General features: G+C 40.9%; 42 protein-coding genes and 2 pseudogenes (2 of these 44 only partly in view). 15 read left to right on the top strand and 29 right to left on the bottom strand.

The features are described 5' to 3' along the window. On the top strand, positions 1 to 567 hold the 3' portion of the coding sequence (pstB, locus tag OCU30_RS05045; protein ID WP_420856678.1) for a phosphate ABC transporter ATP-binding protein PstB. It extends 258 nt beyond the left edge of the window; the window shows 567 of its 825 coding nt (coding positions 259-825); its start codon lies off the left edge, out of view; the stop codon is at positions 565 to 567. 82 nt (positions 568 to 649) lie between these two features. On the opposite strand, the gene OCU30_RS05040 is transcribed toward pstB, so the two are convergent. Continuing rightward, complete coding sequence (locus tag OCU30_RS05040; RefSeq protein WP_077313420.1) at positions 650 to 2,527, bottom strand: sensor domain-containing diguanylate cyclase; 1,878 nt, start codon at positions 2,525 to 2,527, stop codon at positions 650 to 652. A gap of 220 nt (positions 2,528 to 2,747) precedes the next feature. Between OCU30_RS05040 and OCU30_RS05035 the strand changes: the two genes are divergently transcribed. After that, positions 2,748 to 3,872 (top strand): M14 family metallopeptidase, encoded by a 1,125-nt coding sequence (locus OCU30_RS05035; RefSeq protein WP_077313421.1) that lies wholly within the window; start codon positions 2,748 to 2,750, stop codon positions 3,870 to 3,872. A gap of 84 nt (positions 3,873 to 3,956) precedes the next feature. On the opposite strand, the gene OCU30_RS05030 is transcribed toward OCU30_RS05035, so the two are convergent. From OCU30_RS05030 to OCU30_RS04995, 8 genes are all read right to left on the bottom strand, one after another. Further along, the gene (locus OCU30_RS05030) at positions 3,957 to 6,080 is read right to left on the bottom strand and encodes an alpha-galactosidase (protein WP_077313423.1); all 2,124 of its coding nucleotides are present in this window, start codon (positions 6,078 to 6,080) and stop codon (positions 3,957 to 3,959) included. Further along, the gene (locus OCU30_RS05025) at positions 6,081 to 9,161 is read right to left on the bottom strand and encodes a beta-galactosidase (protein WP_077313425.1); all 3,081 of its coding nucleotides are present in this window, start codon (positions 9,159 to 9,161) and stop codon (positions 6,081 to 6,083) included. Between the two features lie 82 nt (positions 9,162 to 9,243). Then, positions 9,244 to 10,617 (bottom strand): melibiose:sodium transporter MelB, encoded by a 1,374-nt coding sequence (gene melB, locus OCU30_RS05020; protein WP_077313427.1) that lies wholly within the window; start codon positions 10,615 to 10,617, stop codon positions 9,244 to 9,246. Positions 10,618 to 10,971: 354 nt separating this feature from the next. Then, on the bottom strand, positions 10,972 to 11,325 hold the full coding sequence (locus OCU30_RS05015) for a DUF805 domain-containing protein (protein WP_077313428.1): 354 nt from the start codon (positions 11,323 to 11,325) through the stop codon (positions 10,972 to 10,974). Positions 11,326 to 11,593: 268 nt separating this feature from the next. Then, the gene (locus tag OCU30_RS05010; RefSeq protein ID WP_077313430.1) at positions 11,594 to 11,971 is read right to left on the bottom strand and encodes a VOC family protein; all 378 of its coding nucleotides are present in this window, start codon (positions 11,969 to 11,971) and stop codon (positions 11,594 to 11,596) included. A gap of 87 nt (positions 11,972 to 12,058) precedes the next feature. After that, positions 12,059 to 12,505 carry a manganese-binding transcriptional regulator MntR gene (gene mntR, locus OCU30_RS05005; RefSeq protein WP_077313433.1) on the bottom strand — a complete coding sequence of 149 codons (447 nt, stop codon included), beginning with the start codon at positions 12,503 to 12,505 and terminating at the stop codon, positions 12,059 to 12,061. Between the two features lie 7 nt (positions 12,506 to 12,512). Further along, positions 12,513 to 13,787, bottom strand: a complete 1,275-nt coding sequence (locus OCU30_RS05000; protein WP_077313435.1) for an Nramp family divalent metal transporter — start codon at positions 13,785 to 13,787, stop codon at positions 12,513 to 12,515. Between the two features lie 153 nt (positions 13,788 to 13,940). Further along, complete coding sequence (locus OCU30_RS04995) at positions 13,941 to 14,306, bottom strand: MarR family winged helix-turn-helix transcriptional regulator (protein ID WP_235861832.1); 366 nt, start codon at positions 14,304 to 14,306, stop codon at positions 13,941 to 13,943. Positions 14,307 to 14,751: 445 nt separating this feature from the next. Between OCU30_RS04995 and OCU30_RS04990 the strand changes: the two genes are divergently transcribed. Further along, a complete protein-coding gene (locus OCU30_RS04990; RefSeq protein WP_077313439.1) occupies positions 14,752 to 15,063 on the top strand; it encodes a hypothetical protein in 312 nt (103 codons plus the stop codon). A 95-nt stretch (positions 15,064 to 15,158) separates the two neighbouring features. On the opposite strand, the gene OCU30_RS04985 is transcribed toward OCU30_RS04990, so the two are convergent. Then, positions 15,159 to 15,899: a DUF481 domain-containing protein gene (locus OCU30_RS04985; protein WP_077313441.1), complete on the bottom strand. Its 741-nt coding sequence runs from the start codon at positions 15,897 to 15,899 to the stop codon at positions 15,159 to 15,161. Positions 15,900 to 15,990: 91 nt separating this feature from the next. Beyond that, positions 15,991 to 17,883, bottom strand: coding sequence for a putative bifunctional diguanylate cyclase/phosphodiesterase (locus OCU30_RS04980; RefSeq protein ID WP_077313443.1), 1,893 nt, complete (start codon positions 17,881 to 17,883; stop codon positions 15,991 to 15,993). Positions 17,884 to 18,361: 478 nt separating this feature from the next. On the opposite strand from OCU30_RS04980, the gene OCU30_RS04975 reads away from it, so the two are divergent. Further along, positions 18,362 to 18,811 (top strand): thioredoxin-like domain-containing protein, encoded by a 450-nt coding sequence (locus tag OCU30_RS04975; protein WP_159439107.1) that lies wholly within the window; start codon positions 18,362 to 18,364, stop codon positions 18,809 to 18,811. Between the two features lie 24 nt (positions 18,812 to 18,835). Here the strand turns inward: OCU30_RS04975 and OCU30_RS04970 are convergent, their stop codons facing one another. After that, complete coding sequence (locus OCU30_RS04970; RefSeq protein ID WP_077313447.1) at positions 18,836 to 19,981, bottom strand: hypothetical protein; 1,146 nt, start codon at positions 19,979 to 19,981, stop codon at positions 18,836 to 18,838. Between the two features lie 489 nt (positions 19,982 to 20,470). On the opposite strand from OCU30_RS04970, the gene mqo reads away from it, so the two are divergent. Both mqo and OCU30_RS04960 read left to right on the top strand, forming a co-directional pair. Then, complete coding sequence (mqo, locus tag OCU30_RS04965; RefSeq protein ID WP_077313449.1) at positions 20,471 to 22,063, top strand: malate dehydrogenase (quinone); 1,593 nt, start codon at positions 20,471 to 20,473, stop codon at positions 22,061 to 22,063. Positions 22,064 to 22,232: 169 nt separating this feature from the next. Further along, positions 22,233 to 23,330: an NADH:flavin oxidoreductase/NADH oxidase gene (locus OCU30_RS04960; RefSeq protein WP_077313451.1), complete on the top strand. Its 1,098-nt coding sequence runs from the start codon at positions 22,233 to 22,235 to the stop codon at positions 23,328 to 23,330. Between the two features lie 154 nt (positions 23,331 to 23,484). On the opposite strand, the gene OCU30_RS04955 is transcribed toward OCU30_RS04960, so the two are convergent. The 6 genes from OCU30_RS04955 to OCU30_RS04930 all read right to left on the bottom strand — a co-directional run bounded on the left by OCU30_RS04955 (position 23,485) and on the right by OCU30_RS04930 (position 30,754). After that, complete coding sequence (locus tag OCU30_RS04955; protein WP_077313453.1) at positions 23,485 to 24,150, bottom strand: YiaD family glycine zipper/OmpA-like lipoprotein; 666 nt, start codon at positions 24,148 to 24,150, stop codon at positions 23,485 to 23,487. Between the two features lie 384 nt (positions 24,151 to 24,534). After that, positions 24,535 to 25,434: a GTP cyclohydrolase FolE2 gene (gene folE2 / locus OCU30_RS04950; RefSeq protein WP_077313456.1), complete on the bottom strand. Its 900-nt coding sequence runs from the start codon at positions 25,432 to 25,434 to the stop codon at positions 24,535 to 24,537. A gap of 228 nt (positions 25,435 to 25,662) precedes the next feature. Then, positions 25,663 to 27,219 (bottom strand): glycerol-3-phosphate dehydrogenase, encoded by a 1,557-nt coding sequence (glpD, locus tag OCU30_RS04945; RefSeq protein WP_077313709.1) that lies wholly within the window; start codon positions 27,217 to 27,219, stop codon positions 25,663 to 25,665. Between the two features lie 186 nt (positions 27,220 to 27,405). After that, positions 27,406 to 28,176: a DeoR/GlpR family transcriptional regulator gene (locus OCU30_RS04940; RefSeq protein WP_077313458.1), complete on the bottom strand. Its 771-nt coding sequence runs from the start codon at positions 28,174 to 28,176 to the stop codon at positions 27,406 to 27,408. Between the two features lie 165 nt (positions 28,177 to 28,341). Continuing rightward, positions 28,342 to 29,871: a glycerol kinase GlpK gene (glpK, locus tag OCU30_RS04935; RefSeq protein ID WP_077313460.1), complete on the bottom strand. Its 1,530-nt coding sequence runs from the start codon at positions 29,869 to 29,871 to the stop codon at positions 28,342 to 28,344. 28 nt (positions 29,872 to 29,899) lie between these two features. After that, positions 29,900 to 30,754, bottom strand: a complete 855-nt coding sequence (locus OCU30_RS04930) for an MIP/aquaporin family protein (RefSeq protein WP_077313711.1) — start codon at positions 30,752 to 30,754, stop codon at positions 29,900 to 29,902. A gap of 426 nt (positions 30,755 to 31,180) precedes the next feature. On the opposite strand from OCU30_RS04930, the gene aphA reads away from it, so the two are divergent. From aphA to OCU30_RS04910, 4 genes are all read left to right on the top strand, one after another. Continuing rightward, positions 31,181 to 31,891 (top strand): acid phosphatase AphA, encoded by a 711-nt coding sequence (aphA, locus tag OCU30_RS04925; protein ID WP_077313462.1) that lies wholly within the window; start codon positions 31,181 to 31,183, stop codon positions 31,889 to 31,891. A gap of 497 nt (positions 31,892 to 32,388) precedes the next feature. After that, positions 32,389 to 33,264, top strand: coding sequence for an MYG1 family protein (locus OCU30_RS04920; protein WP_077313465.1), 876 nt, complete (start codon positions 32,389 to 32,391; stop codon positions 33,262 to 33,264). Between the two features lie 322 nt (positions 33,265 to 33,586). Next, positions 33,587 to 34,126, top strand: coding sequence for a cytochrome b (locus tag OCU30_RS04915; RefSeq protein WP_077313467.1), 540 nt, complete (start codon positions 33,587 to 33,589; stop codon positions 34,124 to 34,126). Beyond that, positions 34,126 to 34,698, top strand: coding sequence for a YceI family protein (locus OCU30_RS04910; RefSeq protein WP_077313469.1), 573 nt, complete (start codon positions 34,126 to 34,128; stop codon positions 34,696 to 34,698). The genes OCU30_RS04915 and OCU30_RS04910 overlap by 1 nt, the downstream gene beginning before the upstream one ends. A gap of 112 nt (positions 34,699 to 34,810) precedes the next feature. Here OCU30_RS04910 and OCU30_RS04905 read toward each other — a convergent pair whose 3' ends face one another. Then, entirely contained in the window at positions 34,811 to 35,434 is a 624-nt protein-coding gene (locus tag OCU30_RS04905) for a LysE/ArgO family amino acid transporter (protein WP_077313471.1), read from the bottom strand. A 107-nt stretch (positions 35,435 to 35,541) separates the two neighbouring features. Here OCU30_RS04905 and OCU30_RS04900 point away from each other — a divergent pair, with 107 nt between their 5' ends. From OCU30_RS04900 to dndE, 5 genes are all read left to right on the top strand, one after another. Next, positions 35,542 to 36,441, top strand: a complete 900-nt coding sequence (locus OCU30_RS04900) for a LysR family transcriptional regulator ArgP (RefSeq protein ID WP_077313473.1) — start codon at positions 35,542 to 35,544, stop codon at positions 36,439 to 36,441. A gap of 471 nt (positions 36,442 to 36,912) precedes the next feature. Further along, the gene (dndB, locus tag OCU30_RS04895) at positions 36,913 to 37,989 is read left to right on the top strand and encodes a DNA sulfur modification protein DndB (protein ID WP_077313475.1); all 1,077 of its coding nucleotides are present in this window, start codon (positions 36,913 to 36,915) and stop codon (positions 37,987 to 37,989) included. Next, positions 37,989 to 39,620 (top strand): DNA phosphorothioation system sulfurtransferase DndC, encoded by a 1,632-nt coding sequence (gene dndC, locus OCU30_RS04890; RefSeq protein WP_077313477.1) that lies wholly within the window; start codon positions 37,989 to 37,991, stop codon positions 39,618 to 39,620. The genes dndB and dndC overlap by 1 nt, the downstream gene beginning before the upstream one ends. Before the next feature lie 9 nt (positions 39,621 to 39,629). Further along, entirely contained in the window at positions 39,630 to 41,648 is a 2,019-nt protein-coding gene (dndD, locus tag OCU30_RS04885; protein ID WP_077313479.1) for a DNA sulfur modification protein DndD, read from the top strand. Then, positions 41,648 to 41,995, top strand: a complete 348-nt coding sequence (gene dndE, locus OCU30_RS04880) for a DNA sulfur modification protein DndE (protein ID WP_077313481.1) — start codon at positions 41,648 to 41,650, stop codon at positions 41,993 to 41,995. Before dndD ends, dndE begins: the two co-directional genes overlap by 1 nt. A 49-nt stretch (positions 41,996 to 42,044) precedes the next feature. Here the strand turns inward: dndE and OCU30_RS04875 are convergent, their stop codons facing one another. From OCU30_RS04875 to OCU30_RS04830, 10 genes and pseudogenes are all read right to left on the bottom strand, one after another. After that, positions 42,045 to 43,808, bottom strand: coding sequence for a DUF262 domain-containing protein (locus OCU30_RS04875; RefSeq protein ID WP_159439108.1), 1,764 nt, complete (start codon positions 43,806 to 43,808; stop codon positions 42,045 to 42,047). A 320-nt stretch (positions 43,809 to 44,128) separates the two neighbouring features. Beyond that, entirely contained in the window at positions 44,129 to 49,261 is a 5,133-nt protein-coding gene (dptH, locus tag OCU30_RS04870; protein ID WP_077313486.1) for a DNA phosphorothioation-dependent restriction protein DptH, read from the bottom strand. After that, the gene (gene dptG, locus OCU30_RS04865) at positions 49,242 to 50,579 is read right to left on the bottom strand and encodes a DNA phosphorothioation-dependent restriction protein DptG (RefSeq protein ID WP_077313488.1); all 1,338 of its coding nucleotides are present in this window, start codon (positions 50,577 to 50,579) and stop codon (positions 49,242 to 49,244) included. The genes dptH and dptG overlap by 20 nt, the downstream gene beginning before the upstream one ends. A 1-nt stretch (position 50,580) precedes the next feature. Next, the gene (gene dptF, locus OCU30_RS04860; RefSeq protein ID WP_077313490.1) at positions 50,581 to 52,167 is read right to left on the bottom strand and encodes a DNA phosphorothioation-dependent restriction protein DptF; all 1,587 of its coding nucleotides are present in this window, start codon (positions 52,165 to 52,167) and stop codon (positions 50,581 to 50,583) included. 383 nt (positions 52,168 to 52,550) lie between these two features. Then, on the bottom strand, positions 52,551 to 52,889 hold the full coding sequence (locus tag OCU30_RS04855; RefSeq protein WP_077313494.1) for a tRNA-binding protein: 339 nt from the start codon (positions 52,887 to 52,889) through the stop codon (positions 52,551 to 52,553). A 223-nt stretch (positions 52,890 to 53,112) separates the two neighbouring features. After that, entirely contained in the window at positions 53,113 to 53,826 is a 714-nt protein-coding gene (locus tag OCU30_RS04850; protein ID WP_077313496.1) for an AraC family transcriptional regulator, read from the bottom strand. Positions 53,827 to 54,046: 220 nt separating this feature from the next. Continuing rightward, positions 54,047 to 54,529 (bottom strand): annotated as a pseudogene (locus OCU30_RS04845) (GntT/GntP/DsdX family permease); the annotation flags it as partial. Next, positions 54,504 to 54,842 (bottom strand): annotated as a pseudogene (locus tag OCU30_RS04840) (transposase); the annotation flags it as partial. The pseudogenes OCU30_RS04845 and OCU30_RS04840, both read right to left, overlap by 26 nt. A gap of 161 nt (positions 54,843 to 55,003) precedes the next feature. Then, positions 55,004 to 56,200, bottom strand: coding sequence for a mannose-6-phosphate isomerase, class I (manA, locus tag OCU30_RS04835; protein ID WP_077313498.1), 1,197 nt, complete (start codon positions 56,198 to 56,200; stop codon positions 55,004 to 55,006). A gap of 557 nt (positions 56,201 to 56,757) precedes the next feature. Further along, a protein-coding gene (locus tag OCU30_RS04830; RefSeq protein WP_077313500.1) for an ROK family protein crosses the window boundary here: on the bottom strand, positions 56,758 to 57,671 show its 3' portion. Its footprint extends 4 nt past the window's final position; only the last 914 of its 918 coding nucleotides appear in the window; the start codon falls outside the window, past its right edge; its stop codon occupies positions 56,758 to 56,760.

Here is a 57,671-nt window from a genome sequence, read left to right as displayed (position 1 = left end):
GGGATCATTAAGCTAGATGGTAAAAACATCTTAGACAAACAGTGTGATTTAAATGCCCTGCGTGGCGATGTAGGCATGATTTTCCAAAAACCGACCCCGTTTCCAATGAGCATTTATGAAAATATTGCTTTCGGTATTCGCTTAAAAGAAAGCCTATCGAAAAAAGAGATGGATGAACGTGTCCAGCTAGCATTGGAACAAGCTCGCCTATGGAAAGAAGTATCAGACAAATTACATACTGACGCTTCGGGTTTATCGGGTGGACAACAGCAACGTCTGTGTATTGCTCGCTCTATCGCGCTACAACCAGAAGTATTACTGATGGATGAACCGACTTCTGCACTTGACCCTATCGCAACACAGGGTATTGAAGAGTTGATTACGAAGTTACGTCGCGATTTCACTATCGTCATCGTGACTCACAATATGCAACAAGCAAAGCGTATCTCAGACTACACAGCCTTTATGCACTTAGGTAAGCTGATTGAATTTAATCCAACCAAGAAAGTGTTTGAGAACCCTGATCAAACCATGACAGCTGAATATGTTGGCGGCGAATTTGGTTAATAACTGCCCCTCATAAATTGGCTAATAAAAAAGCACCGAGCAATCGGTGCTTTTTTCTTGTATCAGCAAGGCTGATAAAGACTTAAAACCGCATCGTTTTATTTAACGGTACAATATTAGATAAGCGGCTAGCAATACGGTTACGCCCGAGCCGTTTTGCTTCATACAAATACGCATCGGCCTCCGCCAGTACACGTTTCAGATCTTCATTACCTGTATACATAGCAATACCTAAACTCACAGTAATGGTCCCAACATCCGGAAAATCATAACTTTCCACCGCTTGTCTAAGTTTTTCGGCCACATGTTCCGCCTCGTTAAGCGCAGTTTCCGGACAGACGATCATAAACTCTTCGCCGCCCCAACGCCCAACTTCATCCACGGTGCGAGTATTGGTATTGAGCATGATAGCCAGTTGATAAAGCACTTTATCGCCGACCAGATGACCATATGTATCATTAACCGATTTGAAAAAATCCACATCAAGCATAATTACCGAAAACTTAGAACCATAACGGCGAGCTCGCTCTTGCTCTTGAGCTAAACACTTATCGATTTTAGCGCGATTATAAATTTTGGTAAGTGAATCCATTTCAGCCATGAGTTCGATTTGTTTTTTTTCTGTTTTATCTGAAGAAACGGCCATGTAACCACTGAGCTTTCCATATTCATAAATGGGTAATATCGTACTAAATAACCAAAACTCATGACCCGACTTACTGATGTTATGAAATTCGCCTTGCCATGATAACCCGGCTTGGAGCACTTCCCACATCTCATCATGATTCACTTCTTCGGGATTGAAGCTAAGCACATCGGCTGTTTTACCAATCAACTCTCTATCGTAATAACCACTTAATAAACTAAACGCACTGTTTACTTCTGTGATATTTCCTGTGAGATCGGTTTTCAGCACTGGCACTGATTGATCCATAATTTTTAAATATTGATCGCGCTCTTTTGAGACACGTTTTAAACGCGAGATCATCCGCGACGGTTTCACCGCAAGAAATGAACCAAAAAGAATTGAAAAAACCAACACTAACGAGATCATTTTAGCGAGATAGGCGGATCTTTCTTCCGCTTTTGCATTCAAAAAGTGATCATTAGGGCGGCTATAAAGACTAATACTGTCCCGACTACGAATCATGCGTAGTTTATAGCGAGTGAGTTGATGCTCCTGCAATTCTTTACTGGCATTGATATCAACAATATTAAAAGTATGCTGCAAAGTAAAAGGATAAGGTTGATTGTCTGCTTGCGATGCTGGAGTGTGTGAAGAAGCAATAATATCGCCATTACTTGCCACTAAAAAAAGATCAAGCTGCGCATTCGTCGTCAGCACTTTAAGAGGTAACGTCATGTTAACAAATAACCCGATATACCCTGAGAGAGTCTTATCATTATAGATAGGCACAACACCCAAAACTAACGGGATATCTGGCTGGTCATCAAGCCGGTAGTAACTGGAATGTCTTATCGAAGATAACTGAGCCAAATGTGGGGTGCTTGTGCTCATTGGCCACTCATTCGGAGTAATACGCTTGATACCTTTTGACTCAGTATCAAGGACTAAGCGATTACGCTTATCTACATACATGGCCTCTTGAACCCGTCCATTCGTATCGTAATATTCAATGCGATAATTGGCTTTAGAGGCACTGATTACCCCAAACATCCATCTTTCGAGCTTAGGCGTCACGTGTTCAACGCTGTCTGCTGTATCTTGCAACAACCATTGATTGCTATTCACATTATCGATAGAACGTAGAGCTGATTGAGTAAAATAATCTAACGTTGAGTCAGCTCGGCGTTGCTGAAATTCGGTACTTTCGGCAATAGATTGCTGCTGTAGTTGGTCAAAGAAGTTATCGAGTAAATACAAGGAAAACGATAGGACTGACACCCCAAACACAACGAAATAGCCAATAAACTTCCAATACACGCGCTCTTTTACCACATGACTTCCCTTTCAAATCTCACGTTATACTCAATAAGCTTAGCAGCAAAGCAATGAAGTGCATGAAAACAACATGCATAATTATGATGATTCATGAATCGCTTCCAGAAAGTAAAGGGGATGACGGTAACTTTTCGTGCTCAGCTTGTACTGTCCTGACTTTTATTCCCCGTGTAAACTTGATATCGTCAAAAGACACTCATTGACCTCAATAGCGATCATGAAAATATTTAGTAACTTTGACAGCGGTAATATACACGTTATTCAAGCGCACACTCGCGACGATATTCAATTGTCGATTCCTAACGATAACCAATCAGAGTTCTCTCAATGGTTCCACTTTCGTTTAGAAAGTGAATCACAAAAAGAACATTCGATTACCATTACAGGGTTGAAAGAATCTGCGTATCCAGAGGGTTGGCAAGATTACGATGTGGTTGCTTCTTACGATCGACAAGAGTGGTTTCGTATTCCAGCGCAATTTGATGGCGATACATTAAGTTTCACCGCGATACCTGAATGTGACTCCATGTACTTTGCTTATTTTGCCCCCTACTCATATCAACGCCATCTCGATTTGCTACATCAAGCCCAAACCCACTATTTGTGCCGCTTAGAAACTCTAGGACAAACACTCGATGGTCATGACATGAGCTTATTGACTATCGGTGAGCCGAGTGAGACTAAAAAGCGTATTTGGATCACAGCTCGTCAACACCCAGGAGAAACGATGGCTGAGTGGTTCATGGAAGGATTGATCGAACGCTTACTCGATGATACCGATACCGCGGCACGTGCTCTTTTAGACAAAGCAACGTTCTATTTAGTACCGAATATGAATCCAGATGGCAGTGTTCGCGGCCACTTACGCACGAATGCCATTGGCACAAACTTAAACCGAGAATGGCAAACGCCCAGCTTAGAGCGTAGCCCAGAGGTTTACTACGTGCGCGAACGGATGGAGCAAACAGGCTTGGATATGTTCTTAGATATTCATGGTGATGAAGCCCTGCCTTATAACTTCGTCTCTGGTAGCGAGGGAATTCCGAGCTATGACGAGCATATCGCGCAGCTGGAAACTCAGTTTAAACAAGCGCTGATGACCATTACTCCGGAATTTCAAGACGAGTACGGTTATGACAAAGATGCGCCGGGCAGTGCGAATCTAACCGTCGGTTCTAATTGGGTGGGTGAGCGTTTTAAAACTCTAGCTTACACCATTGAGATGCCATTTAAAGATAACGCTAATCACCCTGATGAGCTTTATGGATGGAGCCCTGAGCGCAGTGTTGCTTTTGGTGAAGATACGCTAGCGGCTATCTTGCAAGTCGTTGATCATTTGTAAATAACGCCAACGTTAATCTTTATGTGGTAAAAAGGCCAATACGTTACCGTATTGGCCTTACTATTCTCTTCACCGCTTAAATCGTTAACTCACGATGTGCTGCAGTCCAATCAAGACGGCGGTTTCTGGATCGAATAGCGGCATAGCAATCCCTACATGACAGAGCCACTCACCACTTAAGGTGACCGTTTCTTGCATCCACTGTGGCTGACGATTAACAATATCGTTGACCCCCTGCGGCGCATCAATCAACGTGATCTGGTAGTGTTTCTCAGGTTCTAAACCAGGGATTCGTAATCGACCCGATAAGGAATATGTTCCCATACCGAGCTGCGTAATAGCCATTAACGCTTGTGATTTATCCTTTGCCACTACCACAACACCTTGCTGTTGCTGTGCATCATCCAAATTTAAGCGATACGTAACTCCATGATGTAACATATCGCGCCACTGTTTATGCAATTCGACATAGTAATGAAATGCGGCTTTTTCTTCGCGAGAGGCTTTAACAGGATCGAGCTCCAATCCCATATGGCCGAAAATAGCCGAAATACCACGTAATGACATCGCATGAGTACGTCTGGTGGAATGGCTGTGCGTCGCACCTATATGTGACCCCATCACTTCTGGAGGGAAAAAGTAACTGAAGCCTTTTTGGATTTGTTGGCGTTCCAACGCATCATTATTATCCGATGTCCAAAAGCGGTGCGTGCGGGTTAACACTTCATAGTCAATGCGACCACCACCAGCCGCGCAAGATTCAATCTCTACATGCGGATGAGCTGCATTGAGCTTATCAAGCAACGCATAGTAAGCGTTCACTTGTCCAACACCTGAAGCAACACCACCATGTCCGGGTTGAACAATCTCTCGGTTCATATCCCATTTAATGTAATCAATCGGATAGGTTGATAAAAAATGATCCAAACGTTCATAAAGATAGTCAAATACCGCCGGATTTTGTAAATCCAGCACATATTGATGACGCCCTGTCGGTGGCTGATACCCATCCACTCCCAACACCCATTCGGGGTGGCGGCGATACAACTCGGATAGCGGATTGACCATCTCTGGTTCAAACCACAAGCCAAACTCCATACCCAGATTATGGACATGCTCGATTAGCGGTAATAAGCCGTGCGGATACTTACCTTCATCAATAAACCAATCACCGAGTGATGAAGTATCATCATTACGCCCAGCAAACCAACCGTCATCGATAATAAATCGCTCAACACCGATTTCTTTAGATTGGGTCGCCATTTGCATAATGTAATCAGGGTCATGATCAAAATAAATACCTTCCCAAGTATTTAAATGCACAGGACGCGGTTTACTAACTCGCGACTGCAAGATCTCTTGTCTCACATGATTATGAAATTGCTGGCTCATACCATTCAATCCCGCATCGCTATAACTCATATACAGTCGCGGCGTGGTAATGCTGGCATCTGATTCTAAATAGATTTCCCCGGGTAAATATAGCGCTTCGGCTTGTACCACGCGTCGCCCATCCGCTTTAACATCGACTTTCATACGATGGTTACCACTCCAAGCCAAATGCGCGCCCCACACTTCTCCTTGCTCGTCATTAAATCCGCTCGGTCCTACCATAAAAGCAGGATAGTGTTCATGAGATGTCCGACCTCGACGGTTTTCCTGGATAAAGCCACCGGCCGTTAATGCCGTTCGCGTTTGCTGAAACTCTTTCACCCATCGTCCGTAATACGACAGCACTTCACTGGCTCTTTCCGGTAATGGTATCGTATTGGCCAAGCGTGTGACACTGTAGCCTTTCTCGCCTATGTTCGTCAGTGTTTGCTGCATTTGCAAAACATCGTGTTGATCTAACGTCACCGACACCGATAACTGGAGTTGGGCGCGTTGGTCTTGGCTCTCTATGACCAGCTCCCTTTCCGTGTGGTGGACCGCAGTAATGATAAACTCAGGCGCCCATTGTTGGCCATTACGATGGCCCTCTAACCCAGGAGAGCCAAACTGACCACGTGCTAACTGCGGATTCAGAGAAACGGGAATATCGTCATCCAATCGGCCATATGGAATCGGCCGAGCCAACGCCGTCAGCGCGTTACCCGCTTCCATGCCGCTTTTAAGAATACGTCCATAATAGACGATTTCAGCCACCTCATTGACCTGCACAATTAACTGAGAACATGTACCTTTAAGCTGATAAAACTGAGTATCCATTTACGCTTCCTCCATCAGATGATGCAAAGGAGAAAAGGTTAACTGATACTGATAGCCAGTATCTTGCAATAAATATTCTTGATGGACACTCGGTGTCCAAGAATCATCGCCGCCAATCCCCATGTGATAAGCATCAAGATGAACATGCAAATACTCATCAGACACCAGTTCATTCGTATGCTTGGCTTGCTCTAGGGTTGTTTGACTGTATTGACTGACAGAAAAATGAAAGTGACCTGTGACCTGTAAACCACCGATCGTTAGCTCTTGGGTATCACAACGTAATCCGTTGTCCGTTGGAAATATATAGGGGGTGTGCATATCGGCGATCGAACGCTGATACTTTCCAATACGCGCAGAGGTTTTACGATCAGGGTAATTTTCATGTGGCCCTCGTCCTAACCAACTCACCGTCTCTTGCCAAGGCACAGCCGCCTGCATGCCAACACGGGCTAAAGAAGGTAGCGCCGCTTGACGTTGTACTTTCACCTCCACGGTCATTTGTTCACGAGCACAGAACTGATACGTCCAACAGGTGGTTAATACCACCTCGGCATGCGCAGAGTGAGCAAACTGCACAGCAATACGCACGCCACGCTCATCTTGCTGCGTGTCAATATGCGTGCATTGCGACGATAAGGCATCTAAGCCAGCCGCTTTCCATTGCGCCATGCAACTATTTGGATCGGGGCGGTCAACTTCACTGGTACCAATATCGTTATCCAAGGGAGCACGATAAAAACAATCACGTAATGGTGCAATCCATTGCTCCTCGCCTTGTATACTCCAATGGGTTAAATAGCCACTGTGCTTATTCAATTGCCACTCACTGGCACCAGCGGAGATGGTGATAGATGTGTCGTTTTCGGCCAGTGTCACACCACCCTGACTAGGTTGAGGTTTTAACCCGTCATAAGCTGGTTTTAAGTTAAATTGTGCTTGCGCTAAGCTGTGCCCGACATGAGCCCAAGCCGTTGGCTTAGCTAATAAAATATCCACATTCAAGTCGTAGCGTACTTCTCGCGGCCAATGTTGCTGCAACAATTCAAGTGCAATTGTGTGTGTATCGAGTGGTGAAATAGACAAGGCAGTTTCTCCATACTCTATCTCGACACCATCTTTAAGCAATGCCCAACGACATAATATGGCTTCTTGGCTAAATAAGTGTTCACTGGTAATCGCTAACTGCCCGTCAGCGTATTGAATTTGATAGAATTGCTGTGCATATTTCGCTTCTATTAACGCAGGGTGCGGGGTTCTATCTGGCCAAATGAGACCATTAATACAAAACTGACGGTCATTAATATCATCACCAAAATCGCCACCATAAGCCCAATAGGAGGTGCCATTGTCGTCTGTTTTTTCTAAGCCCTGATCGACCCAATCCCAAATGAATCCACCTTGTAATCTTGGATATTGGCGAAATGCATCCCAATACTCATGGTAGCTACCTAAACTATTGCCCATCGCATGAGCATATTCACACAAGATTAACGGTCGCTGCTCACCCGGCTGGCTAATCCAATCTTTAATGGCATATTTAGGATTCGCCCCGCCTTGATGCTGATCGACACGAGCATACATCGGACAAATGATATCGGTCGCCGCGGTATTAGCACCGCCCCCTTCATATTGCACTGGCCGCGATGGATCACGCTGCTTCGTCCACTGGTACATAGCGTGATGATTAAAACCAATACCGGACTCATTACCCAATGACCAAATAATCACTGACGGGTGATTTTTGTCTCGCTCGACCACACCGATCATGCGCTGCATATAGGCCGAGTTCCATTGAGGGTCATCGGATAGACGACACATTGGAAATTGCCCATGGGTTTCGATATTCGCTTCATCCACCACATACAGCCCATATTGATCACAAAGCTCATACCAACGTGGATGGTTAGGGTAATGGGCAGTACGTACCGCATTAAAATTATGCTGTTTCATCAAAACAATGTCTTGAATCATGCTTTCTTCATCAACAGCATGCCCCGCCACGGGATCGTGTTCATGGCGGTTAACACCACGAATTAACAAAGGCTGACCATTAACTTTCAATAAGCCATCTTCAATCACCACATTGCGAAAACCAATATTATAAGCTTCACAATCAATTATGTGTCCTGCCTCATCTAACAAGCTCACCACACAACGATATAGCGTGGGAGTCTCCGCCGTCCAATGTAAGGGCCGAGTAACATGCAATTGATGATAAGTACGATCGCTCCAGCCGCCTTTTTCATCCACATCAAACGCGGCCGTACTTTGGGTCGCCTTTCCCTGTGTCGCTACCTCATCCCCATGATGATCAAACAGAGATACGGTCACAGTATGCACCGCTGAGCATTGACTCAATGTGGTAGTCACCGCTAAGTGACCATCCACATATTCTCGGTCAAGGCTTGGCTTAATGAACACATCTTCGATACCAATAGCCGGTTTTCGATATAAATAGACATCACGAAAGATACCGCTAAGCCACCACATATCTTGGTCTTCTAAGTAGGAACCATCGCTCCATCTCATGACCATGACGGTAAGTCGGTTGCGACCCTGCTGTACTTGAGATGATAGATCAAACTCTGCGGGTAAACGGCTGTCCTGTGAATAACCAACCCAAACGCCATTACACCATACATGAAAAGCTGAATTGACCCCCTCAAATACAATACGCAATGCCTCATTGTTTAAGTCGTCAACCATAAAATCACGCGCATAGCATCCAGTTGGGTTATCTTCTGGAACATAAGGAGCGTTATCGACAAATGGGTATTTCACATTGGTATAGATAGGTTTATCAAAACCTTTTAGCTGCCAATTACTCGGTACACAGATAGTATCCCACGTCGATAAATCCGTGTTGGATTCAATCACGGATGCCTCTACCTCTTGCGGTTTGGTGAATAATTGGAATGCCCACTCGCCATTAAGGTAGTGACGATTGCTGTTGCCATTCACGGCATCAGACACAGTGGAGTAATGATGCAGCGGCGTATGTGCGGGGCGGGTTCCTAACTTAACAACCCATTGATTTTGCCAATCCTGGCTGGCGATAATATCGTGAAATGTACGCATACAAGACCTCGTTGTGACGACAAAAAAGGGAACAAGGTTCCCTTTTATCTATTTGAAAAACATATCGGTTTCGACTGTAATATTACTCGTTAGCTGCATGTAGCTGTGACGACGACGTGTCATTTTTTTCTGGAGGAGTAAATCCATCATGTAGGAAATAGTAACGTTTATAAATAATCGCACTAATAAGCATGAACAATATCGGTAAACCAATCATCATCAGATTAAGTCCAAAAATAGTGTCCGCTGTTTGTTTAACATTCGGCACATAACCAATCGCAGACAAGCCAACACCGACAATGAACGCACCCGCAGCACCCGCAAATTTGACTAGCATTGTCTGTACCGAGAAAATAACACTTTCGGTACGTCGGCCAATTTTATGCTCACCGTAATCAACTACATCGGCCAACATGACAGTTTGTAGTGCATTGGCAATACCTACACCAAATTTAATCGCCGCGCCGGCTAAACCGATTAGAACCACATTACCTGGTGCAATTAAACCCATCACCAACAAAACAATACAAGATAGGATCGGCATACCACATGCGATAACCCAAAGATTTTTACGCGGTAAAATAGACGCTAATTTCGGGAATAAGAATACGCCCGCCACTTCCGCACCGCCGGCAACCATCATGTAGGTCGGAAATAAATCTTCATTACCGATAGCATAAGTAAAGTAATAGATAGCAAAGCCACCCACCAACAAATTCGCAATTTGAAAACACAAAACAGTACCGATCAGCGCTTTTAACTGATCATTTTTACCGATAATAGAAAACGTTTCTTTTGCAGAAAATTTCTCCGTGAAAACGGAAACTTGTACTTTCTCTTGCACATTTTTAAACGTAATAAATGCACTAAGAATAAAGAATACAGCGATAATACAAGCCGCATAAAAGAACCCTTGTCCTTGATCGCCTTTACCGAGATCTTTCACAATCGCAAGCCCATAACTTCCGGTAATAAACCAAGCGAAGCTAGCGAAAAGACGTGGCCAGACAACTAACTTTTCTCGTTCTGGTCTTGAGTCAGAAATCGCTGGAACCATCGACCAAAAAGGAATATCCATAATGGTATAGGTCAATCCCCAGATAATATAAATCGCCGCGGCATAGACATAAGCTTCACTACCGGAAAACTGATGCGTACTAAACAAGGCAAGTAACACCCCAGCATTAATCAATGTCCCAATCACGATCCAAGGGCGAAATTTACCAAATCGAGAGCGAGTATTATCAACCACGACCCCCATCAAAGGATCCGTAATCGCATCGAAAATACGTGCGGCTAAAAAAATACTCCCGACATAGGCGCCAGGTAGCCCGACGACATCGGTAAAATAGAACATCAAAAAGATATAAATTGGAGCACAGGCGAGATCTTTACCAAATGCGCCCAACCCATAGGAAAGCTTGGTTTTTAAAGGTACTTGTGTTGTAGGGTTCATCGTTCTGGACCTTATGAGGTTTATTATATTACGGCGTATTATAAAAACTTTATAAGTAAAATCTGTGATCACACCATTAACATTGGAAACGTTTACACTTAGTGATAATAAATAAGAAATGCGTCACATTTTAGTAATAAGCGACCGAATTTATAGGGTTTTATGAGATTCACTTCAAAAAATTACGGCTTACTGACTAAGTCTAAACACAAACAAAACAAAAGATGTGTAATCGTTATCACAGATATTTTGCGTTGTGATAAAGAACGAATAAGAACTCTATACTGTCGATACAAAAAAGCACCCTCCAATGGAGAGTGCTTATTATGAAACCAGATGAATTAGATGGATGAACTACACTGTCACCACTTCTTTTGGATTCGGGCCAAATTCGTTGCTACCTGCGACGCTGTCTTGTACCACAAAGTACAATAGAATCAACGAACCTATAATGGGAATAAAACTCACCAAACACCACCAGCCAGAACGCCCTGTATCATGTAAACGACGCACCGTAACCGCTAATGCTGGTAGAAAAATGCCCAGTGAATAAATCGAAGTAAACACTTCTGTATGAGCCATACCGTTGAGTACAAAAAGCGCAAGCAAGATGATTAAGTTAACAAGATTAAACATCCAATATTGTTTGCGTCTCGCTCGCCCTGAAAATTCTGCGTATTGTTTGAGTACCGATAAATACCACTGCATTGAAACCTCTCTCTATTTTTATTTTTTAAAACTAGCCATAGTGATCAACTGACATACTTAGCGCGTCAACTTATCAATTCATGGTAAGGAATTCTATAATAATAGAAGATCCTGTCACTTTGTTGACTAGAAGTTGATCTTAAGCGAAGAATAATGCAAAAAAATCAGGCATTACCACAATCAACCACTTAAAGTCGATGCTGATAATGCCTGATTATGATGTTCAGTATTGCTCGTCCATGCTATCGCATGTTACTAAAAGTCGCGATTATAAAGGAAAGACCGCGCAAATTTTATTATTTGCAGGATCTCGCAAATATGCAAGATACAACTGACGAGTACCATTATCTCGAATGCCCGGAGGAGCTTCGCATTCAGTGCCACCGCTTTCTAGACCCTTAGCATGCCAAGCATCCACGGCATCTTTACTCTTCGCATGAAAGCCGATCGTCATACCATTACCATGGGTCGCAGGCTCACCGTCAATCGGTAACGTCAACGCAAACACACCTGTATCGGTTTTATAAAAACATCGACCACGCTGATCAATCTGTCCTTCAGGTATATCCAACTCGCTCATTATCGCATCATAAAACGCTTTTGATTCGCTAATATCATTCGCACCTAGCATTATGTGAGTAAACATTGTTCGCCTCATCCTTATATAATCGTTATTTCAGTGTGCTATAAATGGCTTTCAGTGTCTATGAGTGAATCGTCATCATGACTCTAACTATTCATCACTCTGCTGTTTATCGCTCTCTGGTAAATAGGGTTGTTCTAAAAAGTGACACATCGCTTTGACCGTTTCTTCGCTACAGTGATGTTCGATGCCTTCGGTATCGGCATGAGCAATAGATTCTGGCACACCTAACTTGAGTAACATCTCAAACACTATACGATGACGATACGCGACTTTCTCGGCAAGTGCTTGGCCTGCGCCAGTCAAAAAAATACCTCGATATGGCATCGATGTGACGAGCCCCTGCTCATTGAGACGTCGGATCATTTTTGACACAGCCGCAGCACTGACACCAAAGCGTTGCGCTAGATCTGTACTGCGCACTTCTCCATTATGCTTAAATAACGTTGCAATTTCTTCCACATAATCTTCAACAAGTTCGCTTTGATGGTCCGCTTTTACTTTATTAAAATAGTCACTGTGCTTGGTTTTTTTCATCGCGTACTCATGTCAAAGAATAGTAAATAACATAGACATTTAACCCTATGATCAGGCTACAAATCAAGCCACCGATAAAAGTAACCCAGCCACGGTTAACCATCGATCCCATGACTCGTTTGTTGGCAGTAAACATCAGCAAAGGAACCAAAGCAAATGGGATACCAAAACTCAAAACTACTTGGCTGGCCACTAACGCTTTTTGCTCGGATACTCCCCATACAATGACGGCTAGTGCAGGTAGCATAGTAATTAAACGTCGCAAACCGATAGGTATCGTAAAGCGCACGAATCCTTGCATCAATATTTGCCCAGACATAGTCCCCACTACCGAAGAAGATAAGCCTGCCAATAATAGTCCCACACCAAAAATAATACTGGCCATTTCGCTGCCCATCAGTGGGCTTAGCAATTTATAACTTTCCGAGATGGTCGCCACATCATTGTGCCCATTCGCATGGAAGGTCGCCGCCGCCAGAGCTAATAGCGCAATATTAACAAGCCCTGCTAGTGCCATTCCTATAATCACATCCCAGCGATAAAAGGCTGCGATACGATGACGCTCCGCATCATCTTTTGCTTTTACGCGATTTTGCGCCAACGCAGAATGAAGATAAATAACGTGAGGCATAATAGTCGCCCCCAAAATACCGGAAGCAAGGTATAAAGCGTAAGTATCTGGGAAGGTGGGGATAAGTAGCCCTTTAGTAAATTCGGCGACGTCGGGCTGGCTCATGATCAATTCCACCCCAAACCCCCCCGCAATCGCCATGATCATGGTACCTATCAAAATTTCCATGAGACGAAATCCGAATTTTTGCAGCAATAAAGCGGCATAGGTGATGACGCCCGTAAGCAATGCACCATAAATCATTGGGATATCGAAAAGAAGATTAAAAGCGAGGGCTGCACCGAGAAATTCCGCTAGGTCAGTGGCAATCGCAACAAGTTCAGCTTGCACCCAATAAAACCACACCACAGGTTTCGGGTAACGATCACGAATCACTTCCGCTAAGTTTTTACCCGTAGCTAAACCCAAGCGTGCCGACAGCCCTTGAATAAACATCGCCATAATATTGGCGGCAAATACCACCCACAACAAAGCGTAGCCATAACGAGCGCCTGCTTCAATATTGGTCGCAAAGTTGCCAGGATCCACATACGCGACTGCAGCAATAAGTGCGGGACCAAACATAACAATCCAGCCGAAACCGCGCGTATTACCGCTTAACACATTCTCAGCATCTTGCTGTACAGATGAATCAGAAATCGAACGAAACATACCACCTCCAAAAGAAAGTTAACCTTGGTTAACTTTCTTATAATGAGTTAAGAGATGAAATGTTACCAATCGTTTTTATCGATTAAACTAATAAGTTTTGACATTGGTTGAAAAATTAACAGAATAAAAATGGTATGCATCGTCACACACAAGCTACGGCTCAATCATTTGCTGCATTAAACGTACAAAAGTGCTCTGCTCATCTGCATTCAATCTATCAAGAAATTGTTTATCTACAATATCCGCTTTAGGGTTAGCTTCATCTAGCATTTGCTGACCGCTCTCAGTTAAAAATACATAACGTCTGCGTTTATCCAACTCGCTGGCTTGTCGATAAATCAACCCACGCTTTTCTAGCCGACCTAACATTTCCGCTAACGTCGCCTTCGTCGATACACTCGCATCCATTAATTGAATTTGTTCGATACCTGGTTGATCAGCAATCGCTCGCATCACTGCAAACTGTGGTTTGGTTAAACTTTGCATTTCTTGCTGCCAACATGCCGTGTGTTGTTGCATTAACTTTCTGACAAGATGAAATGCTATGTTATCTAACTTCGAATGCATCACATTCCCCGTCCGTAATATTGATAAAAGATATAGTAAATAAATATTACCATAGATTATTAAATAAAAGACGTACCAGTCACACTTTATCCTTCGCATGTTACAACGGGCAATTGATTAAATACGAATAAGCACCGCTTACGATAATTCAAACTAATCAGTCACAATATGACTATGAACGAATAAAGTGGCTTCTCACTTGCTAAGCGAAAATGCCACTGCGTTTCATGAAGAGTGACTAGTACTGCACAATTTTTTATATTGCTTAAAAAATGGATCATGAATAAAGCCTTCTTTTCATCCGGTTAGTTTTTAATCGAAAAATAGGCAATATCAAATACAAAAAACTCTATCTACACTTCTATAGTCGGTCACGATCATTAAGAAGGAAATCGTTATGATATCTACTTGTAAAGAGTGTGTGTTAGAAGATAAACATCACCATCATGCCCGTATACAGCTAACCCGATGTGGCACCGTTGCTATCGATATTCCAGAAACACAAGAACATATAGAAACAGATCTCGATTGCGTAGAAATACGCTCTCAATCTGGACAGCCCTGTTTAATCTGCACAGAAAAAAAGAAGAGCAATCACGCTAAAGACCAAAAAGCGCTTCCCTTACAACAACAAGATGCTCGTGAGCTCGATAAACTAATTAAAGACGTCTCTGAAGAGTATGAAACCTTAATGAATGATCTTATGTAGTGTACCGCGCAAAGGTACTTATAATTTGGCTGGATCAAAAAAGGCACAGCGTATGACTGTGCCTTTTTCTACTTCATCATTGAGCTCATTTAGTGCTAGAAATCGTAAGTGATGCTGACTGTGCTGTAAATTTCATCATTATCTTTGCCTTCAGCCACATCAGTATTATAGATATACTGAGTATCAAGTACTAGCGCAACGTTCTCAACTAACGTATTTTGCAAATTACCATCTAAGGTGTAGGTAGTGTTCGATTCACCGTAATCAACGTTACCGCCACCACCAATAGAAAGCGTGTCTGATAACTTGGTTTTACCATTAATAAACGCATTGGCGATAATATCTTCTTCCACTTTGCCTGGCTGATTTTTATCACTATCTTGACGTTTGGTATAACGATAACCTGGACCACCACCAATGGTAAGTTGTGTCTTTTTCGTATCAATTAAATCTCGCTGCAAACCAACGGTAGAATCAAATACGTGGCGATATGTTTCAAATTGATCGTGCTTATATTCATTATCAATAAATACGCTATAATTCTCGCCAACTGAGTAGGCGAATTTATAGTTGAGTAGATATTTATTGACGCCATCATCATCGTCTTGAGAATTGGTGTAATAATTACTCGCTTTAAAAGAGTGTTTATAAGGTTTATCGTCGTAATTTAACCACACACCTGAATTTAACGAAGTCGAAGATGACGTTGTTTTTGAATAAATAAAACCAAGTTTAGCGCCACCAGTTAATTGGTTTTCTTTCGATGGTTCGCTAGCGACAGCTGACGCAGATATAAAGATAGCTCCAAGCACTGATAGCGCGAGATAACGTTGCATAACGTCCTCCAATATAAGGGAATAAGCTAAAAATAACTTAGGTCTAAAACATACATGTCATATCATTGTAAATCAGGCTAATCCATTATATTTATGACGCGTTCTCTTGTGCGGTTAACAATGCCACCATTGACTCAAATGCAACAGGTCTACTGCACAAATACCCTTGATAGTAATCAATGCCACTTGTGACTAGTTGATCTAATTGCTTGATATCTTCTACCCCTTCCGCAATCACTTGACTATTAATCGCATGTGTCATTTTGGTCACTGCCGATACGATACTTTGATCTTTGCTGTCAGAGACAATGTTGTCGATGTAGGACTTATCAATTTTGATAAAATCGACACTAAGATTTTTTAGAACCGATATAGACGAGAACCCAGTACCGAAATCATCCACAGAAATCAACACCCCTAACGCTTTCGCTTCTGTCACCACGCCAGAGATTTTTTCTAGATTTGTAATCATCGCGGTTTCTGTAATTTCTAGGTGAATATTCTTGGCTGCAACACCAAACTGATCAATTAAAAACCGTAGGTAACTTAAAAAACCATCATCTTCTAATTGCACAACCGAAACATTAATCGACATAGAGACAAACGGGTAAGACTGATTGACCTCACTCAAGGCTTGAATGGACGCTTTTAAAATAAACCGTCCAAGATCAATAATTAAACCTTGCTCTTCAGCAATCCCAACAAACTCCTGAGGCGAAATAAAAACGCCATTCAACTTCCAACGAACTAACGCTTCAAAACCATGAATTTTTTGCGTACTCACCTCTGTAATAGGTTGAAAATACATAAAAAAATCATCATCAGTTAAGGCTTTTTTCATCGCTTTTTGTAGAAAATGCTTACGACGGGTTTGCTGACTAATAATATCGTCATACCGTTTGATGCGGATACTTTTACGTTTACCTTCAAGCATCGCCAATTGGCTGTTTTTAATTGCATTTTCTACAGGAGTTTGAGTATTACACAGCACATAACCAAGGTGAAATGTCGGATTTAAGCGTATGTTTTGATATTGAATTGGCGCGGATAGTTTTTCAATTAACTGGCCAATAAAAGCTTCAACGGCTTGTTTAGACTGGCATTGAATAAACACATTAAATTCATCATTGCTCCAACGACCTGACAATGAATCATAAAACTTATCAATACTGCCCAAGCGTTGCCCTATTTCAATTAAAACATTATCACCACACTCATATCCATAAAGATTATTAACTAAATGAAACTTATCAATATTAATGTGGATAAAGGCATGAGTAGAAACATCAACCGACGTATTATTTTGGCGTGACAAGGTCAATTGGGACGTAAAACTATAGCGATTGGATAACCCTGTGATGGTATCTTTTTGTTCTAATCGGCTGATCTTATCTGCACGCTTTTTGACTTCACTTTCCAGATTTTCAACCAATAAATCACGCTCATGTTGACTTTTTATCGAAGAAAAAATAAATGCCGAACTACGCCGCGAACTTAAGCATATAGCCACACCATAAAGTAATCCCATCGCACCGATCGATTGCAACTCGCCACCATCACATATCAGCATAATGCTATACGGCATCACGGTAATCACAGAAAAACAAATCGCGGCACGTAAATCGGCGGATAATAATGTCGCACTGCCACCAGACATACCGCAAAACACAATGAGGGCGATCATTTGTTGTAACACACTAAAAGAAGCACGAAACAGGTAGGGATAGAGTGCCCACGCAACGGCCGCCAAAATGACACACACAAAATGATAGTCGAGCTTATTGGGATTCTCATTCGGTACAAAATAATGCACAGACATACGAATCGCCGAAACGATGTATATTAGAACTAACCATAACATCTGACTGCTATTCATTCCTTGATAGATGCCACTAGACACTAACACGGTTGATATCACGACGTTAACACAGACAAGAAAAGGCAGATTAGAGGAGAAAACCTTTAGTCGCTCAGCTTTATACATTAATTAATCCATATTTTTTATATGTAGATCTACTTAAATAAGAGAACGTATGCAAAGAGGTTCTCATACACATGCGCTCAGCATGCTTATATCAACGAGATTATGCCATAGACTTACCGTCAACGTTGCTCATCCATTCTCTTTTCCATATTGGAGTATCGTTATTGAGACATTTACCTAAAAACGCGCCTATGCACTCAATTCTCCCCCGAATAATCAAGGCGTTCTAGTGCCTAAAAGGTAACTAATGAACTTCTCAAATGAAGTTTGGTCTTAAGGCTTCGAAACCAGTACAATTCACTCCCTTTTTGACGATAAGAATGTTATGCCTTTCTTCAATACCATCATTGATAACCACCGCCTTATTATCGCACTCATCATTAGTGTATCCATCGGATGTTATGCGCTTAAGCAAGCCATTATAAAACCGAGCTATAAGATGAAAATTTTCTACATGATTTTGCTCGTTATGACAATCATGTCTATTAGTATAGTGATAGATGCTTGGCACGACAAAACGTTACCCATCGCGCAAGACAGTGACATCATTATGGAGAATACCGCAGGACAAGATGTGAATATTGCGGCTTTGAGCCAGCACCAACCTGTCATTATCTATTTTTGGGGCTCCTGGTGTCACAGCTGCCGCTTAATTACGCCAAGCGTCAGTTGGTTAAGTCATCAATATCCAACTATAGGTGTCGCGGTAATGTCTGGCAGTAATGAAGAAATGCGCCATTATTTAGACTCCCATCGACCTAATTATTGGATTGTTAACGATCCTAATAAACGTATTAGTCATCAATGGCATGTCTCAAAAGCACCCACGATTTTGGTTATTTACAAAAATCAAATACGTTTTGTCACTCAGGGGCTTGTTAGCCCAGTTGGCCTATGGCTAAGAGTGTGGCTTGCAAAACAATCGTAATAATTTGACGACAAACGCCTAGTTTTACGACGACATGCGTCGTAAAACAATATAAAAACACCCTTCTTGTCGGTGTACAACTGGCGTAATCGTGAATTCACAAGCAATGCTTTCCCCTGAACACGATAGAATAGACGTTTCTTGACTCAACCCTGTTTGCGCGACAGATTGGGTTGGGTGAAGCGTATGATTTAAATGAAAATCGGGCATAAGCTCATCAATTGAAACAGGAATGTTATCGGCCTCGCCATAAGCAAATAATGCTTTGGCTACCGAATTCATATGGCATAACACCCCATCAGGGGTCACAATTACCACTCCATCAGAGAAGCCATCAATGATGCTCTTCTCTTTATTCCAGCGGCTATCATCTTCATCTTCACCTAAAATTGGGGTTAAGCTTCCCACGCGATAAAACATTTTATGCCCGACAATGAGTGTTATTAGCACCAATAACATCAGCAGCGCCAAAACTGTCATTGCATGCTCGGGAACATGGGGAGTGGCCGTAATGTTTCCACGGTGATACACATCAATCGATTGCAACACCGAATAAGGTAAGCTAAAAATAGCCAAACCAAACATTGCAGATATCGCAATACGGCGAGCGATATCAACCGTCTTAAAATGATGTTGATGTTTAACCAAAAACAGCGAGACACCACACAACAATAGAGTAGGCACAAATGACCAAAACAGCATTTTCGGATAAAACACAACGTGGCCATCAAGATCAATCGACCAACAAGCGATCAACATCATTCCACCAAGGCCGATGGTAAAAGAGAATGCGCTCAATACGACCTCAGATAACGTAAAGCTCAATGATTTAAGAATACTAAAACCAATCCACCCTCCCACTAACACTGGCAGTAATGCAAGTACAACAAATAGCACATTAAATTCACTTTTGAGTGGCAGTTGTAGCGAAAGTATCCCCAAGTAAAAGCATCCCCAACCACCAACACTAAATAAGGTACAACTGTAGGATTGCCATCTTTTTAATGAGCGATTGTGCTTATCATGCCAGCTGTTTTCGACTATCGACATGCAAAGGTACGTTGCTAAAAGTCCTATCAACAGTGATAAAGCAATCATTGGTTGTGAGTAGGTTTTATCTATCAATTCATACTGTGCAAAATCAAACGAGGAGCTATGCCAATCGGTCATAACGGAGTCTCCATGAAAGTTGCCCAACTCGTCAATCGAGCACTTTATTAATAGTTGATTTAACTATAACACATTATTATTTTTTCACTTCCACATCCATTTTCAGCAATATCAAGTAGCTAGCGAAGTGACCAATTCATTCTTCAATATGTCCCCCCCTTCTCGCATGACGGCCTAATGATCAATTTGTGAAAATTTTATTGGGATATACAGCATTTTCGTGAGCTAATCGGCGGTTTTATGTAAAAACAAGTCAACAATTGATAAAAACTTGTTACACAAACCAGTAGTGGTATATTGATTCAGTCTTGTTATTAAAGCACGTTTTTAAAATAATATGACGACGTCACTTCATCTACACATGCTGCCTGCTATCTCACTTAAAGACGTCACTATGTTTCACTCTATATTTGGTGGGGCTTAAGAGTGAGAGTGAATGAAGTGCATTGAGAACGAGTTAACCACTCACAAGTTAGGATGTTACTTCTCATGAAAAAAGAATCTGGTCACAACGGAATGAACCAGCGTAACTCTGATACCCTTGAGCAACCAATTGATGTCGTTCTTATCGGGGGCGGTATAATGAGTGCGACTCTCGGTACCTTTCTGCACCAATTGGAGCCCAATTGGAATATACAATTATTTGAACGAATGAGCGATAGCGCTGAAGAAAGTTCAAATGCTTGGAATAACGCTGGAACTGGGCACTCTGCTTTAGCGGAAATGAATTACACGCCAGAGCAAAGTAACGGTGAAATTAACACAGATAAAGCCACAAATATTTACGAGCAATTTCAGTTGTCTCGTCAGTTTTGGGCGTATCTCGTGAACAATGGTATTGTTAAATCACCACAATCCTTCATCAATAGCGTACCGCATATGAGTTTTGTTTGGGGTGAAGATAATGTGCGTTTTTTACGTAAACGTTATCATGCACTGCAACGTAATCCGCTCTTTGATGGTATGGCATATTCAGAAGATTACGATCAAATTAAATCATGGGTTCCCATGATTATGAAAGATCGTGACCTCTCTCAACCGATTGCCGCGACAAGCATGCGTATTGGTACAGATGTGAATTTCGGTGCGTTAACTCATGCAATGCTCAAGCACTTAAAAACGTCAGAGCACTTCCAGTGCGCGACGAATCATGAAGTCAAAGCTCTGTCGCAAAATGCCCAAGGCCACTGGGATATCACTGTTTGTAATCGAGAAACACAAACAACGAAAACCGTGACATCAAAATTTGTCTTTATCGGTGCTGGTGGTGCTTCATTAAGCCTATTACAAAAGTCAGGGATACCTGAAGCCAAGCAATATGGCGGTTTTCCCGTCGGCGGCCAATTCCTTGTCACCGACAACCCAGAGCTTGTTGAGCAACATGCTGCGAAAGTCTATGGTAAAGCGTCTGTGGGGGCACCGCCAATGTCGGTTCCGCACTTAGACACCCGTGTGATTGACGGCAAACGATACTTGCTGTTTGGACCTTTTGCTAGCTTCTCAAGTAAATTCTTAAAAAATAGTTCTTTATGGGACTTATTTGCGTCGGTTAACCACTCAAACGTATTACCAATGGCCCAAGTCGGACTTAAAAACTTCGATTTAGTTAAATACTTAGTTGGCCAATTACGCCAGAGTGAAACTGATCGATTAAATGCCCTGAAGGACTTCTTCCCGAACGCTAAGGCATCGGATTGGTCCTTATGGCAAGCGGGCCAACGCGTGCAGATTATTAAAAAAGATACCGATCAAGGTGGCGAGCTTAGACTCGGCACTGAACTCGTGTCTTCTCAAGATCGCTCGATAACCGCTCTCTTAGGAGCCTCGCCAGGCGCCTCAACGTCAGCGTCAATCATGCTGAATTTATTAAATGAGTGTTTTCCTGAGCATATGGCCACACCGCAATGGCAAGAGAAAGTGCTAAAAATGATTCCGTCATATGGGCAGAGTTTGAAAGATAATCCAGACCTCCATCATGAAGTGTTACTCAATACCAGTAAAACATTACAACTTGAGCACCACTTACTTGATACGGAAGTTGAACCGGTCGATGTCATAAACCACACCTCTCATTACGCCTAATAGCACCACGATAGACAGCCCTATTACAGGGCTGTTTCTTTTTTGCTCTGATGAATTGAACGCAATGTTGAGAATACACTAAAGCACTTGCGTTACCCCCTCACTTTGGGTGTAGAATCACCTCAGCGATTTTGTGACATAAATCACATTCATTATTAGGGAGGCTCCCATGGCAACACTATTTAGCCCACTAAAACTTGGTTCCGTTACGCTTAATAACCGTATCATTATTGCCCCGATGTGCATGTACTCAGCAGAGCAAGGCGTCGTACAGCCTTGGCACCACCAGCATTATGGTATGTTAGCGCAATCTGGCGCAGGTTTATTGATCGTTGAAGCGAGTGCTGTATCTCCAGAAGGTCGCATTTCTTACGCAGATTCAGGCATTTATAACGACGAGTGTGAACAAGCTTGGCGCGAAGTCGTCAACAATGTCCATCAGTACTCTGACATTCCTATGGTGATGCAAATTGGTCATGCCGGCCGTAAAGCGTCAACCGATTTACCTTGGAATGGCGGTACACCTCTGACTCCAGAACAAGATAATGGGTGGCAAACTATCGCACCAAGTGCCTTACCTTTTGCACAAACCGACCCAACGCCACAAGCGATGACCGAAGCAGATATTGAGCAATTAATCGCTCAGTTTGTAGCAGCGGCGCAACGCGCTTATCACGCCGGTTTTTGTGGTGTCGAGGTTCATGCTGCCCACGGTTATCTACTGCATCAGTTTTTATCTCCCATCAGTAACCAGCGCGGAGATCAATTCGGCGGGTCGTTAGAGAATCGTATGCGTTTGCCGTTAGCTGTATTTGATGCGATAAAAGCAGCATTACCTGACGACTTTATGATCGGCGTCCGTATCAGTGCCAGTGATTGGGCTGAAGGCGGTTGGGATATCGAACAAAGTATCGAATTTTCAAAAGCCTTGGATGCGTGTGGTTGCCACTATATGCACGTATCAAGTGGCGGCTTAACCGAGAAGCAGCAAATCGAAGTGGGACCTAACTATCAAGTCGGCTTTGCTGATGCGATCAGTAATGAAGTGTCGATGCCAGTGATTGCCGTCGGCTTAATTACGCAAGCCCAACAAGCAGAAGATATTATCAATCACGGACAAGCGGATGCGATTGCTCTCGCCCGTGGTATTCTTTATGACCCGCGCTGGCCTTGGCATGCCGCGGCCGAATTAGGGGCAACCATTCAAGCCGCTCCGCAATATTTACGCTGTCAGCCGCATGGACTTAAATCCTTGTTAACACGCTAATACTTAGAGTGTCTCCGATACAGTTATGCGAGTATCTCGCAATGAGGAACACCATAGCTAAGCGTCATGATAGTGATACTTTCCAATAACGGTATCACTATCACATATAAAAAAGCTCATCAGTTATGATGAGCTTTTTTCATAAAACAATCATTTATTTGGGCTGAATCGTAATTTCAACACGGCGATTACATTGACGCCCCTGTGCGGTACTATTGTCGCAAATTGGCTGACTTTCTCCTTGCCCTTGTACTGTCATTCGTGACGCAGACACATCTTGCCCAGATAGATACGCTTTTACTGAGCTAGCACGTTTTAATGATAACGTTTGGTTATAAGCAGCGCTGCCAGTACTATCCGTATGGCCAACAATGGATAAGCGAGTTTTAGGATACTCAACAAGAATTTTTGCTACACCATTTAGCGTATTATAAATACTTGGCGCTAAGTTGGACGAATCAGACGCAAACCCAATACCATTTTGCATCACAAGTACCAGTTGGTTTTCATTAACACGTTTGACTTGCACGCCTGAGTTCATGAGCTCTTTGCGTAGCGCCTCTTCTTGGCGATCTAAATAATATCCGGTGCCAGCCCCTACTGCAGCGCCGCCCGCCAAACCAACCAATGCATGTTGACGACGTTCTTTGGCATCACTGCCTGTTGCTAACCCTGTCAGTGCTCCGGCAAAAGCTCCAATCAACGCCCCTTTTGTGGTCGAATTCGTCTCTTGCTCACCAGTTGTCGCGCTCTGACGTTGTGTCGCCTGACACCCAGACAACCCTACTGCCACCATCATTAATAAAACACTTTTATTCATCATTGTTCCTATTCACTTGCTCGAGTGACTACTCAAAAATACTTTAAAACAAAATGTTTACTATCATATTGATGATTCGAACATTTTATGTGAATAGTTCTTCTCAATTTAGTAAGTTTTTTGTCAGTATTGCAGCGTATCGTCGCCTATCTGCATAACTCTTGCTCAAGGACTGCCCCAACACATGCTTGCTAGCCATTCATAAACTCAATCAATGAGTATAGACTGCCATCACTGATGAGAGCACTCTGTATCGTGATACTCATCGTGCGATGACCGGACGCTTACTACTCAATTGTCCTTATTAGAGACACCCTGTATTTAGCATCTGCAATCCCCACAAGTGAGTACAAATAAAGGGCTCACCACATCATGATTCAGACGTTATTTACGATCGATCACGACGGCATTATGCGCATGCAAACTTTCTTGGTGTTCGACCTTAAACCAATAATCTTGCAACGAACTCATCATCACTAATGCTTGCTTCAGTTTACGCGCAGCATCTTCACAGAACATTAAGTTCTTAGCGTTCAAGCGCGCAAACTCTTGTTCGTCTGCTCGCTTAACCGCAGTTTGTACTGGTGTACCAATGGCTTGTTCAAAATAACGCAACAAGTGCTCAAAATCAGGGCAATATATGCCAGTCCACGTTAAGTGAATGTGCGCCAACGAACGCTGGCTATGAGGCGTAGCAATACTACCTTGCTCAGATTCTATCCATGCTAGTAATGTCGCTTTATCAACTAACGGTTCATTGAATCTTTGGTCAATGGCTTGAGATAATAATTGGCGAGATAATGAAGCAGAACAAGGGCAAGTACTAGAATAAGGGATATGCAATACAACCTCTGTACGCCATTGGTCATCTTCTAACATCAAATTCCATTCAATAGAATACGTTTGATAGCCCATTTTTCCACTTAATAAGGCGGGTTTATGAATAGGGAGTTCAAAAGCTAATTCTAAACGTGCATTATGGCTAATCCCTGCTTGGGAAGACACTAACTCTAAGAGAAACGCCTCTATGCGTTCTTGCAATAAGATTTGCTGGGAAAGCTGCTGATATAAGCTTGTATACAAGCGTGACATATGAATGCCTTTTTCTTCTTCAGCATCAAGACTTACGTAAACATTGGCATGCCCGGTCACACCTATTGTGTTGTTGTGATTCTTCACATAGAAAGGAACCGAAATGTCCGACATTCCAACCCATTGTAGATTGGCTGGCATCGATGTCTTTGCGGTTTTCATTACATCTGGCAGGTTTAGATCCTGTTTCATAAAACATCCAAGTTGAAGGTAACAAATACCTCTAGTCACATACCATTACTAGATAATCACGTGCTAGAAAAATAATGTTATAACATAACATTATTGTGAACTTCAACCGTCTTATGAGGATCGCGATAACGGGCGCTGCAGTGGATATAAAAAAGCCCAAATAATTGAATATTTGGGCTTTTAATATTTAAAATATCATCATTACAATAATATAAAGTAAACCAGTGTTTAGCTCACTTGAGATAAAGGATACGCTGATTCTTGATGTTGACCGCTGGCCAGCACCTGTTTGATATACGCGTCAACCTCACCCTGCTGGGCATCATCTAAATACAGGCCCAGCTTACTACGACGCCAAAGTGCATCAGTGCCTGTTTTGACAAACTCTTTCGCAATCATGTAATCAATTTCGCCTTGATACACACCCTTGGCAAATACCCGCCCCATATCGGCTTCTTTCGCTTTGCCATCCAACATAGCCCATGTGTATGTACCATATTGATTAACATAACGAAAAGCAGTTTCTTCAGCTAACCACGGATATTGAGTACAAATAGAGTGTGTTAACTTATCCCGTGAACAACTAAACTCACCACCGGGCAGCGCTTGCGTTGCTGTCCAAGGCTGTCCCATCTGTGGGAAAAACGTTTCCAATTTTTTCATCGCAGATTCAGCAAGTTTACGGTAAGTGGTTAGTTTACCGCCAAAAATTGTTAACGCGGGCGCTTGCTTACCTGATTGCTCAAGTTCGAGCGTATAGTCGCGAGTGATTGCTTGTGGCGAGTCGGACTCATCATCACATAAAGGACGAACACCACTGTAAGACCACACAATATCTTCTCGGTCGAGTTGCTTCACAAAGTGTTGATTAACAACATCTAATAAGTAATCGATTTCTGTTTCCGTGATGGTGACTTCACGTGGATCACCTTTATATTCCTGATCCGTTGTGCCAACAATTGAAAATTTATCCAAGTAAGGAATAACAAAGACAATTCGATTATCTTTATTTTGTAAAATATAGGCTTGGGGATCATCATGCAAACGTGGAACCACCAAGTGCGAACCTTGAATTAAACGCACGCCGCGCGGTGCTGGTGCCTGAATAGCAGTATCGTAAAATTCTTTCACCCAAGGGCCTGCCGCATTGACTAAAGCACGTGCTTGACGTGTGAAACGCTCGCCCGTATTTTGGTCCAATACGGTCACTTCCCACAAATCGCCAATACGCTGAGCTTTTTCAACTAAGCAATAGTTGCGCGTTTCAGCGCCATTTTCATTTGCCGCCATAACATTAAGTAGCGTCATGCGCGCGTCATCGACCCAACAGTCCGAGTATTCAAAACCCACTTTCATTTCTGGCTTCATGTAACCCGTCTTCGTTAAATCAACTTTATGACTTGACGGTAATGTAGAGCGTTTACCGAGATTATCATAAAGGAATAAACCACAACGGATCATCCAAGCTGGTCGTAAAAAGGAGCGATGAGGTAGGCGAAACCGCATTGGAAAAGCGATATGCGGCGCTTTTTTCAATAGCACTTCGCGCTCTGCTAATGCTTCAGATACTAGGCGAAACTCATAGTGCTCAAGATAACGCAAGCCACCATGAATCAATTTAGAACTGGCTGATGATGTTGCTGAAGCAAAGTCATTCGCTTCATATAATCCCACAGTCAGTCCGCGTCCTGCGGCATCAGCGGCGATACCAGCACCATTAATCCCTCCGCCAACGATGATCATATCGAGAATACTGCTTGCTGATTCTGATGTGTAATTATTCATAAACAAACCTTGAAAAATATGTGAGAAAACGATCGATAACTTGTTAACGGTTACCTTAACGCAAGTTTCGTTTATGATCATCATTTATTTTCGTTTATGTTCGTTTGTGTGATTTGAGCACAAAAAAAGCGCCATTCCAACATTGGGAATCGCGCTTGTTATAAAAATGAAAAGAGATTGTGCTTGCTAAAGTCGCACCGCTACTTGAAATGGAATGTCATTATCAGCCAAGATGGCAGCAATGTTATCTGGCGGGTTTTGATTAGTAAACAGCATATCAATCTGTGCGATATTACCTAACTTCACCATCGCATTACGTCCAAACTTACTATGATCCACGGCTAAATAAACACGACGACTATTTTCAATAATCGCTTGTTTGACTCTGACTTCATGATAATCAAAATCTAAAAGAGAGCCATCAAAGTCAATCCCACTGATCCCCAGAATGCCAAAATCTAAACGAAACTGTTGAATAAAATCCAAGGTTGCTTCACCGACAATCCCGCCATCTCTATCACGAACTTCACCGCCTGCTAAGATCACGGTTATTTCCGGGTTACTTAACAAGATACTCGCCACGTTTAAGTTATTGGTCACGATACGCAGACGTTTGTGCTGTTTATTTAGCTCATGTGCGACCGCTTCTGGCGTCGTACCAATATCAATAAACAGTGTCGCACCATCAGGGATGTGTTTAGCGACCTCCTCCGCAATCAGATCTTTTTCATTTAAATTCTGTGATTTACGAGTCGAATACGACGTATTCTCTGAGCTTAACGGACTCGTAGCGCCACCATGATATCGACGAATTAAATTTTCATTAGCAAGCTCATTGAGATCACGCCGAATAGTTTGAGGACTCACATTAAATTGTTCTACCAGCTCTTCAGTACTGATATAACCTTGATTTTTCACCAGTTCAATTATCTGTTGATGTCTAGGTAGTTGCTTCACTATTACTCCCTACTTCATGCTATCTGTTTAGCGTTGCTGGCATCTTAAACACTTATTTTGCGTCAATTTTCACCATTAGAGAAGTAAAACACCCTGATAATGTTCGATTAAATAAAAAGAGTGCTCGTTTGAGCACTCTTTTTAACGGTTTATCGCCGAGCGATATTAGTCTTCGTTTTCTTCGTCTTCATGTAATTCGGCCCAGACTTGTGCACATTTTACGGCACGTTTCCATCCTTTATAACGGCGGTTACGTTTTTCCTCATCATGATGAGGATAGAAATGGCGCTCAATGGTCGCTTTATTACGTACTTCGTCAATGCTATCCCAGAACCCAACCGCTAAGCCAGCCAGATACGCTGAACCTAACGCCGTCACCTCGGTAACTTTAGGTCGTAATACTTCGGTATCAAGTACATCTGATTGAAATTGCATTAAAAAGTCGTTGGCTACAGCGCCACCATCAACTTTCAGCGCGGCTAAACTGATCCCTGAATCCGCTTGCATCGCATCGAGAACGTCACGCGTTTGATAGGCAATACTTTCTAAAGTAGCGCGTACAATATGCGACGAATTAACACCACGCGTTAAGCCAACAATAGTGCCTCGTGCATACGCATCCCAGTACGGAGCCCCCAAGCCGGTAAAGGCTGGTACGACATACACGCCATTGGACGTATCCACTTTGGTCGCAAAATATTCAGAGTCCATGGCATCATCAATCAGCTTCATTTCATCACGTAGCCATTGAATCGCCGCACCGCCCATAAATACCGCGCCTTCAAGTGCGTAGGCCGGCTCACCTTTAGGGCCACATGCTAGCGTTGTTAATAGTCCATGAGTAGACGATACCTTCTCTTGTCCAGTGTTCATTAACAAGAAACAACCAGTACCATAGGTGTTCTTGGCTTCACCTGGCTCAACACACATTTGTCCGAACAAGGCGGCTTGCTGGTCACCGGCTATCCCCGCGATAGGAATACGCGTCCCACCTTTACCACCAATGTTAGTTTCACCATACACTTCAGACGAAGAGCGTACTTCTGGCATCATGCTCGCAGGAACACCTAGCTCATCTAATAACTTTTGATCCCAACACTTGTCATTAATATTAAACAGCATAGTTCTTGAAGCATTTGTATAATCCGTCACATGAACACGGCCTTGCGTCATCTTCCAAACTAGCCACGTATCCACAGTACCAAACAATAGCTTGCCAGCTTCCGCATCTTCGCGAGCACCTTCGACATTATCAAGAATCCACTTAACTTTGGTGCCTGAGAAATACGGGTCCAATAATAAGCCCGTCGCTTCACGCACGTAATCTTCCAAACCGTCACGTGCTTTCAATTGTTCACAAATCTCGGCCGTACGGCGACATTGCCAAACAATGGCGTTATATACCGGTTTACCCGTTTCTTTGTTCCAAACAATCGTGGTTTCACGCTGGTTAGTGATTCCGACTGCTGCGATTTGATCACTACGAATACCTGATTGACCTAAAACCTCAACAAGTACAGAGCTTTGTGTCGCATAAATTTCTAATGCATCATGTTCAACCCAACCCGCGTGCGGATAGATTTGTGTGAATTCTCGCTGCGCAGTACTCACGATATTCGAATCATGATCCAAAATCACGGCCCGTGAGCTAGTGGTACCTTGGTCAAGAGCAACAATATATTTTTGATCAGTCATGGTAAAATCCTTGTTATATTTTTTTATCTCAAGCATGCGCTTGTTCGTTTTCTTCTGTTGGTTCACATTGGTTCGGAATGGTACATCCATGGCCTTGCTGCGGTAAGTAAGCCGCTATCGCTTTTGGATATAACCATCCACCAAAACAGGCACCCGCAATAGGAGCCAAAATCGGTACAATGAAATATGGAATATCTTTGGCACCTGTTAGGGCATAATCCCAACCAGCTAAATAGGCAAAAAGTTTAGGACCGAAATCACGAGCTGGGTTCATCGCAAACCCTGTCAACGGCCCAAGAGATCCACCAATAACGGCAATGACAATACCAATCAGTAACGGTGCAATTGGCCCACGAGGCGCGCCATTGTGTTCATCTCCTAGTGCTAAAATCGCTAACATTAGTACGGCTGTAATCGTAAATTCAACAAAGAACGCGCCACCGAAAGACAATAGTGGATTTGGATAAGTTGAGAAGATACCGGCCGTGGCTAAAGCCGCTTCACTACCGCGGGTTATATTATGAGTGATTTCGTATTGAGTAAATAACGGCGAGTACAATGCATAAATTAAAGCGGCAGAACAAAATGCGCCTGCACATTGTGCAATAATGTAGGGTAATGCTTTGGCTTTATTAAACCCATGAAAAGCCGTCAGAGCAATTGTCACTGCTGGGTTTAAGTGCGCACCAGACACACCGGCGGTACAATATATCGCGACAGCGACACCAAAGCCCCAAATGATACTAATTTCCCATTGTCCAAACTGCGCCCCCGTCAGTACGGCAGCGGCAACACAGCCGACCCCGAAAAAAATGAGTAATCCAGTACCAATAAATTCGGCAATACATTGCCCTATGAGTGTAGGTTTTCTGTTCGTATCCATTTTCATTCCCTTATTGTTATCATCGTTGTTTACCCCAACGTTAAGGCCATTCTGCATAAATAAACGTTTACGAAAACAAACAATCAGAAAAAATGAGCGTTCGAACATGAAAAGATGAACAAAAGGTAGCAAAATTGTTAAATACGCCACATCTCATTAAAGATGGTGACGAATTTTTATCCTGTTATTAAGCCTAGAAAGGCGGTTCACCAACAGAAGCTAGAGATTTTTTGCCATAGATGGCACATAAAGTAATAAAAATGAGGGTTTTAATAGGCATTCTCTACCGATAATCATGCAGACTTCAAACAAAAGTCCTGTTGATTACTGTATACTCGCGCGTTTTGTTGTTTACGATAATAATCTGTTTTCATTTGGCAGTATTAGCGTGAATGAGTGTATTGATCTATTGAAAAGGATGACATTGTGCGTCATACAGTACTAACTACCGCAGCCCTAATAACTTGTGCACTAGTGAACACCGCCCACGCGGATCCTAAGACACCAGGTACACATACTGGTTACTCTACCGTTGAGCTCCTCAACAAAGGGATTCCAAACGATCTCAATATGGTATCGGTTGCTGACTTAAAAAAAGAATTGGCTGGTAAGCCGCCGATGGCTGTGGGTTTCGATATTGATGATACCAGCCTATTTAGCTCTCCTGTGTTCTACCGTGGTAAACAAGAGTTCTCACCGAACGGATATAGCTACCTTAAAAATCAAAAATTTTGGGACAAAGCTAACTGTGGTTGGGATAAATTTAGCATGCCTAAGCACATTGCTGAGCAGTTGATTGCCATGCACCAAAAACGCGGTGATGACATTTACTTTATTACTGGAAGAACCGGTTCTAAATGTAATTTCACCACAAAATATTTACAAAAAACATTTCACATCAAAAATATGCACGATGTCATGTTTGCAGGCTCAAGCCATGATGTATATACAAAAACACCGTATATCAAAAAGCATGATATTAAGATTTACTACGGGGATGCCGACGGCGATATCATCTCAGCACGTCAAGCAGGGGCAGAGGGTATTCGCGTGATGCGTGCCGCCAATTCAAGCTACAAGCCAGTACCTAAAAATGGTATTTACGGTGAGCGTGTGCTGAAGAACTCTCAGTATTAATACGTAAAAACAGGCCGCTCTACACAGAGCGGCCTGTACTCACCGATGTAACGACTGACCCACACATTCACACTGTTTACTTATGCGTAGCTTGCCATTGTAAATGCAACTGCAGCGACCAATAAAATGATTAATTTCATACTTATTTCTCTCCCAATCTAACGTTACTTGCCTGTCGCCCCTACGACGACTTTATGACCGTAATATAGTTAAACGAAGCGAAAATTTTTGTGATCATCATGACACATAGGCTCGCGGTGTAGCACTATCTCACTAAGTATTGATCTTGGATAATAATCCCGCTTTGTCCTTAATTGAAAAAGGCCGCCGAAGCACGCTAGAGAACCGACCAACGATGATGAGTGCCGGTGAGATTGATGACAACAACACGTATTGCAAATGAACGGTGTCACCTCGCATGAAAATCCCGTAAAATCCTCATGCCGAGTACGTGTGTGCTGTTAAGTGAAATAATATCAATCAAAGAGATGTATATAATGACCAAACCAATTCCAGTCATCGCAACGCATAATGGAAACTTTCACGCAGACGATGTTTTTGCGGTAGCCGCACTAAAAAAAATTTTCCCATCGATAACGTTAATACGCACACGCGACTTAGACGTTATCAATAAAGCCGATATTGTCTTGGATGTCGGCGGAGTCTACGACGCAGAAAAAGACCGCTTTGACCATCATCAAAGAGGCGGTGCAGGTAAAAGAGAAAACGGTATCCCCTTTTCATCTTTTGGCTTAATTTGGCAAAAATACGGCTTAGAGATATGCGCAGGGAATCAAGAGGTCGCTAACTCATTGGATAACAATCTGGTCTCGGCCATTGACGCCGTCGATTGTGGCTATGTTGAAGGCGTAGCAACTGGCATTAGCCTCAGCCAAGCTATCTCAGTATTCAACCCAACTTGGGAAGAAGAAGGCGATTTTGATGCTTGTTTTGATGAAGCAGTCGACTTTGCCTCACGCCTTTTAGAACGATTTATTGCCAGTGCAAAAGGTGGCGTAAACGCAAAATCGATTGTCGCGGATGCGATAGAAAAAGCAGCCGATCCACGAGTCATCGTATTGGAAAAATATACGCCATGGAAAACCACAGTACTGAATTTATCTCCAGAAGCCCTGTTTATGGTCTATCCATCCCAGACTGGGCAATGGCGCATACAGACCGTCCCTGTCGAGCTTGGTTCGTTTGAAGATCGCAAAAAGCTCCCTGCTCCGTGGGCAGGATTATCTGATAAAGAATTACAAGACGTAACCGGTTTAGACGATGCCATGTTCTGTCACAATGGTTTATTTATTGCCGGCTGTGCATCATTTGAAAGTACGATGAAAATGGCCCAAATGGCGTTAGAGAATTAACGCTTAACAATAAAAAGGCCGATGTCACTCTCCGAGCATCGGTCTTTTAACAGTACCTACCGCTCCAAACCAGTCACCGCCCCATTGTTATTCCTATTCCACTTTCTTCAGAAAGTAAGCAACGCAACAGGTAAAATAGCACTCTTCAGAAAGTAAGCAACGCAACAGGTAAAATAGCACTTACTGTAAGCGCTATGTTCAAATATTTAGAACATCTTATTGCATAAAACCGCCTGTTTAATGAAACTCGAATCATTGATGATGTTTATTAATTGTTAAACAACTGAATGTTTAATGTAACCCACATATTTAGAGAAAATAGCTGATGACTCCTGTAAAAAATTACAACGGTATTGCTCGCACTGCGCATTGGGTGAGTGCATTAATCATCATCGGTATGTTCTCTGTTGGGCTCTGGATGGTCGATTTGACTTACTACAGCACTTGGTATCACAAAGCGCCTCATTGGCATAAATCGGTTGGCCTTCTGCTCGCTTTCCTGACCATTTTTCGCATCATTTGGAAAATCAAAACCCCTTCACCTAGCATTGAAGGAACAGCCTTTGAGAAAAAAGCCGCGCATAGTGCACACCACTTTTTATATCTCGACTTGTTACTGATTTTTATTTCCGGCTATCTCATCTCAACCGAAGACGGACGCCCTATTGAAGTATTTAATTGGTTCAATGTTCCTGGCGCTGGCCAGCTTTTCAAACATCAAGCGGATATCGCAGGCATGATCCATACCTATGCCGCTTGGGCATTAATTATTACCGCGACAGTGCATGCACTCGCAGCACTGAAACACCACTTTATCGATAAAGATAATACGTTGAAAAAAATGATTGGAGTTTCTAAATAATGAACAAACGTTTGCTCGCACTCACACTAGCCTGTGCATCATTTGCCCCGCTAACCGCCAATGCTGCTGACTATGTGATTGATACCAAAGGCGCTCACGCAGCGATTCATTGGCAAGCCAGTCATCTTGGCTACAGCTATAACACAGGTCGCTTTAACACTTTCTCAGGTACCTTCTCATTCGATCCTGAACACATTGAAAAATCTACCGTGAATGTGACAGTCAAAACAGACAGCATCGATTCTAACCATGCAGAACGTGATAAACACTTACGTAGCGATGAATTCATTAATGCCGAGGACTACCCAACAGCGAAGTTCTCAAGCACTAAAGTCGTTTCAACCGGTGATAAAAACTTCGATATCAAAGGTAACTTAACACTGCACGGTGAAACCGCGCCTATTACTATCCACGCTCATTTAGTGGGGGCAGGTGATGATCCATGGGGTGGTGAACGTGCTGGCTTTACTGGTACCACCACACTTAACCTCGCGGACTTTAATATTGACGCGATGGGTATGGTTAAAAAAGTCGATCTTGAATTGTTCGTTGAAGGTGTTAAGCAAGGTTAACCCTTGCGTCATTCTTACAACATTTAAAGCCGGCTTATTGCCGGCTTTTTCATCGTCAGTCAAACATTAGCTTGGGTTATTCCTTTCGCTTATCTTCACTCAGGTGGACTCATCACGATGATATCAGTGGCGTAGTTAACAAAGACACGCAAAAATAAACCATCATAAGAGCCACCGTTGTATCCAGAACACGCCACGCATGCGGCTTACGAAATAACGGTAATAATACTTTGGCACCATAGGTGATCGCTACAAACCAAATAGCACTCGCCGTTAATGCCCCAATCGCAAACTTCCATTTTTCTATACCACTGTAAGGCATTGATAAGCTGCCTAACATAAATACGGTATCCAGATACACCTGTGGATTAAGCCAAGTAAACGCTAAACAGCTCATCAGTACTGGCTTAATATGCGCAGGCGCGGTGCCAGAAGGCGTCAAATGAGCATTACCGTACCATGCTTGTTTTGCTGAGGATAACGCCATCCATGCCAAAAACACCACGCCAGTATAACGCACAAACTCCATCACATTTGGCCAATGCTTAACCAGAGTACCTAATCCAGCAATACCCGATGAAATCAATATGATATCGCTCAAAATGCAAGTGGCAGCAACCGCGAATAAGTGATGACGTAACAGGCCTTGTTTGAGCACAAATGCATTCTGTGAGCCAACGCATATTAATAATCCCATCCCCGACGTAAAACCGCTCATGGCTGAAGTAAGCAACATACACTACCCTTTCTGTCTTTTTATTTGAGATGCGAGTATGCATGCCCTATATAAATTAGTATAATTAAATAATCTTATTTAAGTTTAGATATTCTTAATCATACATTATGAGCTTACTCTCCCCGCAAATCATCGCGTTTATCACTGTGATCGAAGAAACCAGTTTTGAACGTGCCGCTAAACGATTGTCAGTTACCCCTTCTGCGATATCACAGCGTATTAAGCAGCTAGAAGATCGTTTAGGACAATTACTGATCGTACGACAATTCCCATGTAAACCAACCCCTGCGGGCACCCAATTGCTCACGCGAGTAAAACCCATGTCTTTACTCGAATCGGAAGTTATGGCGGATTTTCTACCTGATGAGCCGGCCGCCGCTCATACCAATATCTTGTCGATTGCGGTGAATGAAGACTCGTTATCCACTTGGCTACTTAAGGCACTCCAACCGCTTTACCACGCTCATGGGTATCAATTTGATATTCGTGTTGATAATGAAGATTTCACTTTAGAACATTTAAGAAATGGCCAAGTGATTGGCGCGCTCACATCGAAGCCAAAAGCCCTACAAGGGTGTACGGTGCATAAACTTGGCAACATGCGATATTGCGCGGTTGCGACATCCGAAATGTATCACCGCTATTTTCGTCACGGCCTCACTGTGGATGCATTTCAACACGCTCCGATGATTGATTATGATCATAAAGACTTTTTACAAAAGCGATTTATTGAAAAGGTCACCGGGCGAGACGTGCTGCCCCAGCAGGTGCACTATGTCCCCAGTGCAACAGGGATTGTAGAAGCAGCGAAATTAGGTATGGGATGGTGTGTAACGCTCGATGGTTTACTGGGAGATTCGCTTACAACGCAGCAACTCGTGAATATCGCTCCGGACGTGTCACTGTATGAGCCGCTGTACTGGCAACACGCGGGCGTTCGCTCACGCGTATTAGCGCACATTACTCAAGCAATTACCAAAGAAGCCAGCCAGTTTTTGTATCCATAAACGCTATCACCCCCGCCTGGATTGAGCCACGCAATCGATAGAGCCTAGGGGCGATCATTATAGATAAGGGCTTATTTGTACGAAGATAGTCATTCAAAAAATGAAACTCGTCGCATAACATCATGACTATTCAAGCTCCCTACCTAATACTGCATTACAGTAAAAATGATAGCTAACCGTTAAAAATAGAAAACCAGATGAGACTGTTCATTATGTTTTGATCCCACTTTATTGTTGTATGATTTCCAATATTTAACAACAGAGCTTTATCTATTGAATTCAAAAAGAGTTTTAAATCATCTGAGTATGATGAAGCATCTAAAAAATCAACAGAGAAAAGTTAAGTCAGCCCTAAACTTCAGTTAAGTCTATAAATTTAAGTACTTATTTATCGTGTTTGTTATCACTCTTTATTGTATGTTAAAAATGACATACAATAGTAGAAAGAATGACATACTGGATCAATTTATTATGCAACATAACGACTCAGGATACTGCTACTCATTCCCTGCTGTAAGAGGAATTCAAGCAGGTCGACCTTTTTATATTGCAACATGCCCTTTAAGAATTATTCCTAAAATTTTTAGTTATAACGAAGATGATGTTCCACCAGAATTACGAGCGCAAAGAACACTCAACAAAACTCGTATACCTGACATGGTTAAGTATCTTTTAGATAACCCCAAAGATTATGTATTTTCTGCTTTAACTGTTTCAGTCGGAACAGAAATTTCGTTCGAAGATATGGGGGATGCTCCAAATCTAGGTATCTTAAAAGTACCAATGGATGCACAAATTCTCATTAATGATGGACAGCATCGACGCAAAGCGATTGAAGAAGCACTAAGAGAAAATCCAGATCTTGGACAAGACAATCTTCCTGTCCTTTTCTTTGTCGATGAAGGATTGGAAAAAAGTCAGCAAATGTTCGCAGACCTCAACAAATACGCCGTTAAACCTAGTACATCATTAGGTACACTCTACGATCATCGCGATGAAAGTTCAGATTTAGCTCGTTATCTCGCCTTAGAAGTGAAACCTTTCATTGGCTTCACCGAAATGGAAAAATCCAACGTTAGTCCTCGTTCTAACAAACTATTTACGTTGAGTTCTATCAAGCAAGCCACCAAAGCACTTTTTGGTAAAGGTAATAAAGAAGGCTTTACTGACGAAGAAAAAAATATCTCGATAAAGTACTGGCAAGCGGTAACGAGCACTATCCCCGATTGGCAAATGATGCTTAACAAAGAAGTCTCCCCTGCCAAACTAAGGCAAGAATACATACATGCACATGGCGTCGCCTTGCAGGCATTAGGGTTACTAGGAAAACAATTACTCAGCGAGTACCCGAATGATTGGGAAACACACATAAAAGAGTTACAATCCGTCGATTGGCGCAAAGCGAACCCAGAATGGATAAAAAGAACCATGAATCACGGCCGTATATCCAAATCGACAACGAATATTAATTTAACGAGCAACGCATTAAAACTCAAGTTAGGGCTTGCATTAACTCCTGACGAAAAAGCATTAGAGAAGCAACTGTAATGATAGAAGAACTCCTACTGGCTGAAGATTTAGCAGAGTATGAAGAATTTATAAATAACGAAGACTTTGCCAGTCACAAACTAAGCCACTACATCGCAGATGTTCAACGAGTTTATTGTGCAGATAATAGACCATGGGTTATTGGCTATAGTGGTGGTAAAGATTCATCTGCGGTTATGTCATTGGTCTACATGGCACTGCTTGGCCTACCTAAAGAAGAAAGAACAAAGCCTATATTTGTCGTCTCATCAGATACTTTGGTTGAAACTCCCGTAGTTGTAAACCATATAAAAGACTCGTTAGATGCCATTGAAAAAGGGGCTAAACGCGATGAACTGCCGATTACCACTCATAAAGTAGTTCCAGAGAGCAATGATACTTTCTGGGTCAACTTATTGGGTAAAGGTTATCCCGCACCAACACGCTCATTCCGTTGGTGTACTGAACGTATGAAAATCGATCCTGTTAGCGATTTTATTAAATCAACAGTATCAAAATACGACGAAGTCATTGTCGTATTAGGCTCTCGTAGCCAAGAAAGTGCCTCGCGTGCTCAAGTAATCGCGAAACACAAAATCGATGGTACTCGACTCGCTCGGCATACTACCCTAGCCAATGCATTTATCTTCACTCCTATTGATAATTGGGCTGTCGATGATGTTTGGAAAATACTTCGTCTTTGTCATCTAGAAACGAAAGAAACGCCATACGGAACAAAAAATATTTGGCAAAATAAATATGAATTAGAGTGGGAAAATCCATGGGGTTCTAAAAACCTAACGTTATGGAATCTCTATAAAGATTCATCTGGCCAAGGCGAGTGCCCTATGGTGATTGATGAAACGACCCCATCTTGTGGTAATTCACGTTTTGGGTGTTGGACGTGTACGGTCGTCACGAAAGACCGCGCGATGGAGAGCTTGATCAGTAACGGTGAAGAGTGGATGGCACCACTACTTGAGTTTCGCAATAAACTTGCTTTTACCACAGATCCAGCCAATAAAAATGAATTCCGTAACTATAAACGTCGTACGGGAAAAGTCTCTTATCAGTATGCAAAAGAAGGCGAAGACATTGCCAGCGATCGCAAACACATACCGGGTCCGTACTGGTTAAAATATCGTAAGCAATGGCTAAAAGAGCTATTAAAGCTAGACAAACGTTTTAAAGATGAAAAACGCGAAATTGAACTGATTACAGTACCTGAATTGCATGCTATTCGTCAGGAATGGATTCATGATCCAAACGAACCCGATTGGAATGATTCACTTCCTGCGCTCTTCAGAGAGGTTTACGGCTTCGATCTAGATTGGGTCTATGACGATAGTGCTAGCTTTGGCAAAGATGATGCTCAATTACTTCAAGAGCTAAGTAACGACTATGATGTAGCACCAGAAATGATTATGAAGCTCATCGAACTTGAGGTTTCTATGGAAGGGTTGAGCCGTCGTAGTGGTATTAATGATAAAGTCGCATCATTGTTAAAACAAGACTGGGGTAGCCTAGAGTCTATCAAAGAAAAGCATTCTAACTTACAAAGTAAGTCTGCATACGATATTCACCAACAAGAAATCAATCGCTATAACGAACAACTTGATGAGATTGATGCTTTACTAAAGAAAGAGTTTTAAGATCTAAATATGTTAATTACAAAACTTACTCTTCATAATTTTCGCGTTTTTTGTGGCTTGCACGAAATTGATTTAAGCCCCTCTTCGGCAGTGCGTAACGCAAAAGGCGATGAAATATCAGGTACAGAACGCCCGATTATCTTGTTTGGCGGATTGAATGGCGCAGGTAAAACCTCAATTTTAACAGCAGTACGTCTCGCCCTGTACGGCCGTCAGTCGTTTGGTAAACTCATGTATGACAATGAGTATGCTGAGGCTTTGGCCGAGCTTGTTCATAAGGGCTCCGGCTCTAATAACCCAAACAATGCATCTATTGAATTAGAGTTTAGGCATAACCAATCAGGCGAAGAAAATACCTATAAAGTCGTCCGTAATTGGAAAAAAGGTAAGCTCGACAAACTGCATTTAGAAAAAGATGGCGAAGCATTAACTGAGCTCTCCTACAAACAGTGCCAAGGATTTTTGAATGAATTAATCCCGAATGGCATTGCTGATCTATTCTTTTTTGATGGTGAAAAAATTGCCGAGCTAGCTGAAGATCAATCCGGTACCGTACTCAAAACCGCAGTACGTCGCTTATTGGGTTTAGACATTATTAGTAAGCTCAAAAGCGATTTAAATATCTACCTTAAAAAACAGGGTTCAGCCTCCCTCTCTCAATCCATCAAAGAGCAGCTTGATCAACTCGATGAGCAACGTATATCCAGTGAACGAAAAGCAGAAAGCTTACGTGGTGAAGCCGACATTATTGATGCGCAAATTGAGTTAGTCTCAAGAGACATTCTTAATTTAGAAAATGAGCTTTCTCAAAATGGCGGCGCCTGGGCAGAAACTAGAGAGCAAGAAACACATAAAATTGATGTGTTATTAAAAGAAAAGGTAGAGCTTGAGAAACAGCTACGCATGGAAATGGAAACCAGCTTACCTTTTGCACTGGCTCCGAAAACCATGAAAGCGTTACTTCAGCAAGTTCAACAAGAGCAATCCACCAAACAGAAACAACATTTCGGTAAAGAGTTGGATTCTTTTCTTGATACATTACGCCAAGATCTTTCATTTCGTTTAGCCAGCTCTGCTCCCGTTGCTATGGATGCTATCAGTGATTGTTTTAACGAGTACATGAATGCGACAGAAAGCGCTGAGCTGCTATTTGATATTTCCGAAAGCCAAGCAAGCGCGATCGATTACCAAATTAATCACAGCAGTCAAGAGTCATTTAAACGCTTTGATGAAGCTCGCAACCGCCTCACAGTTGTGGAAAATGAACTCGATCATATCTCGGAAAACGTCGCTCGTGCGCCAGAGCAAGAGCAACTACAAACAACACTGAACAAAATTCGAGATTTAGATAAAAAGAAACAAGATCTTATCAGTAAATACGTAGAAACTTTAGAATCTGCAAAACAAGCTATGCGTGAAGCTCTAGACTTAGCTCGTCAAATTCAAAAACTGCACGACAAGCACAAAGACAGCGCTAATAAAAACGCAAGTATTGAGAACGCACAAAATGGGATTTTATTACTCGATAAATTCTCAGAGCAACTCACCAAAGCTCGTGTAAAAACACTAGAGCAAAACTTTGTTGAATCGTATAAAAAATTGGCACGTAAAGACGATTTGCAACTTGCTGCTAGCATCGATCCAAAAACGTTTGATGTAGACTTGATTGATGAAGCAGGCAATGCCATCAGCCGTAAAGCCATGTCGGCAGGTGAAAAGCAAATCTATGCGATTTCGATACTAGAAGCATTAGGTTCTACATCCGGTCACAAGTTACCCATTATTATAGACACGCCATTAGGTCGCTTAGATTCACATCACCGCGATAAGTTGGTAGAAAACTATTTCCCAACAGCCAGTCATCAAGTGGTGATTTTATCGACGGATACAGAAATCGATAAAGACTACATCGATCTAATACAAGACGATATCGCTAAGACTTATGAAATTAGCTTTGATGGTAAAACCAAGTCATCACATATTAAGCAAGGTTACTTCTGGCAACCATCACGACAGGAGGCGGTATAATGCTACCTAATCGCATGAACTTAACGAAAACCACCGAGGAAAACTTAAAAAAACTCAAAGGCTATACCGGCATCACGCCAAACGTATCTGCTCGTATTGCTTTTTTTCGTTCAATCGAAACGGACTTTCGTTATAACGGCCAAGAAGCAAAACTGGATGGTTCATTGGTTCTCGATAAATTTACTTGGCTAGGTGAAACCAGTGATATTACTGAATTAGTACTTAAAATGTACTACCCAGAGCTAGACAGTAAGCAGCACCAACAAGCTTGGGCTGCTCATGTTGAGGATGGTGTAGCCTCTATTAGAAATCATAAAAGCATTTCTAATTTTAGCCAAACAATATAATCAAAAATAAGATAATAGAGAGGAGAATGAAACTTTCCTCTCTAATATCTTATTCAGTGACTAAATCAATACTTAGAGGCCAAATTCTTTCTGCAACATCACTTAAAGCTTTAGCTCGATTAAGAATATCTTTAACTTGCCAATCCTCCTTTAAGCTTATTGTTTTAGTCTCAATAAAACTAGATTTACTATAGCTATCTTTTTTATTAGAAAAGACATCATTTTGCTCTTTTTGGTTTAGCTTTTTATTAAGTAAAGTCATATTACCAATATTATATATCCAGTCTTTTATAACAGTACCTTGGGGAAGCTCAAATTTCCTTTCCCCCTCCCATTTTAGAGGACTCTGGGGAATAATATGTTCTAAATGGATCTCAGAGTAATTAGGTATCTTCTCATTATTATTTCCGTTCAATTCATATTTAGACCAAATATATTTAGATATACTATTATCTTGAGTTTTAAATTGCGCAATTAATTGTTTAAATTCAGCATCACCAATTTTTTCTTCATAACTAAAAAATGGCATAAATGCAGATTTAGCACTTTTACCTTCTTTTAAATTCTTAATGACTGTATCAAATACTTTTTTCGCACCTCCAACCGAATATCCACCAATAGTAATCCATCGGAATAAAAATGATAAACTTAATTGAGATGCACAATCTAATAATTCAGGCTTTACTTTACTACAATACATTATCAATGGTAAACATGTTGTATACTTTAAAGAATTGATATCTCCAAAAGCCTTTAAATATAGTTCTCTTTTATGATTTGATGTTGGAAAGATCAAATCTTTTGATGCATATATAGACAGTGCTTCTGATTGATCTAATAAGTCTTTGGTAAAAATAGTTAACTTACCACTATCACATAAATCGACATAGTTACTAACATATTTGTATAATTCTTTTTTAGTTGTATTAATGCCTTGAATTGCTTCCCAGTATATTCTCAGAAAATCAACTGGATTAATTCTGGAAGCTTCGATATTAGAAATCATCAAATCCCATGATTCAAGAAGACAATCACTATTATCATTATTAACTGAATCGTTCCACTTCATTAATATTTTATTTTTTACTAAATCAGATACACTTAAGTCCATTCCTTTAGAGTTTAGTGACTCAAAAAGTAGAAATGCATCATAATCATTTTCCACCTCTATAGTAATAAACTTTAATTTTTTTACTATATGAATTAGTAGATTTTTTAAGTATTCAAGAGCACCTTCACCTTTAATGGAGTCCCAAATTAGCTTATAAAAAGTTTTCTGTGTTTTTATTAGCCGCTTATCTGTCCTGTTAACTTTAATTTCATCTTCAGTTAATAACACCTTATCTCTATTTCTAATTATATTTTGAAAGCATATATCATTTTTTTTGTTGAGTTTTAAAAAGTAATTATCTGGTTCACTAACTTCTAAAAGTCTACTAGATGCTATAGATTCAATTTTCTTAGCAATTTTTTTATTTTCATCATTTCTTGCCACATCAGAAAATAAATTCACATTGTAACTGAAACACTCACTTATAGCAGAAATAACAGAAAACAATATAGAGAATGTAGCTAATCTTTGCTGCCCGTCGACTATATCAAATTCATCTTCTGAACCACTATGCTTTTTTAAGACAACAGTCCCCATAAAATATTCCGATGACTGCTCGTAAGAATTGGTCACATCTTCCCAAAGTGTTTCCACCTCATCGGAAGACCATGAGTAATCCCTCTGATAATCAGGGACATAGTAACTTGTTTCAAATCCACTTAAGATTTTTTCTAAACTCTTACTTTCTGGTGTTATCTTCATAAACAATCCACTCAATTTTTGCAAACACAAGCCAATGCACATAATGTTGCCGCATAGTCTAGAACACCACGTTTATAAGTGGCTTCAACTAACAACGTTCAAATCTCATCATCAAACCTCTCAGTAACACTGAGGGATACCTCTGCCATATATTTCTTTCACCAGCTTTCCCAATTGCTTGTATTTTTCCATATACGACATAATCTCACGAGAATGCTCTGGTGTACTGTCATAACACTCGCGCAGAGTGACAACTTCAGCTTTTCTTTTAGCTAACTCAACCTGAGATATTTTCTTTAGTACCTCAGGTGATTTTCTGCTTAATAAGTTACTTGATTCGCTTGTTTTGGACACGATAACTTACGACTTTCCATTGCAGTAACCATCACCTTTTTAACACTCATTTTTAAACTTCCAGCATGATCTAAGTGATAGCCAACAGACAAACATTGTCCCTTAGCTAAATCTGATAATTGTTTTTCCCAATCAGCTTGTTTTGTTCCTGGAACACTTAACTCCAATATCCTTGCGTAAGTCTTCGTTTCTGTTTTTGCTGGTGAGAAAAATAATTTGTGTGATGCCTGGAACAAGCGATCCTGCTCATCTTTACGAAGCATACTTAATGTTTGTGTTGCCAAAATAAGAGAAACTCCGAATTTACGCCCCTCTGTAAGCATTTTACCTAATGGACTTTCTAAACGATGATCAAGATTTTGTACTTCATCTAAAACAATTGGGATTGGGTTATTCTTACTGCCATAACTACATGCATAAGAATATAAATCCCATAATAAAAATTCTGTGCATATCATTGAAATGTCATGTGAAAGGGACACTAGTTGCATGACATTTGTTTTATTCTCATTATTAGTAAAAACACTTTCCCAGCTTTTATTACTATCCGATGAAAATAGGTTGGATTTGACTAAAGGAGACAATTTACTCGCTAATGTCGGCCCTACAGTCTCTTCTTCCATAAGGTCATCAAGCATATTTTGTAAAGAATAAGACGAGCCATAAGCTTGCACACCATGCTCAATAACCTCAGTTAGAACCGCTATTTGTTTCTCCCCGATAGAGGAATAAACCTTATTAAAGACAGAAGCTACACGACCAGCCACCATATGGGGCTTTTCTTCAACATGGATTCCACCAAAGTCCTGTTTTTGAGCTCGGAAAGGCGACATAGAGAAAGGTTCAATACATAACACATTAGATTTAGGATTCATTTTTTCAACAAATTCTGGCTCTAGATGGTTAGGTAAAAATCCGCTGGTATAGTCGATAACAAGAGAGTTTATCGCTGAATCAGCCAAACCCATCATTAACCCTTCAATACAATAGGTTTTGCCTTGACCTGAACTACCAAAGATAATCATATGACGGTTAGCCAGATCATTATTGCCATATTCCCAGTAGACTTTTTCACCACTGAGCGTATCTGTACCTATTTCTACCCGGCAACGAGCAATTGAATCTTCTATGCTCAAGTCTTGCTGTAATGAGCTAGTCTCATCTTCAGCAGTCACATTAACCTTAGGTTCTTGGATATCTTCTTGAATCGGAGAAATATTTTTTCGAGTTTTATAAGAAGGACTAGCTATATCCAAAATATACTCATTTGGAACATGGAAAACACTCTTTAGCATGTTCTCATTCATTAAAGACTTTAACGGTGTAGATACCAAAGAATCCAATAAAGACATTGGCAGCTCGATACGTAATACATCGTCATGTATGTGATAGTTTGTATCTAAACAAGCAGCAGATTCTAAGTGGCTAACAACAAAACCACTTGGATAGTTATCTATTTCTCCGATTTGATAATGCCCAGCTAGCCATTGTTCTTTTTCTGCCAGTAATGCATCAAAATAGCCGTCATTGAAAACACTATAAAGTTGGTATTTATCAACCTGCATTAAAATTTGGCGAATGAACAGGCTACGATATAGCTGAGCTAGTAATCCCTCACCACCAAGTACATCTTCAGTAAGATAACGTCCCAGCTCTTTCGCTTGTTCAACCGCTTTGTTGTAATCCGGTGTTGCGCCGGTTTTCACCTCAAGCGGTAATAAATACAGAGTTTGATCTTTCAGGCCAACAAGTAACACATCATCAGAAATGGCACCTTTGCGATAGCCATTCACGTTGCGCGAAAATTCAGAATCTGACATTTTCAAGCCAAGGTTACCCGACACACGGATCATCTCAGCAACAGACAATGGAACCCAGGTGATATCCGATTGGCTCACCATGCTGGTGACAAATTTATATGCACCAATAATCCCACGTCGCTCTTTTCTCAGCTTTTCAAATTGCTGCGCTGATTTGTGACCATTAGTAGGCGCACTGATCATCTTTAACAGCCAATCTCCATTAAAGGCATTGAACTCATCAACAAAACCGCCCTTCTCATGTTCGAGTGCTTTCTCAAACAAATGACGCTGTGCTGTTACCGTAATCGCATCATAACTGGATGAACTCGTATATTGATCGGAGTAATGAATCAGAACCACATCTTCGTTGCTGTGGAAAAAGTCCAATGTCACTTTGGGATCAATAATCGTTGTCCATACTGAGCTGGTATAAGAACGTTTCAATAACGCTTTGAAGTCTTCACTTACGGCTAATGAAACCGCATCTTTACCATAGTAATGAACATTTTTATCCATCGCAGGTTTCGTCAATGACCCAATAAATTTAGCCATTTTCAAATGTGGCTTATCACCATAAGTGACTTTAGCCAGACCAAAGCCAGTGTAATAAGATCCTTTTTTGCTTTGTGATGCTTCTCCAGCTAATAATCCATCTGCCGCGACACTGCATTCCATATTGTCGATATCGACACCAATACAGTGTACTTTGCTGTTATTCCTGAAAAAGGTTAGATGAGCATAAGCTTGCCCTTCAGATTCAACTTGGCAATTTGTGAATTTACTGTAGGTTAAACGAGTTCTTAATGCATCAATGACTGAATCCGCGATTTCTCGTAATTTCTGACCTTTATCCAGCCCTAACCACGCTTTAATAGATTCGTATTTATCCGCTTCAGCAAAATGATCAAAGGCATTAAAGAGAAAATCATCATCATACAAATTAACATGAATAGCCGATGCTTGTTCACGATTATCCTTTATATAATCAACAATACCTAAAAATACTTCTTCTGCCTTTTCCTGGTTTACTAAGTTTATGATTAAACTGTTATTATGCTCGTCGAATAATTGGCTGAAAGCGGTCTGAAACTCTTCAATCTTTTCTTTAACCAATTTACGAATAAAAGTATAGGAACTTTTTTCTTGAGGAACGCTTTTAATCCAAAACGCATTTTCTTTAACGGTTTGATTATAAGAATATTCATAATATGGATGATAGGAGTAAGGCATCAACCCTGCCGGAACGAGTCTTTCTAAAGTAACAGCAGGAATATGAGCAAAGCTATCCGTGTCATCTTCTCGAATTTGACAACATAAATTTAAATAATACGCCAAAACCAATGGATGGTACGGAGAATAATATTCCTCACCATTAACCCAAACTCGTCCAATTTTCAATATGGTTTTTTGTTGTTCAGAAAGATTTTCACCAGTTGGAATGGCTTCGAAATAAACAAGAAACGCATTAACAATATGCTCAACAATAGTGAGATATTCAGGTCCCCAAGACACCAACGATGGTGTACTTTTCTTATCAGCAAGATAGGTAAATAATTGGTGATAGGCTTGTTCAATTTCAGGTGCAAATGAAGAAAGCTCAGTTAATGAAATACAACTCTCTCCGTCTTTCAAACATATGGCCTTTTCATCGATAAAGCGTTGTTCATAGTTTAAAAGCTGGGAACGTATTGCTGTAACAACAAATTCGCTGTTATCTAAACCCACTTTGCTTTTGCTTGACAGGAATTCTCCATTGTATTCATCATTAAACAACTTATGAAGTCGGCCTTTATTAAGCAACAATGGTAAAGGTAAAGAATCCTTAGCTAAAGCTCCTTCAACACGTAATTTTAATTGTTGCTCACCAGATTGAAGAAAGAACTCTATTTCATCCGATTCATTAGCTAAAGACTCAAAATCAACAATACCGTATTGATTAATATTTACTACCTGATTGATATCCGTTAATTCACATAAAGAGTTACCATTTGGATTAATCGGTAAACGATTTTCTTCAATATTAATCGTTACCCGCTGTTTATTTTTCTGAGGTTCAATGGTGAATACATTCTTAAAAGATTCAAGATAGAATTGACCTTTTCTTACCACTAAACACTTAAATGTGTAATTTTCTGATGTGTTATCCCGACGAAGACCAATTGTAAAATAAGTCGGCTCTCCACTAAAAGAGGCATTCAATGTCGCAAATGCACTTTTAAACGAGTTTCGTACTGTCCATTGCTCTCTATTATCGAAAGCTTTTGCCGGTTGAATTTTTAACTGTTGTTTAGTGAGATCACTCGTACCTTTAAAGGTGAACTTTAACTCAAACTCGGTCTGTTCGTTATCTAATTCAATAATGATATGCCGATCACGCATTCCTGCTTTGGACTCCGACCTGTTACGAGCAATGATGTCCCCCGAAGTAAGCGTTTCTCCTTCCAAGATTAACTGTTGCTTTGCGTTATTTTTCTTTTCTTGCAGCAACTCTTCTAGTTCAAGTTGCTTCCAAGAATCAGGCTCAGCATCAATAAAATGTTTACGAATAAAGCGTTCACTAAAATTTTTCAAACGCTCAAGTAACTGCTCGCCAAAGTTCTCAACTTCATAGGATATTTCTTGGTATAAAGACCGGTTGATATCAAGGCGAGCTTTAATCTGTTTTTTATTTTTCCCCATTTGAGTAATCAACGGGTCATCAAACATCTCTAGTTCATGGAATAACAGATCGCCATCTTCAACTGCTTTAAAGAGCTTCTCAAAACCAAACATGGTTGCACCATCTTCGAGAATATTGTCGAACTGATTATCTAATAAACATTCAGAAACTTCGTGATTTTGATCTGTTTGATCAACTAATGTTTTGAGAGCATCACGAATACATTCTGGACTCCAAACCTGCCCTTTGGCAGCTAAGTTATCTGCAGAATTAATTAAGGTATCGAGTAGGCTATTGTGAATAATAACCAAAGAACATCCTTTTAGTTCTCTCTCTTGGCTAGCAATGCCATCCCTTAAATGAGAAATATAGTTTTCAGTAAAGCTGTAAGCACTCGAATCCACTTCACCATGGAGTACTGGAATAATTTTACAGACTCCTGTGTCGATATATGATAACTCGGCACCATGTGGAGTAGTAAAACTCCCAGTAGTACGAGCTTTCATCGCCAAAAATAGACGCTCACTATTTTCGTTATCTGGTGATTTAAATTGATAACGAAATCCTGGCTTTATATCCTGACTCGCTTGTTGCACAAATCGCTCAGCAAGAAACTTTTCAAATTGTTTTTCGGACATAAACTGCGTCTCCACTATCACTCATTTTTTCCACATTACCAATACGCTCAAAGAACTTAATTAACTCTAGCTGTGTTTGTTTATCTAAATAAACACCTCGAGCTTCAAATTCACTCACTAACTCTTGAAAACGTAGTTTATCTCTTTCTCCGATCGCTAAATTAGCTAAAAGCAGTAAATATTCCTGATTAAGAACTAATATGCGCCCAGCTCGACCTCTACGATGAACAAAACCTGAAGCTAAATGCTTTTCGATTTCCGCTACATACTTGCGGTTAATCGCAGGACGCTCTGTTGTTTTATCTTCAAACTGCGCAACACTAAGTTTGAGTAGCTGATCTAACCATGTAAATGCGTCGTCTGATTCTTCAAGCTCTATTTCTAGATTTCGATTAGCTTTGAAAGCCTTAGCAAATTTAGCTAATCGCTCACACACCGTTTCATTCTGGCTTTGTTGAATATTTTTAGCTAACCGCCACAAAGGTAACTTTTTACCATCGGGTAGCGATGTTTTTTCTGGTTGTAACATTTCAAGCATGGTTAAATATGGAAATAACCGGAAAGCGCTTTCTTCAAATGATTTATAACCATGATTTCTTACACGAGCCCTCTCGTTACTTGCGCGCTCGTGATCCATTATAAAATACAGAGGCTTAGGTTGCGGCTCTTGAGCACGCCACTCGGGCAAAACAAGAGCGAGCTGTGCTACATAAATGAAGCCATAAAAGCTTAAAAATGGCTGAATTTGAGAAAGTAAGTATTTGGGGTGTTCGGATAAAAATCGCAGATCTTTTCTAAAGCAATCAGATAAAAAAGGTAGATAAGGTAACTCTTTCGCTATAAAAGAGTCTTCTCGCATTTGCTTACAAAGATTTGTTAGGATTTCATTCTCTAAAAAGTTCAGTTTAGTATCGAAATCTTTAATACGTAATTCTTGAAGTAAATTAGTAAATAAAGAAGCGATACGTTCATCACTTTTACTACGAACCTCTTTTTGGCTCTTAAATAGTAACGTTTCAGGACTCACCGTAAATAAGGCACCATTATCAAAATACATTTGTTCAAGTACAGGCCAAAACTCTTTACGACTAAGTTTCGATTCAAAAGCATTTCGACAATCTTGCTTAAAAGAATCGTAACTATAGTTCTCGACCTTCTTTCTAAGTAAAGTGCCCAACGTTAAACCAATGACCACACTCCAATCAAAATCATTGCCCTTTGTTCGAATAGGTAAAAAACTATTCAAACTATTTTTATTGGCTACTTTATCTTTTGTTTCAGGAAGTTCGGAGTTAAATGGCAGAGAAAAATTATCCATATTAGAGACCACTCACGTCAAAAAAATCACCTTCATCATTGGTGATTTTATATTTATTTTCTGCACTAAAAATATGTAATGTATCTTCTCCGGTTGAAGCCGTAACAATTCGCTCAATCACATCTTCTAATTGCAATACAGCATTTTTATCATGCTTGTTAGGACGATATCCTTGGTTAATTTTTTCCAGTAATTCAAAGAGGTTTATATTGATTGCTATCGGTTTAATTAATTGACCATTAATTTTAATACATGCATTAAAAACACCAATTTTTGCTTTAGGCTGTAGTTTCAACTGAGAAAAATCAGCTTTTACAATAAGCTCTACCGCTACTTTGAATTGATTGAATTCATTTACAAAATAAACATTCTCGTCCAGATTTGGCGCATTACGGTTGCAGTAACGATGAATTGCTGGAACCAAAACATAACGGTAAAAATTACTCAATTCACGTTGATATTCTTGATTAGTGTTGAACTCATCGTGCAATAACCAAACATGTGCGTAACGGCTTACTAAGTCGTTATTAAAATCGTTAATGAATTTTGATGAAAACTCATTAATAAATTGGCTATCAAATTTTAGCACATAAAGCGCTCTCAACATCGATTTAGGTTCTGATATCTCAAAATTACCAAATTTATTCAGTGTTTCTTCTAATTCAGAATAACTCGAACTTCCCATTCCCAAGCTAAATTCAAGAATGAACTCATCGATATTTTTCGTATGATTAGCACTTGGGTCAAAACTTCGAATCTGCTCTAGAATTTCGTTATTTGTTGCCGTAAACAAGTTATCAAACAGATAACCATCCATCGCCAAAACCTGAAAAACAAAATCTAACAACGCTCTAGCTGTTAGAAACTGATCTTTAATTAACCTAGCTTTAACCAATAGTTCAACAATGGTTTGTTGTACTGAAGCATTGCTCAATAACGTAAAATTAACCAATAATGTCGAAGTGCCGTTCTTCGCCAATTCAGAGGAATAGAGAGCATAAAAAGGGTTGTCTAATGTAGGGTTAGTTAATCTTTTTAAGAATGTCTGTGTAAACTCAGATTTTCCCTCAGAATCAACAAAAGTAAATTTAGGATAACGCTCAAAATCTAAATAGGTATGATGAATTGGTGTTTCTTTATTAGACAAAAACGCTTTGATAGAGTCTTTTATATCTTGATGCTCTTCAGCACCTTCTTCTGCATAGTTACCTAACATTCCCGTGTTAATGCCAATTACAAGAGGTTTAGTGCCGGACTTAAATTGAGAAAATTTATCATCTAAAGCTTGTATAGCCGTCTGAGATGGGGCAAACGAGTGCGTAGCATCTAAATGAAAATCTTTTGTAGCACAAAACTTTTGGCTGTAGCGAGTAAGAATTTCTGACTTACCATCACCACTACTACCACAAAGAAAAATGATTTCGTTAGACTGTGATCTCAGTAATGCATTACGAAAGTCTTCTTCAATCTCTGTTTCTATATATATGTATTTTTTATAATCAGCAAGCAAACTCGAATCTTGCCTTTCAGTACTGACTGCATAAGGAGAAGACTTTGATAGGATGCTGAGTGCACTTAATAAATCCACTGTTACGACCTAAGATACAAATTTTTTACCATAATAAGATATTCATGCGTCTAAAGTCATATAAAATTTGGTGATATCTGACATTAATTTGATATTTTATTGACTTAGTCAAAAATTTGGAACATTGTCCTCGTTATTTTTGAGGGTAAGATATTGACTTTTGCCACTTCTCGATAATCTTTTCATAAAGCTATCTGGTGTATCATTTGCCATGATAAGAGTGGAGAAATGAGGAAACATCGAGTAAGTCATTGTTATACTAAGATGTGAGTACTTAACAAAAAGCCCAAAACCTGCGTCATACCTATACTTCGGCGTTTGGGCGTGTGGGTTGGCAATCATAAGCGTTTTGGGTCCCAACGCCTTGTGCATTACGTTGTGTATTAGGCTAATTTTGAGCCGTTTGGTAAAGCCAGATCAACCGTTGATAGAACGACCGACCCATCTGGCCGATGTAGACCCGTGACAAGGCACTCAGACATGATTGGCCCCACCTGTTTGGGCGGAAAATTAACCACCGCTAACACCTGCTTACCCAACAATGCTTCTTTGTTATAAAGCTCGGTAATCTGAGCGCTGGATTTTTTGATGCCTAAATCCGGCCCTAAGTCGATGTGTAATTTGTAAGCTGGCCGACGCGCTTCTGGAAAATCGGCAACATCAACAATGGTTCCTACCCTAATATCGACTTTTTGGAAGTCACTCCATTCTATGCATTCCATTTTCTTACTCTCTTTACGTCCAATACCTCAAACGCTAAATACAGTGACTGACTCACGAGGCCTCAGCAGGTTAACTTTACCACTACAGGTACCTAGCTAAGTGATGTTGCGACATCGTATGATCAACCGAATTAAAGCGTTTCATGGTTTGAAAGCATAAAAGAAAACAACGCAAAGTTTTTTGCTAAAGAGACGTAATAGTTGCTTAATGAGACGATTTAAATCACGTTCGCGCGCATTCTCTTGGGGAGATACCGAAGTGTTTTGAAAACCGTCGGCTAAAAGCTGAAAGGTCAGTATACCCCACCCGTTCGGCAATCAGTTGAACAGGAAGATCTGAATGGGTCAATAATGCTTTGGCCTTCTCCATTCGCTGCAAGGTAATGTATTGATGAACACTCATGCCTAAATTGTCTTTAAAGAGTTTCTTAAACTGTGTCGGACTCAAGTAAGCAGCTTTCGCCAAAACAGGGATAGTCAGTGACAGCTCAAGTTGTTCGGTAATCAATGATTGTACCGCTCGAATCCTATGATCAATCGTTCGCGACAGCTCCTGCTGTTCCATCAGCAAGAAAAAGGTATCTAAGATCGCCTTTTCTAACTGACTATTGACCTGATATTCGAGCTGCTTTTCTGCAAATTGAATAAAACTTAGTAACGGCGAGGTCACGGTGAAAACCACGATAGCGTCGCCAAGCAACGAATACGGCAGCTCTTTAATATCCACTACGATAAAACGAGACGCTTCTTCAGCAGTAAACCCATGGGACAGCCCTTTACGAATAACCATGCAGTCGCCAACGGATACTTTACCGTTAAAATTATCCATATTGATATGAATATTACCTTGGATAGGTAACACGAGTTGATGAAAGTCAGTATGAGCATGACGACTCATACGTTTAGTATATGTACGGATACTTAAGTTGGCTGTCATAGTTTCAATAACGCGGTAAAAAGAGAATCAATAGCTATATTACCCGATAAAAGTAGGCTGAGTGATCAAAACAGTCATTAAGGAAAAATAAAATCTTACTCGATAATAGCAATAAGATTTCTAGTCACTCCCTCACTTTATGGTATACCAGATAAAAATGAGCCCATCATAGATAGATGGGCACAAAGTAGATACAGACACTATGTCACTTGTGAATTCATTATTCCGGATACGCTACAGCATTTAATTTTGCTGGCCGCTCTTTCAATTTTACCCAAATGAGCACGACGGCAAGAACTAAGACTGGTATCAACGGATCAATGATCGTACCACCTTTACCAAATACTAGGTTCAACGCCATAATAATGGATGCACCGATGGCCCATGCAAATGTCGATGATACGGTCCAAATTTTCAACTGGTCAACTAATTCTGTAATACCTAAAGTTCGGTTGATAATATGGAAATAAGAGTCATTAAGATGTGAAAAACCAACAGGGCCAACCGCACATGCGAGCGCGACAAAGACTGGATCCAGACCTAGTGTTTTGACTAAAGGTAAGGTCATCGTAGCAGCAACCATCATAGATGCCGTCGCAGAGCCTTGAATCAGTCGAAGCATGGACGCTATTGCCAATGGCACAAGTAATGGAGGGATACCACTGCTCGCAATCGCTTCTGCTACTTGTGGACCTGCTCCTCCACGCATAATACCCGCTCGGATGAACATCAAACAGCCGACATAGCTGTGGCACAGATTGGCTGTGATGATGCTCTTGGATAAAGGCGTATCTTACTCGGGGTGGCTTGCGAAGTACGCCGCGGCTTTATTTAACAAGTCACGTTCTTCAGTAACACGCTTAAGATCTTTTTGTAATCGTCGAATTCCTGCGGACTCAGCAGACTGCTGAAGTTGTTCCTTAGAGTAAGGACCAATAGCGCTTAATCCACGCGTAAAGACTGTGTGTGGTAGTACCTAAACGCTGAGCAACGGCAGCAACAGAATGGCCGGCCACAGTGACTTATTTCACTGCTTCGATTTTGAATTGTTCGGGATAACGTTTAGGCTCATGGGCACCTCTTTTTTAGCTAGTTTATCTAACTAAAAGGCGCCTAGGAAATCAGTGGCGATTCACACATTTAATTTTCACAAAAATAGCCTCATACCATTTGGTAATTAATTGTAAACTCTTGCGATACGAGCTTGAGACTGAATTGAATATTCATCGACATATGCAGGAATAAAAACAGATTGACCTTTACTTAAAACAAAATTTTCATTCCGATGAGTAAGAGTAACGTCTGTGTCTATTGCCATAATGATTTCTGCACTTTGAGGTTTAACCACAGCTTGACTAGGCGACGGGTATAACGAAAATTTGAAATCACTGATTGGTGGAGCGTACTTTTGTTCACCAAACTCATGAACAGTGGGCTCAAGTTTTAATGTCTCAAAAGTTTTTTCCTTAAAGTCCGTGCAGCTCGCCAGTTCGATAACATCAATATGCTTTGTTGTTAGACCAGCACGAAGCACATTATCGGAGTTGGCCATGACTTCTAAGCCGGTTCCTTTTATATAAGCGTGAGGGGTACGTGCCTCCAAATACATGGCTTCACCAGGATTTAAGGTGATGATATTAAGCAATAGCGGAGTGAATAGGCCGATATCTCCCGGATAAGTTTGGGAAAGCTCTAGGATCAATTCGCTGATGTCAGTCGTCTTTCGCTGTGCAAAACTAAGTAGATCATTAAGTGCTAACTTTTTTTGTTGTCCACTAAGAGAGAGTAATGTTACGAAGAATTTTTCTAGGCCTGATGCAGTTTGATCAATCGAGAACCTTTGAATTAAGGGCAATAAAGTCTCAGATTTAATGGATTTAAATAAATTTAATATCTCCGTGAAATTTCGAAACCCATTCATGGCTTGATATCTTGTTAAAGCATATACTAATTCGGGTTTATGATTGGAATCTTTGTAGTTTCTCACTGGTGAATTTATAGGAATACCAGCATTATTCTCTTTTTCGTAGCCTACTTCTGCCTCTTGCTTACTTGGATGTACTTGTACAGATAGTGCTTGGTTGGCTGCTAGCACTTTGAAAAGATAAGGAAGTTCGCCGAACTCCTCAACTGTTTTTGCAGAGAGAAATGAGGTTTTATCTTTTGCGATTAAATCACTTAGTTTTAGTTTGGTTGCTTGACATTCGACTGTGGAGCAACCATTAGGATGAGTTCCCATCCAAATTTCAGCTTGAGGTTTATTTTCAGAATTAGGAATGCCAAATAATTCATAAATGGATGTTTTACTGCCCCAGCTATAATTTTTAATTACATTTTGCATCCGAAAAAATGCTGTTTTTTTATTTAATAACATAATAAAATCACTCTTTTACATTCCGTTAAAAAATTATAAAATTGTAGTTAATTCCAAAATAATCTTGGAATATTACAACTATAAATAAAGACCTATCATCTCAGATATGAATTAGTACACCTCATGAATCATTAAAGATTTCAGTAATATCAGTAAGTGCACGAGTCTCTCAAACACCCTTTTCCGAATCTAATCTTGAGAAAGTCACCGCAAAATTCTCGATTTTTTACAGCTAAATAAAACTCGCCACTCAGCAATATCTCTTCGTTTATCTCATGCAACCACTATCGTGAATATATACTCGACTATCCGTTGGCTCCTATTTCAGGAATAAGTGAGCTTGGTTGATTTTTAATATTATTTCCTGAATTATGCGAACAATCCTGATGCTCCCGTGGACGCCCGCTTAGAAAAAGCCAACTATCTAAGCTTAAAATAATAAGTAATCACTTGGTGTAATTAGCACATATTATAAAATATCTACAATGATAATTACGATTTAGCTAAAATGAGGTCGTTTAATTAACAATACTTTTTATCAGTTCAGAAGACATATTCTAGATGTTTACTTGTATAAAGCTCTTAGCTAATTGAGCTGCGCCTCGGATACCACTGCTATCTCCATATTCAGCTATTTTAATATTCGTTTTCAACTCGTTACCAAAGATGTATTGCTCTATCTGGTTTGGCAAATCGGTACAAATTTCTTCGACATTAGACAGACCACCACCAATAACGATCACATCTGGATCCATCATATTAATAACAGCCGCGAAGCTTCTCGCCATTTGATCAATAAGCGTCTTATAAACAGCTAATGCTGTTGTATCGTTGCTACGCATCGCTTCTATAATATCTGGTGCTGATAATGAAGCCTGAGTATAAGCGCTGTAGGTTTTTTCTAGACCAGTGCCAGATATAAATTGCTCGATACAGTTATATTTCCCACAGTAACAGGAACGAGCTTCACCATCTTTCACTGGAGAAAAATTAGGAAGAGGATTATGCCCCCATTCGCCGCCAAGCGCATTGGGTCCTTCCCATAACGTTTTATTAAAAACAATTCCGCCCCCACAACCTGTACCGAGTATTGCACCAAAGACTAATCTCCCTTTCTGTCCTGCGCCGTCAATAGCTTCTGATAAAGCAAAACAGTTGGCATCATTGGCTATATAAACTTGTTTATTAAGTTTAGCTGAAAGATCAGACAATAAGTCATGCCCATTAATGAACGTACAGTTAGCATTTTTCATTAACCCTGTTGCTGGACTAATAGTTCCCGGCAACCCTAATCCCACATGAGCAAAGCTATAATTAACCATAGTCTCTGCATCTATCACCAACTCACTTATCGTGTCTAAAAATAGAGAATAGCTATCAGGGGTAGCCGCTCTTTTTTTGAAGTAACTGGCACCATTTTCATCAAGTACACAAACTTCAATTTTTGTTCCACCAATATCAAAACCAATTA

It is taken from the genome of Vibrio palustris, assembly GCF_024346995.1.
Classification (GTDB): domain Bacteria; phylum Pseudomonadota; class Gammaproteobacteria; order Enterobacterales; family Vibrionaceae; genus Vibrio; species Vibrio palustris.
This window is presented reverse-complemented; position numbering and strand designations above follow the sequence as displayed.

Excerpts from the sequence above, each read along its gene's own strand:
- OCU30_RS05035 (WP_077313421.1), top strand. The coding sequence starts at position 2,748 with ATGAAAATATTTAGTAACTTTGACAGCGGTAATATACACGTTATTCAA.
- OCU30_RS05030 (WP_077313423.1), bottom strand. The coding sequence starts at position 6,080 with ATGGATACTCAGTTTTATCAGCTTAAAGGTACATGTTCTCAGTTAATT.
- OCU30_RS05025 (WP_077313425.1), bottom strand. The coding sequence starts at position 9,161 with ATGCGTACATTTCACGATATTATCGCCAGCCAGGATTGGCAAAATCAA.
- melB (WP_077313427.1), bottom strand. The coding sequence starts at position 10,617 with ATGAACCCTACAACACAAGTACCTTTAAAAACCAAGCTTTCCTATGGG.
- OCU30_RS05015 (WP_077313428.1), bottom strand. The coding sequence starts at position 11,325 with ATGCAGTGGTATTTATCGGTACTCAAACAATACGCAGAATTTTCAGGG.
- OCU30_RS05010 (WP_077313430.1), bottom strand. The coding sequence starts at position 11,971 with ATGTTTACTCACATAATGCTAGGTGCGAATGATATTAGCGAATCAAAA.
- mntR (WP_077313433.1), bottom strand. The coding sequence starts at position 12,505 with ATGAAAAAAACCAAGCACAGTGACTATTTTAATAAAGTAAAAGCGGAC.
- OCU30_RS05000 (WP_077313435.1), bottom strand. The coding sequence starts at position 13,787 with ATGTTTCGTTCGATTTCTGATTCATCTGTACAGCAAGATGCTGAGAAT.
- OCU30_RS04995 (WP_235861832.1), bottom strand. The coding sequence starts at position 14,306 with ATGCAACAACACACGGCATGTTGGCAGCAAGAAATGCAAAGTTTAACC.
- OCU30_RS04990 (WP_077313439.1), top strand. The coding sequence starts at position 14,752 with ATGATATCTACTTGTAAAGAGTGTGTGTTAGAAGATAAACATCACCAT.
- OCU30_RS04985 (WP_077313441.1), bottom strand. The coding sequence starts at position 15,899 with ATGCAACGTTATCTCGCGCTATCAGTGCTTGGAGCTATCTTTATATCT.
- OCU30_RS04980 (WP_077313443.1), bottom strand. The coding sequence starts at position 17,883 with ATGTATAAAGCTGAGCGACTAAAGGTTTTCTCCTCTAATCTGCCTTTT.
- OCU30_RS04975 (WP_159439107.1), top strand. The coding sequence starts at position 18,362 with ATGTCTATTAGTATAGTGATAGATGCTTGGCACGACAAAACGTTACCC.
- OCU30_RS04970 (WP_077313447.1), bottom strand. The coding sequence starts at position 19,981 with ATGACCGATTGGCATAGCTCCTCGTTTGATTTTGCACAGTATGAATTG.
- mqo (WP_077313449.1), top strand. The coding sequence starts at position 20,471 with ATGAAAAAAGAATCTGGTCACAACGGAATGAACCAGCGTAACTCTGAT.
- OCU30_RS04960 (WP_077313451.1), top strand. The coding sequence starts at position 22,233 with ATGGCAACACTATTTAGCCCACTAAAACTTGGTTCCGTTACGCTTAAT.
- OCU30_RS04955 (WP_077313453.1), bottom strand. The coding sequence starts at position 24,150 with ATGAATAAAAGTGTTTTATTAATGATGGTGGCAGTAGGGTTGTCTGGG.
- folE2 (WP_077313456.1), bottom strand. The coding sequence starts at position 25,434 with ATGAAACAGGATCTAAACCTGCCAGATGTAATGAAAACCGCAAAGACA.
- glpD (WP_077313709.1), bottom strand. The coding sequence starts at position 27,219 with ATGAATAATTACACATCAGAATCAGCAAGCAGTATTCTCGATATGATC.
- glpK (WP_077313460.1), bottom strand. The coding sequence starts at position 29,871 with ATGACTGATCAAAAATATATTGTTGCTCTTGACCAAGGTACCACTAGC.
- OCU30_RS04930 (WP_077313711.1), bottom strand. The coding sequence starts at position 30,754 with ATGGATACGAACAGAAAACCTACACTCATAGGGCAATGTATTGCCGAA.
- OCU30_RS04920 (WP_077313465.1), top strand. The coding sequence starts at position 32,389 with ATGACCAAACCAATTCCAGTCATCGCAACGCATAATGGAAACTTTCAC.
- OCU30_RS04910 (WP_077313469.1), top strand. The coding sequence starts at position 34,126 with ATGAACAAACGTTTGCTCGCACTCACACTAGCCTGTGCATCATTTGCC.
- OCU30_RS04905 (WP_077313471.1), bottom strand. The coding sequence starts at position 35,434 with ATGTTGCTTACTTCAGCCATGAGCGGTTTTACGTCGGGGATGGGATTA.
- OCU30_RS04900 (WP_077313473.1), top strand. The coding sequence starts at position 35,542 with ATGAGCTTACTCTCCCCGCAAATCATCGCGTTTATCACTGTGATCGAA.
- dndB (WP_077313475.1), top strand. The coding sequence starts at position 36,913 with ATGCAACATAACGACTCAGGATACTGCTACTCATTCCCTGCTGTAAGA.
- dndC (WP_077313477.1), top strand. The coding sequence starts at position 37,989 with ATGATAGAAGAACTCCTACTGGCTGAAGATTTAGCAGAGTATGAAGAA.
- dndD (WP_077313479.1), top strand. The coding sequence starts at position 39,630 with ATGTTAATTACAAAACTTACTCTTCATAATTTTCGCGTTTTTTGTGGC.
- dndE (WP_077313481.1), top strand. The coding sequence starts at position 41,648 with ATGCTACCTAATCGCATGAACTTAACGAAAACCACCGAGGAAAACTTA.
- OCU30_RS04875 (WP_159439108.1), bottom strand. The coding sequence starts at position 43,808 with ATGAAGATAACACCAGAAAGTAAGAGTTTAGAAAAAATCTTAAGTGGA.
- dptH (WP_077313486.1), bottom strand. The coding sequence starts at position 49,261 with ATGTCCGAAAAACAATTTGAAAAGTTTCTTGCTGAGCGATTTGTGCAA.
- dptG (WP_077313488.1), bottom strand. The coding sequence starts at position 50,579 with ATGGATAATTTTTCTCTGCCATTTAACTCCGAACTTCCTGAAACAAAA.
- OCU30_RS04855 (WP_077313494.1), bottom strand. The coding sequence starts at position 52,889 with ATGGAATGCATAGAATGGAGTGACTTCCAAAAAGTCGATATTAGGGTA.
- OCU30_RS04850 (WP_077313496.1), bottom strand. The coding sequence starts at position 53,826 with ATGACAGCCAACTTAAGTATCCGTACATATACTAAACGTATGAGTCGT.
- manA (WP_077313498.1), bottom strand. The coding sequence starts at position 56,200 with ATGTTATTAAATAAAAAAACAGCATTTTTTCGGATGCAAAATGTAATT.